Source organism: Streptomyces sp. NWU339 (genome assembly GCF_003143855.1).
GTDB lineage: Bacteria > Actinomycetota > Actinomycetes > Streptomycetales > Streptomycetaceae > Streptomyces.
The window spans coordinates 285,390-341,239 of record NZ_QFRK01000002.1 but is presented as its reverse complement, the minus strand read 5'-3'; the positions used below and the strand labels follow the sequence as shown (position 1 = coordinate 341,239).

The 55,850-nt window shown below is 70.3% G+C and carries 53 protein-coding genes, 2 tRNA genes, 1 pseudogene and 1 riboswitch (1 of these 57 only partly in view); of the genes and pseudogenes, 25 read left to right on the top strand and 31 right to left on the bottom strand.

Annotated elements, in window-relative coordinates:
- Positions 1 to 182 precede the first annotated feature (182 nt).
- A complete protein-coding gene (locus tag DIZ27_RS04560) occupies positions 183 to 1,571 on the bottom strand; it encodes an IS1380 family transposase (protein ID WP_109376959.1) in 1,389 nt (462 codons plus the stop codon).
- A gap of 174 nt (positions 1,572 to 1,745) precedes the next feature.
- Between DIZ27_RS04560 and DIZ27_RS04555 the strand changes: the two genes are divergently transcribed.
- Positions 1,746 to 2,786: a tetratricopeptide repeat protein gene (locus DIZ27_RS04555; protein ID WP_181383372.1), complete on the top strand. Its 1,041-nt coding sequence runs from the start codon at positions 1,746 to 1,748 to the stop codon at positions 2,784 to 2,786.
- A gap of 292 nt (positions 2,787 to 3,078) precedes the next feature.
- Here DIZ27_RS04555 and DIZ27_RS46790 read toward each other — a convergent pair.
- Both DIZ27_RS46790 and DIZ27_RS04540 read right to left on the bottom strand, forming a co-directional pair.
- Positions 3,079 to 3,616 (bottom strand): annotated as a pseudogene (locus DIZ27_RS46790) (transposase family protein); the annotation flags it as partial.
- Between the two features lie 126 nt (positions 3,617 to 3,742).
- Positions 3,743 to 5,233, bottom strand: coding sequence for a SulP family inorganic anion transporter (locus DIZ27_RS04540; protein WP_109376956.1), 1,491 nt, complete (start codon positions 5,231 to 5,233; stop codon positions 3,743 to 3,745).
- A gap of 423 nt (positions 5,234 to 5,656) precedes the next feature.
- Between DIZ27_RS04540 and DIZ27_RS04530 the strand changes: the two genes are divergently transcribed.
- The gene (locus DIZ27_RS04530; protein WP_181383370.1) at positions 5,657 to 6,070 is read left to right on the top strand and encodes a MerR family transcriptional regulator; all 414 of its coding nucleotides are present in this window, start codon (positions 5,657 to 5,659) and stop codon (positions 6,068 to 6,070) included.
- A gap of 18 nt (positions 6,071 to 6,088) precedes the next feature.
- On the opposite strand, the gene DIZ27_RS04525 is transcribed toward DIZ27_RS04530, so the two are convergent.
- The 6 genes from DIZ27_RS04525 to DIZ27_RS04495 form a co-directional block, all read right to left on the bottom strand.
- Positions 6,089 to 6,406: a DsbA family protein gene (locus DIZ27_RS04525; protein WP_109377026.1), complete on the bottom strand. Its 318-nt coding sequence runs from the start codon at positions 6,404 to 6,406 to the stop codon at positions 6,089 to 6,091.
- Positions 6,407 to 6,857: 451 nt separating this feature from the next.
- Positions 6,858 to 7,097 carry a hypothetical protein gene (locus tag DIZ27_RS04520; RefSeq protein WP_109377025.1) on the bottom strand — a complete coding sequence of 80 codons (240 nt, stop codon included), beginning with the start codon at positions 7,095 to 7,097 and terminating at the stop codon, positions 6,858 to 6,860.
- Between the two features lie 236 nt (positions 7,098 to 7,333).
- Entirely contained in the window at positions 7,334 to 7,939 is a 606-nt protein-coding gene (locus tag DIZ27_RS04510; protein ID WP_109376954.1) for a hypothetical protein, read from the bottom strand.
- Between the two features lie 133 nt (positions 7,940 to 8,072).
- Positions 8,073 to 8,708 carry an N-acetyltransferase gene (locus tag DIZ27_RS04505; RefSeq protein WP_109376953.1) on the bottom strand — a complete coding sequence of 212 codons (636 nt, stop codon included), beginning with the start codon at positions 8,706 to 8,708 and terminating at the stop codon, positions 8,073 to 8,075.
- Between the two features lie 151 nt (positions 8,709 to 8,859).
- Positions 8,860 to 9,936 carry a family 2 encapsulin nanocompartment cargo protein polyprenyl transferase gene (locus DIZ27_RS04500; protein ID WP_109376952.1) on the bottom strand — a complete coding sequence of 359 codons (1,077 nt, stop codon included), beginning with the start codon at positions 9,934 to 9,936 and terminating at the stop codon, positions 8,860 to 8,862.
- Between the two features lie 131 nt (positions 9,937 to 10,067).
- A complete protein-coding gene (locus DIZ27_RS04495; protein ID WP_109376951.1) occupies positions 10,068 to 11,474 on the bottom strand; it encodes a family 2B encapsulin nanocompartment shell protein in 1,407 nt (468 codons plus the stop codon).
- 307 nt (positions 11,475 to 11,781) lie between these two features.
- Between DIZ27_RS04495 and DIZ27_RS04490 the strand changes: the two genes are divergently transcribed.
- From DIZ27_RS04490 to DIZ27_RS04470, 5 genes are all read left to right on the top strand, one after another.
- Positions 11,782 to 12,360 carry an N-acetylmuramoyl-L-alanine amidase gene (locus tag DIZ27_RS04490; RefSeq protein ID WP_109376950.1) on the top strand — a complete coding sequence of 193 codons (579 nt, stop codon included), beginning with the start codon at positions 11,782 to 11,784 and terminating at the stop codon, positions 12,358 to 12,360.
- Between the two features lie 152 nt (positions 12,361 to 12,512).
- Positions 12,513 to 12,995, top strand: a complete 483-nt coding sequence (locus DIZ27_RS04485) for a DUF6010 family protein (protein WP_219933585.1) — start codon at positions 12,513 to 12,515, stop codon at positions 12,993 to 12,995.
- Positions 12,996 to 13,125: 130 nt separating this feature from the next.
- Positions 13,126 to 14,070: a 1-aminocyclopropane-1-carboxylate deaminase/D-cysteine desulfhydrase gene (locus DIZ27_RS04480; protein WP_375231928.1), complete on the top strand. Its 945-nt coding sequence runs from the start codon at positions 13,126 to 13,128 to the stop codon at positions 14,068 to 14,070.
- Positions 14,071 to 14,413: 343 nt separating this feature from the next.
- Positions 14,414 to 14,827, top strand: coding sequence for an anti-sigma factor (locus DIZ27_RS04475; protein ID WP_015657891.1), 414 nt, complete (start codon positions 14,414 to 14,416; stop codon positions 14,825 to 14,827).
- Complete coding sequence (locus DIZ27_RS04470; protein WP_109376948.1) at positions 14,824 to 15,981, top strand: RNA polymerase sigma factor SigF; 1,158 nt, start codon at positions 14,824 to 14,826, stop codon at positions 15,979 to 15,981. The genes DIZ27_RS04475 and DIZ27_RS04470 overlap by 4 nt, the downstream gene beginning before the upstream one ends.
- A 98-nt stretch (positions 15,982 to 16,079) precedes the next feature.
- On the opposite strand, the gene DIZ27_RS04465 is transcribed toward DIZ27_RS04470, so the two are convergent.
- Positions 16,080 to 16,523, bottom strand: coding sequence for a hypothetical protein (locus DIZ27_RS04465; protein WP_109376947.1), 444 nt, complete (start codon positions 16,521 to 16,523; stop codon positions 16,080 to 16,082).
- A gap of 129 nt (positions 16,524 to 16,652) precedes the next feature.
- On the opposite strand from DIZ27_RS04465, the gene DIZ27_RS04460 reads away from it, so the two are divergent.
- The gene (locus DIZ27_RS04460) at positions 16,653 to 17,621 is read left to right on the top strand and encodes a diacylglycerol kinase family protein (protein WP_109376946.1); all 969 of its coding nucleotides are present in this window, start codon (positions 16,653 to 16,655) and stop codon (positions 17,619 to 17,621) included.
- Positions 17,622 to 17,940: 319 nt separating this feature from the next.
- Positions 17,941 to 18,198, top strand: coding sequence for a WhiB family transcriptional regulator (locus DIZ27_RS04455; RefSeq protein ID WP_030219886.1), 258 nt, complete (start codon positions 17,941 to 17,943; stop codon positions 18,196 to 18,198).
- A gap of 198 nt (positions 18,199 to 18,396) precedes the next feature.
- Here the strand turns inward: DIZ27_RS04455 and DIZ27_RS04450 are convergent, their stop codons facing one another.
- Positions 18,397 to 19,872 (bottom strand): sensor histidine kinase, encoded by a 1,476-nt coding sequence (locus tag DIZ27_RS04450; protein ID WP_258308224.1) that lies wholly within the window; start codon positions 19,870 to 19,872, stop codon positions 18,397 to 18,399.
- Positions 19,873 to 20,531: 659 nt separating this feature from the next.
- Between DIZ27_RS04450 and nagB the strand changes: the two genes are divergently transcribed.
- The 7 genes from nagB to DIZ27_RS04415 all read left to right on the top strand — a co-directional run bounded on the left by nagB (position 20,532) and on the right by DIZ27_RS04415 (position 28,700).
- Positions 20,532 to 21,317: a glucosamine-6-phosphate deaminase gene (gene nagB, locus DIZ27_RS04445; protein WP_109376945.1), complete on the top strand. Its 786-nt coding sequence runs from the start codon at positions 20,532 to 20,534 to the stop codon at positions 21,315 to 21,317.
- A gap of 197 nt (positions 21,318 to 21,514) precedes the next feature.
- Positions 21,515 to 22,279, top strand: a complete 765-nt coding sequence (locus DIZ27_RS04440) for a GntR family transcriptional regulator (RefSeq protein ID WP_109376944.1) — start codon at positions 21,515 to 21,517, stop codon at positions 22,277 to 22,279.
- A 166-nt stretch (positions 22,280 to 22,445) separates the two neighbouring features.
- Entirely contained in the window at positions 22,446 to 22,712 is a 267-nt protein-coding gene (locus DIZ27_RS04435; protein ID WP_181383368.1) for a DUF3311 domain-containing protein, read from the top strand.
- Positions 22,709 to 24,337, top strand: a complete 1,629-nt coding sequence (gene mctP, locus DIZ27_RS04430; protein WP_109376942.1) for a monocarboxylate uptake permease MctP — start codon at positions 22,709 to 22,711, stop codon at positions 24,335 to 24,337. The genes DIZ27_RS04435 and mctP overlap by 4 nt, the downstream gene beginning before the upstream one ends.
- Before the next feature lie 95 nt (positions 24,338 to 24,432).
- Entirely contained in the window at positions 24,433 to 24,939 is a 507-nt protein-coding gene (locus DIZ27_RS04425; RefSeq protein WP_109376941.1) for an N-acetyltransferase, read from the top strand.
- A 31-nt stretch (positions 24,940 to 24,970) separates the two neighbouring features.
- A riboswitch (cobalamin riboswitch) is annotated at positions 24,971 to 25,148 on the top strand.
- Positions 25,149 to 25,272: 124 nt separating this feature from the next.
- The gene (locus DIZ27_RS04420) at positions 25,273 to 27,672 is read left to right on the top strand and encodes a ribonucleoside-diphosphate reductase subunit alpha (RefSeq protein WP_109376940.1); all 2,400 of its coding nucleotides are present in this window, start codon (positions 25,273 to 25,275) and stop codon (positions 27,670 to 27,672) included.
- The gene (locus DIZ27_RS04415; protein ID WP_109376939.1) at positions 27,672 to 28,700 is read left to right on the top strand and encodes a ribonucleotide-diphosphate reductase subunit beta; all 1,029 of its coding nucleotides are present in this window, start codon (positions 27,672 to 27,674) and stop codon (positions 28,698 to 28,700) included. The genes DIZ27_RS04420 and DIZ27_RS04415 overlap by 1 nt, the downstream gene beginning before the upstream one ends.
- A gap of 54 nt (positions 28,701 to 28,754) precedes the next feature.
- On the opposite strand, the gene DIZ27_RS04410 is transcribed toward DIZ27_RS04415, so the two are convergent.
- A complete protein-coding gene (locus DIZ27_RS04410) occupies positions 28,755 to 29,066 on the bottom strand; it encodes a hypothetical protein (RefSeq protein ID WP_146228902.1) in 312 nt (103 codons plus the stop codon).
- Positions 29,067 to 29,160: 94 nt separating this feature from the next.
- Here DIZ27_RS04410 and DIZ27_RS04405 point away from each other — a divergent pair, with 94 nt between their 5' ends.
- Positions 29,161 to 30,123 (top strand): helix-turn-helix domain-containing protein, encoded by a 963-nt coding sequence (locus DIZ27_RS04405; RefSeq protein ID WP_109376937.1) that lies wholly within the window; start codon positions 29,161 to 29,163, stop codon positions 30,121 to 30,123.
- 21 nt (positions 30,124 to 30,144) lie between these two features.
- Here the strand turns inward: DIZ27_RS04405 and DIZ27_RS04400 are convergent, their stop codons facing one another.
- From DIZ27_RS04400 to DIZ27_RS04355, 10 genes are all read right to left on the bottom strand, one after another.
- Positions 30,145 to 31,524 (bottom strand): cytochrome P450, encoded by a 1,380-nt coding sequence (locus DIZ27_RS04400; protein ID WP_109376936.1) that lies wholly within the window; start codon positions 31,522 to 31,524, stop codon positions 30,145 to 30,147.
- Positions 31,521 to 32,606: an epi-isozizaene synthase gene (cyc1, locus tag DIZ27_RS04395; RefSeq protein ID WP_109377023.1), complete on the bottom strand. Its 1,086-nt coding sequence runs from the start codon at positions 32,604 to 32,606 to the stop codon at positions 31,521 to 31,523. Before cyc1 ends, DIZ27_RS04400 begins: the two co-directional genes overlap by 4 nt.
- 337 nt (positions 32,607 to 32,943) lie before the next feature.
- The gene (gene def / locus DIZ27_RS04390) at positions 32,944 to 33,594 is read right to left on the bottom strand and encodes a peptide deformylase (protein WP_109376935.1); all 651 of its coding nucleotides are present in this window, start codon (positions 33,592 to 33,594) and stop codon (positions 32,944 to 32,946) included.
- 124 nt (positions 33,595 to 33,718) lie between these two features.
- Positions 33,719 to 34,699 (bottom strand): hypothetical protein, encoded by a 981-nt coding sequence (locus DIZ27_RS04385; RefSeq protein ID WP_109376934.1) that lies wholly within the window; start codon positions 34,697 to 34,699, stop codon positions 33,719 to 33,721.
- Positions 34,700 to 34,909: 210 nt separating this feature from the next.
- The gene (locus DIZ27_RS04380; RefSeq protein ID WP_109376933.1) at positions 34,910 to 36,160 is read right to left on the bottom strand and encodes an HD-GYP domain-containing protein; all 1,251 of its coding nucleotides are present in this window, start codon (positions 36,158 to 36,160) and stop codon (positions 34,910 to 34,912) included.
- Complete coding sequence (locus DIZ27_RS04375) at positions 36,157 to 37,569, bottom strand: HD-GYP domain-containing protein (protein WP_109376932.1); 1,413 nt, start codon at positions 37,567 to 37,569, stop codon at positions 36,157 to 36,159. Before DIZ27_RS04375 ends, DIZ27_RS04380 begins: the two co-directional genes overlap by 4 nt.
- Positions 37,570 to 37,781: 212 nt before the next feature.
- Positions 37,782 to 38,135, bottom strand: a complete 354-nt coding sequence (gene rsrA, locus DIZ27_RS04370) for a mycothiol system anti-sigma-R factor (RefSeq protein ID WP_109376931.1) — start codon at positions 38,133 to 38,135, stop codon at positions 37,782 to 37,784.
- Entirely contained in the window at positions 38,132 to 38,827 is a 696-nt protein-coding gene (locus DIZ27_RS04365; protein WP_219933584.1) for a sigma-70 family RNA polymerase sigma factor, read from the bottom strand. Before DIZ27_RS04365 ends, rsrA begins: the two co-directional genes overlap by 4 nt.
- 262 nt (positions 38,828 to 39,089) lie before the next feature.
- Entirely contained in the window at positions 39,090 to 39,893 is an 804-nt protein-coding gene (locus tag DIZ27_RS04360; RefSeq protein ID WP_258308234.1) for an alpha/beta family hydrolase, read from the bottom strand.
- Positions 39,894 to 39,906: 13 nt separating this feature from the next.
- Complete coding sequence (locus tag DIZ27_RS04355) at positions 39,907 to 40,722, bottom strand: SOS response-associated peptidase (protein WP_109376928.1); 816 nt, start codon at positions 40,720 to 40,722, stop codon at positions 39,907 to 39,909.
- A 105-nt stretch (positions 40,723 to 40,827) separates the two neighbouring features.
- On the opposite strand from DIZ27_RS04355, the gene DIZ27_RS04350 reads away from it, so the two are divergent.
- The 4 genes from DIZ27_RS04350 to DIZ27_RS04335 all read left to right on the top strand — a co-directional run bounded on the left by DIZ27_RS04350 (position 40,828) and on the right by DIZ27_RS04335 (position 44,462).
- Positions 40,828 to 41,550, top strand: coding sequence for a M50 family metallopeptidase (locus DIZ27_RS04350; RefSeq protein ID WP_109376927.1), 723 nt, complete (start codon positions 40,828 to 40,830; stop codon positions 41,548 to 41,550).
- 77 nt (positions 41,551 to 41,627) lie between these two features.
- A complete protein-coding gene (gene aroA, locus DIZ27_RS04345) occupies positions 41,628 to 42,944 on the top strand; it encodes a 3-phosphoshikimate 1-carboxyvinyltransferase (RefSeq protein WP_109376926.1) in 1,317 nt (438 codons plus the stop codon).
- Positions 42,945 to 42,955: 11 nt separating this feature from the next.
- The gene (gene rsgA, locus DIZ27_RS04340) at positions 42,956 to 43,966 is read left to right on the top strand and encodes a ribosome small subunit-dependent GTPase A (protein WP_109376925.1); all 1,011 of its coding nucleotides are present in this window, start codon (positions 42,956 to 42,958) and stop codon (positions 43,964 to 43,966) included.
- Positions 43,967 to 44,138: 172 nt separating this feature from the next.
- Complete coding sequence (locus tag DIZ27_RS04335; RefSeq protein WP_109376924.1) at positions 44,139 to 44,462, top strand: multidrug efflux SMR transporter; 324 nt, start codon at positions 44,139 to 44,141, stop codon at positions 44,460 to 44,462.
- A gap of 42 nt (positions 44,463 to 44,504) precedes the next feature.
- On the opposite strand, the gene DIZ27_RS04330 is transcribed toward DIZ27_RS04335, so the two are convergent.
- Positions 44,505 to 45,119: a TetR/AcrR family transcriptional regulator gene (locus tag DIZ27_RS04330; protein WP_109376923.1), complete on the bottom strand. Its 615-nt coding sequence runs from the start codon at positions 45,117 to 45,119 to the stop codon at positions 44,505 to 44,507.
- A 234-nt stretch (positions 45,120 to 45,353) separates the two neighbouring features.
- Between DIZ27_RS04330 and hisN the strand changes: the two genes are divergently transcribed.
- The 3 genes from hisN to DIZ27_RS04315 all read left to right on the top strand — a co-directional run bounded on the left by hisN (position 45,354) and on the right by DIZ27_RS04315 (position 47,370).
- On the top strand, positions 45,354 to 46,154 hold the full coding sequence (gene hisN / locus DIZ27_RS04325; RefSeq protein WP_109376922.1) for a histidinol-phosphatase: 801 nt from the start codon (positions 45,354 to 45,356) through the stop codon (positions 46,152 to 46,154).
- 166 nt (positions 46,155 to 46,320) lie between these two features.
- Entirely contained in the window at positions 46,321 to 46,725 is a 405-nt protein-coding gene (locus tag DIZ27_RS04320) for a cyclic nucleotide-binding/CBS domain-containing protein (RefSeq protein WP_109376921.1), read from the top strand.
- 228 nt (positions 46,726 to 46,953) lie between these two features.
- Positions 46,954 to 47,370, top strand: coding sequence for a Fur family transcriptional regulator (locus DIZ27_RS04315; protein WP_109376920.1), 417 nt, complete (start codon positions 46,954 to 46,956; stop codon positions 47,368 to 47,370).
- A gap of 160 nt (positions 47,371 to 47,530) precedes the next feature.
- On the opposite strand, the gene DIZ27_RS04310 is transcribed toward DIZ27_RS04315, so the two are convergent.
- The 4 genes from DIZ27_RS04310 to DIZ27_RS04295 form a co-directional block, all read right to left on the bottom strand.
- Positions 47,531 to 47,604, bottom strand: a tRNA-Met gene (locus tag DIZ27_RS04310).
- A gap of 82 nt (positions 47,605 to 47,686) precedes the next feature.
- Positions 47,687 to 49,504 (bottom strand): tetratricopeptide repeat protein, encoded by a 1,818-nt coding sequence (locus DIZ27_RS04305; protein ID WP_109376919.1) that lies wholly within the window; start codon positions 49,502 to 49,504, stop codon positions 47,687 to 47,689.
- Positions 49,505 to 49,729: 225 nt separating this feature from the next.
- Positions 49,730 to 49,803 (bottom strand) — tRNA-Met (locus DIZ27_RS04300).
- 56 nt (positions 49,804 to 49,859) lie between these two features.
- Positions 49,860 to 52,817, bottom strand: a complete 2,958-nt coding sequence (locus DIZ27_RS04295; RefSeq protein WP_258308233.1) for a UPF0182 family protein — start codon at positions 52,815 to 52,817, stop codon at positions 49,860 to 49,862.
- A 164-nt stretch (positions 52,818 to 52,981) separates the two neighbouring features.
- Between DIZ27_RS04295 and DIZ27_RS04290 the strand changes: the two genes are divergently transcribed.
- Positions 52,982 to 53,524 (top strand): PPA1309 family protein, encoded by a 543-nt coding sequence (locus DIZ27_RS04290; RefSeq protein ID WP_109376917.1) that lies wholly within the window; start codon positions 52,982 to 52,984, stop codon positions 53,522 to 53,524.
- A gap of 58 nt (positions 53,525 to 53,582) precedes the next feature.
- On the opposite strand, the gene DIZ27_RS04285 is transcribed toward DIZ27_RS04290, so the two are convergent.
- From DIZ27_RS04285 to DIZ27_RS04275, 4 genes are all read right to left on the bottom strand, one after another.
- Positions 53,583 to 54,677 carry a PDZ domain-containing protein gene (locus tag DIZ27_RS04285; RefSeq protein ID WP_109376916.1) on the bottom strand — a complete coding sequence of 365 codons (1,095 nt, stop codon included), beginning with the start codon at positions 54,675 to 54,677 and terminating at the stop codon, positions 53,583 to 53,585.
- Positions 54,678 to 54,778: 101 nt separating this feature from the next.
- Entirely contained in the window at positions 54,779 to 54,946 is a 168-nt protein-coding gene (locus DIZ27_RS45560) for a hypothetical protein (protein ID WP_181383367.1), read from the bottom strand.
- Positions 54,947 to 55,089: 143 nt separating this feature from the next.
- Entirely contained in the window at positions 55,090 to 55,551 is a 462-nt protein-coding gene (locus DIZ27_RS04280; RefSeq protein WP_109376915.1) for a molybdenum cofactor biosynthesis protein MoaE, read from the bottom strand.
- Positions 55,552 to 55,659: 108 nt separating this feature from the next.
- Positions 55,660 to 55,850: the 3' end of an SDR family oxidoreductase gene (locus DIZ27_RS04275; RefSeq protein WP_109376914.1), read on the bottom strand. 925 nt of this gene lie beyond the right edge of the window; 191 of the gene's 1,116 nt are visible here — the last part of the coding sequence; its start codon lies beyond the right edge, outside the window — the gene reads right to left on this strand; its stop codon occupies positions 55,660 to 55,662.

Sequence of the window (55,850 nt, the reverse complement as noted above, 5' to 3'; positions counted from 1 at the left end):
GATCCAGATGAGCCAGCTCCAACCACCTGAGCCTCGATCCACCGCGTGAATTCTGCTCACGGGCGTCGGGCGGGTTCCGGGTGTTTCTTCGGGACGCAGGCAGCGGTGATCGCCGGGTGGCCGACCGGTGCGGGGTCTCCAAGGTTCTTTCGGGTCGTGGGCGGTCAGGTCGAGCGTGTGGTTCACGTGACCATGCGCTGTCCGGTCGTCGTCCACAGGTCGACGAAGTCGGCTTCCCAGGGCCAGTGTTGGGACAGGTGGAGGGTGAGGCGGCGGGCGCCGGTGGCGATCCGGGCGGGGATGTTGATCAGGTGGCGGCGGATGGTGCCGGTCCGTGCCCTGGCGTGGAAGACGGAGGCGAGGTGGCCGGCGGCCCGGGTGAGGTTGTAGGCGGTGGCCGCGAGGGTGAGCCAGGCGGCGTTCGCGGTGAACCTCCCCGACGGCAGGTGGGCGAGCGCGGAGTCTTCCAGATCGGCGAAGACCTGCTCGACCTGGGCGTGTTCACGGTGCATTGGTTCGGCCTGGGCCAGGACGAACGGGCTGTCGGTGAAGATGACGTGGTGGCGCCAGACGCCGAACAGTTCGGCCTGGCCCGCGGGCACGCTCTTCGGGTTCAGGCGCTTCACCCGGCGCACGATCAGCCGGGCGGTGGCGTGAAACGCCTTCTTCTTGCTGGTGAACGCGGTGAAGGGGACCTCGGCGATCTCGGCGTCGGAGATCCAGCGTGCCTCGGCGGCGTCCCAGACGGCGGCGGCGTACTTGATCGGTGTCCAGGCGGTCTCGGCGATGCCCGCGATCGCCTCGCGGATGGTCTTGTGCACCGCCACAGCCAGCGAGAAGTGCGCGTCCGCCTTCCGGCACACGTCCACCACCTTGTGGGAGAAGTACGCCGAGTCCGCACGCACGATGACCTTCGCGGTGATGCCCATCGCCCGGACCGTGGCCAGGGCCTCGCGCAGGAGGCTCGCCGCTCCCTTGCCGGAGCCTGCCGAGCCCTTGCGCAGCCGGGTGGCGACGATGACCGGAGCGCAGGTGGATGTCTTGACGGTGACGATCTGGAAGTGCAGGCCGCGCTGCTTGGTATAGCCGAACGAGGCGCCCTGTTTGGCCGGCCCGTAGACCTGCTTGACCTTGGAGTCGATGTCCACGAACACCACCTCGTCCCGCTTCGGGACCAGACCGGTGTGCGCGGCCAGAGTGCAGGTGAACGCCCGCACCGCGGACTCGAGTTGGCGCACGTGTCCCCAGGTGAAGGCGCGCAGGAACGACCCCAGTGTGGACGGCGCACGTACCCCACCGAACAGGCGGGACAGGCCGCCGTGCCGAAGAACGTCCAGATCCTCGATGCTGTCCGCCCCGGCGATCATGCCGCCCACGATCGACAGGGCCTTCGCGTCGGCCGCCGTACCGGCACCGTTGGCCGCGCCGGTGAGCCTCACCTTCTCGGCCACCAACCGGGGCAGACCGCACCGCTCGGCCAGTCGGATCGTCGGGACCAGCCCGGCATGCGCGATCAGGTCCGGGTCGTCGAACGCGGCGAACAGCGTCGCCGGGCTGTGGGAGACTTTCACTTACGAGGTGCCTTGCTTCGTGGGATTGATGAGGGCGTAGGAACTCCCATCATCCCAGGTCAGCGGGCACCTCTTCTCATTTCGTCGTCCACAGACCGGCTATCGCGCGGTGGATCCAGGCTGAATGCTCTGCGGGAGCACGACGGGGGGCGTCTGGACGTCCGGCACGACCTGGTGGCGGTGTTGCACGCGCGTGGAAGGCTGCGGGAGGCCATCCGTCAGTTGCGGGAGATCGCCGACCAGGAACGACAGAAGTCCGGGCCCACGCATCCCGACACAATTACCGCCCGCAACAGTCTCGGGGTCGCGCTGAAAGACTTCGGAAGTCTCGACGAGGCAGCTTCCGTCTACCGCGAAGCGCTGAGAGACGCAGCCTGTAAGCACTCCGACGATCAACCCCTGGTACTGACGCTACGACATAACCTCGCCGTCGTCATGCGCATTCAGGGCAATCTCGACGCGGCAGAGAGGGAGCACTCGGCGATCCTGCAGATCCAGGAACGTAGGCACGGGCTTGAGCATCCCGAGACGCTCACCACTCGGCTTTCCCTCGCCCGCATTCTGGATGACAGGGGATTCGCCACCGAAGCCGAAGCCGCATTCAGGGAAGTCCTGTCGGTATGTGCCCGCGTCATGGGGCCTGATCATCCAAGGACCCTCTCCGTGCAGGGGAACTTGGCGTATTTGCTGGCCGATCAGGAGCGATTCCCTGAAGCGGAGACGGAGTACCGCGATGCATTGTCCGCGTGCCGGAAGGCCCTCGGAGTCGACCATCCCGAGACTCTGACAAATAACCACAATCTGGCCATGGCGCTGGGAAACCAGGGAAAGCTCACGGAGGCTATTCCCCGGTTTCGTGACGTCGTGGAGCGTCGGGACCGCACGTTGGGGCCTGACCATCCGGAGACGCTGCTAGCGCGCAAGAACCTCGGTGAGAGTCTGAGCCGGGCAGGGCAGCCGGCGGAAAGTGCTGAGGAGTTCAAGGAAGTGGCGGCCGGTTGGGCGCGTACACGCGGTGCGGACCACGACTCAGTCTGGGACGCACGCTACCGTCGAGCTCAGCTGCTGTGGGAGGCCGGACAGCCACGCGCCGCACAGGAGGAGCTCGAAGCTCTGCTGGACCGCACCCTGGAAGTCCGGCCGAATGGGGATCCACATATCACCACGTTGCAACGGGTGCTGATGGCAGTGCGTGCCGACGATGGCGATTCCTAGCATCGGCAGCTACACGATCCGCACACCAGAGGTAGAGCAGTCCGCACACAGTCCGCAGGACACCCAATCAGGACCGTCGCACCCCATCGCCACCCATCACCAAAAGGCCAGGTCAGCGGCCTGCAGCAGTCAACGCAGCAGGTCACCGACCTGGCCGATTACTAGGAGACGAAGAAGGCCTGATCTTCGATCATGCCATCTGACCTGCGATTACTTCGGTTGCAGTGTCTCCCTGTCCGCACCCGGTCCGCAGGCCGCCGAGCACGGCGTCCATGACGGCCCGGGTGCGGTCCTCTTCGCCCGGCCACAGGTGCGCGTAGATCTGCAGCGTGATGACGGCAGATGCGTGACCGGGGACCAGCTGGATCTGCTTGACGCTCGCTCCGCCGGCGATGAGCGCGGAGGCGTAGCGGTGGCGGCGGCGCAGGGCGAAGTCGTCGATGCCGATCACTCGCGGGACGCGGGCCGGGGGAGCAGGATGCGCCGCAGGAGGCGCAGGGCGGTGGAGCAGGAGACGGGCACCGCCAGCAGCCCGGGGACCCGCTCGCGGAAGGTCCGCCGCGGGCAGTCCAGCTCCGGGCAGGGCAGACGCCGTACCCGCAGCGAGACCACCACCGGGCGGTCGTCGACCGGCACATCCGCCACCGTCCGCCGGTGGTACCCGTGTACCTTCCCGTCGACCTCCCGCACACCGGACAGGGCACCGGCACATTCCGGGTCCGCCCGGCGATCCGGATCACCTCCCCGTCGTCCACCACATCCTCGACGACCAGCGCAGGCAACCCGAGAACACCGTCCCTACAAGGGCGTCGACGTCGACCAGACCTCATCCTGACAGGCCGGCACTCAGTGTCACCACCGACTACGGAACAGAGCCGTTGATCAGACACTCCCCTGAACAGCGGAGGACCCCGGCGGGTGGGCCGGGGTCCTGTTGATCGGGTCGCGGGGGCTGGTCAGTGACCGGCGGCGAGTTCGCCGCTGAGTTTGCCGTGCAGGTGAGCGCTCGGGGTGTTGAGCCCGGTGATCTCGACGGTCTTGCCGCGCTGGGCGTACTTGGTCTCGATCGCGTCGAGGGCGGCGACGGAGGAGGCGTCCCAGATGTGCGCCGAGCTCAGGTCGATGATCACCTTGTCCGGGTCGGTGGCGTAGTCGAACTGGCCCACCAGGTCGTTGGAGGAGGCGAAGAACAGTTCGCCGGTGACCCGGTAGACCACCGTCTTGCCGTCGGGGTCGACCACGGCGGTCACCTCGGCGAGGTGAGCGACGCGCTTGGCGAAGATGACCATGGCCGTGACCGAGCCGACGATAATGCCGATGGCGAGGTTGTGGGTGGCGACCACGCAGGCGACGGTGATCACCATGACGGCGATCTCGCCGACGGGCATCCGCTTGAGGGTCTTCGGGGCGATGGAGTGCCAGTCGAAGGTCGCGAACGACACCATGATCATGACGGCGACGAGGGCGGCCATGGGGATGTCGGAGACGACCGGGCCGAAGACGATGCACAGCACCATCAGGAACGCGCCGGCCAGGAAGGTGGACAGGCGGGTGCGGGCGCCGGAGACCTTCACGTTGATCATCGTCTGGCCGATCATGGCGCAGCCGCCCATGCCGCCGAAGAAGCCGGTGACGATGTTGGCGACGCCCTGGCCGATCGACTCGCGGGTCTTGTTGGAGTGGGTGTCGGTGATGTCGTCGACCAGCTTCGCGGTCATCAGCGACTCCATCAGACCGACCAGCGCCATCGCGAACGCGTACGGGGCGATCGTCGTCAGGGTGTCGAGCGTGAACGGCACGTCCGGCAGGCCCGGCACGGGCAGGGAGGACGGCAGTTCGCCCTTGTCGCCCACGGTCGGCACCGCGATGGCCGCGCCGACGGTGATCACGGTCAGGATGACGATGGAGACCAGCGGCGCCGGGATCACGGTGGTGATCCTCGGGAAGAACACCATGAGCGCCAGACCGCCGACGATCAGCGGGTACACCGCCCAGGGCACGTTGCTCATCTCGGGGACCTGGGCCATGAAGATCAGGATGGCGAGCGCGTTGACGAATCCGACCATCACCGATCGCGGGATGAACCGCATCAGCTTCGCCACCCCGAGCGCGCCCAGGGCGACCTGGATGACGCCCGCGAGGATGACCGCAGCCACGAGGTGGCCAAGACCATGCTCACGGTTCAGCGGGGCGATCACGAGGGCGATGGCGCCAGTGGCGGCGGAGATCATCGCCCGCCGGCCGCCGACGATCGAGATGACCACGGCCATGGTGAACGAGGCGAACAGACCGATCGCCGGGTCCACACCAGCGATGATCGAGAACGAGATCGCCTCGGGAATCAGGGCCAGGGCGACGACCAGGCCGGCCAGGACCTCGGTGCGCCAGACCTTCGGGTCGGAGATCCAGTCGGGCTTCAGGCCACGCAGGCGCGCAGCCGGGGGCATGGCAGTGGCGGCAGAAGACAAGGGAGACGGAACCTGTCGTGCTCGGGCACACCCCGTTCGGCAGGCCGGGGCACGCGGGATGACGCGGGGGCCAGACCGGCACCCCGCGGGCGGCTCCTCCCGGAGCCGGAAGCCGAAAGAGGACGGAGCTGGGAACGGCCGTCAGCGCGGCCAGGCTCACGCCCGAGGGCGAAGCGTCACGGCGGGCAGGCGGCGGCGCCGGGCGTCATGGGCTCGCGCACGCTTCTCTCCTGCAAGAATCGGAACTTCGCCGGGGGCACCATCGGCCCCGACACGGCAACGGCGAGGCGGCGGAACGCCGCCCCCACCAACAGCGACTCTACCCTAACGTTAGGGTAGAGATGAGCGGCAACCACCTGGGGCGAGGCCGCTGACAAGGAGAAAGGCCAGGGGATCACGGGCGTGGACGGCAAGCACATGCAGATCGGCGAGGTCGCCGCACGGACCGAGCTGTCCCTGCGCACGATCCGCCACTACGAGGAGACCGGCCTCGTCGCCCCCTCCGCCCGCTCCCGGGGCGGCTTCCGCCTCTACACCGAGAACGACGTCGCCCGCCTCATGGTCATCCGCCGCATGAAGCCGCTCGGCTTCACCCTGGACCAGATGCGCGACCTTCTCGACGCCACCGATCGCCTCGACGCCGACGCCACCCTCGATGCCGACGAGCGCGAGGCCCTCCTGGAACGCGTCCGCACCTACCAGCAGGACGCCGCCGAACAGGTCGAAAAGCTCCGCGTCCAGCTCTCCCGCGCCGAAGACTTCGAAGGCACCCTGCGCGCCCGCCTGGAGCGGAACGCGCCCGCCGCCCGAGCCTGACCACGGCTCCCGCAGGGGTCAGCCGTCGATACGGGCCGCAGAGGCGAGGGGCTGGCGGAGCTGTTCGACGTCCGGCGCCCCGGACAAACCGCTCACGGTCCGGTACATCCGGCAGGCCAGCCCCGGCGCCCGGCCAGGCTCGGCGAACGGGTCACGGCCGTTGATCAGGATCGTCGGCGAGCCAGTGAACCCGCACCGCTCGGCCTCGGCCTGGTCGGCGATCACCCGGGTGGTGAAGCCCTCGCCGAGGCCTACGGCGTCCAGCGCCTGGCGCAGCCGCTCGGCGGCGGGCTGAGCGTTGGGGCAGTCGGCCACGACCAGGACCTCGATCTCCATGCTTCCAGGGTCGCGCGCTCTGGCGTCGTACGGGCCGGCCCCGGTCGTGAAGACCACTCGGCTTTTCCGTGTCCCTGGGCATGGGCGGCAAGCTGCTCCAGCACTCGCTTCGGCGAGGGCACGGCGCAGTGACCTCGCTGCCCCGCAGTCCGCACACAGTCCGCACACAGTCCGCAGGACACCCGATCAGGACCGTCGCACCCCATCGCCAGCAATCAGGAAAAGGCCAGGTCACCGGCCTGGCCGATGACCAGGAGACGAAGAGTGCCTGATCCTTCGATCATGTCTGGTGACCAGCGCTGTCTTCTTCAGCCGCCCGGTCCTCCGCCCGCACCCGGCCCGCAGACCGCCGCTCCGGCACCCTGACGGCCGGGTGCGGTCGTCTTCGACAGGCCGGACGGGCCGGAGGGCGGTCGTCCTCGCCCGGTCACCGGGCAGCCGCGGGTGTGCGTCAGGGCTCGGAACGCGGACCTGCTTCCTTCGTGGGGGCCGCGTTCTCGGCGGGCTCGGTTCGGAGGGATCCGGTGGGAGGGCCGGCGACGGCGTCGCGGTCCGGGTACCGCTCGCACTCCCGGTTGCCGCACGGTCCGTGGACCCAGGTCGGGACCCATGCGCCCAGCGTCTTGTGACGCCGGACGACCATCTCCACTGGCTGTCCGCAGGCGGGACAGACCGGTTCGTCGCTGCCCATGCCACCCAGGGTAGGCCCGACTGCGGTCCAGCGCTTCCTGTTGTACGTCCGAACCAGCACGCCGTTCTTGAACGTACGCACCGACTCGAGCGCGAACTCCGTCACCGCGAAGCCCGCGCCGGACATCGGCAGGCCGGCGCCCTGCACGATCGGGTTCGTGGAGCGGATCGCGGCCGCGATCGTGCCGGAGAAGGCCGAACAGGCCGCGGAGGCGGAGGGGTGGAGCGCACTAGTCGTCAGCGCCGGGCCCCGTGGCGGCTGGTGGCGGGTACGGCCCGCTCCCTGGTGGCCGGTACGGCTGGTACAGCCGGCACGGCCTCGCGTTCGGCGCCCGCGGGCCAGACGATCTCGACGGGGATGCCCCGGGCGCGGGCATACGTCACCAGATGGGCGGTGGCGTCGCGGCCGTTGGACGGCGACCCGTCCCAGACCGCCAGGAGGAGGCCGCTGGAGGCGACCATCCGCTCGTCCGCACCGACACAGGAACCGCGGTGATTCGGGTCGTACGCCAGCAGCCGCGCCTGGTCGGCGAGGTTCAGCAGCTCACCGGCGGCCATCCGGTCGCGCCTGGGCGGCATGGCAGGGACCCCGTTGTCCGTGGGGATGACGACGATCAGGCGGCGGCCCGACGCACGCGCCGCGCGGCCGAACGCCAGCGGCGCTCCCGCCCCGCACCGCACCATGGCCGCTCCCCGCGCGCAGCGTTCCTCCAGACGCCGTCGCAGTTCGCGCTCCACCAGCTCGAGCGTGCGCGGGGTGAGATCGGCGTGCCCGACCAGCACGATCTCCCCGGCCGCCCCTCCGTTGTGTCCCGCCCCGTCGTCACGCGCCGTTGTACTCATCTCGCCCCTGACAGTCCTCGGCCTCCGGTCACCGGCCCGGTCCCAGGTCAGTGAAGCCGGGGCACGGGCCGGTGACCAGGGCCGAACGTCCCTGACTCGGGAGGTGAGACCGAGAAGGGGGGAAGCGGGGCGGTCAGGCGTGGGCGAAGGACCGGTCGGCCGCACGAGTGCGGGGTTCGCGCCACATCGGCCACATGTGGGGGCCGTCTGGGAGGAGCAGGGGCTCGCCGGTCGGGGCGAAGCCGAGGCGTTCGTACAGCACGCGGCTGCGGACGCTGCTCGCCTCCAGATAGGCCGGCAGCCCCTCCCGGTCGCAGCGGTCGAGGACCGAGCCGATGAGCGCGGTGCCGAGTCCCTCGCCCTGCCGGGCGGGTGTCACGCCGATCATCCATAGGTACTCGTGGGCCCGCCCAAAGGGGTGGACGCCCGCCGTCAGCCGACCGATCATCTCCACCCGCTCGTTGTCCGGGTCGACGGCCCGGCGTACCCGGGCCGGGCCCTCGTCGTCCTCGGGTGTCCCGTCGCCGTGCTCGGCCGCCGGCATCGACAGCCACAGCGCGCACGCCGAGCCGTCCTCCGTGACGTCGACACGTCCCTCGGCGAGCACGAGGTCGGTGAAGGCGGCCATCAGCCTGTGGTGCGTCGTACGGCGGTACTCCTCGCCGGGGAAGACCCAGCTGCTCACCGGGTCGTCCTGGAACGCCTCGTCCAGAAGCCGGACCAGCAGTTCCCGGTCCCCGTCCCCAGCCGTCCGGATCGCCACACCCATGTCCGCCCCTTCGCCTCAACTCTCGTCGATCGTACGGGGGTTGAGCCTAACGGGAGGGCGGCAGCCGACGCTTGCCGACATCTCGGCCGGCCGCGCCGCATGCGCGGTGGGTCCCGCACACCGTGGGGAAGTGCGGGACCCACCGGGCGATCTACGCGGTGCGCCGGGTCACGAACTCGGCGAGGGCCAGCAGACCGCCCGCCGCCTCCGGGTCGGGCACCGCGCGAGCGAGTTCCTGCATCACCCGAGCCATGCGGTCGGCCGCCTGGGCCTGCGCCCAGTCACGGCCGCCCGCCCGTTCCACGGTCAGGGCGATGTACTCCAGGTCCTCCTCGTCCGCGTGCGGAGCCCCGTACAGCCCGGCGAGTTCGGACGCCGCCGGGGTGCCGGAGGTGAGCGCGGCGACCACCGGCAGGGACTTCTTGCGGGCTGCCAGATCCGCGCCGACGGGCTTGCCGGTGTGCCGAGGGTCGCCCCATATGCCGATCACGTCGTCGATGAGCTGGAAGGCCAGCCCCGACTCACGGCCGAACGCGTCCAGTGCCGCCACCTCCGCCGCCCCGGCATCCGCGTACAGCGCGCCGAGCGCGCAGGCGCAGCCGAGCAGCGCGCCCGTCTTGGCCTCGGCCATGGCGAGGGTCTCCTCGAGGGTGACCTCGCCGGGGTCGCGCCCCTCCATGGCCGTGTCCGCCTGTTGTCCGGCGCACAGTTCCACGACGCAGTCCGCCAGCCGGGCCACCGCGGCCCGGGCCGCGGGGTGCGGGTCCTCGGCGAGCAGCCGCAGGGCGAGCGCGTGGAGGGCGTCTCCGGTGAGGATCGCGTCGTCGTCACCGAACACGGTCCATGCGGTGGGCCGGTGGCGCCGGGTGGTGTCCCGGTCCATCACGTCGTCGTGCAGCAACGTGAAGTTGTGGACCAGTTCCACCGCGGCGGCTGCCCGTACCGCCGCCGCCCGGGCCGCGGGCCCGCCGAGGGCGGAGGCCGCGGCGAGCACCAGTGCGGGACGGATGGCCTTGCCGGACCCGCCCGCGGCCGGGGTGCCGTCCGCGTTCTCCCAGCCGAAGTGGTAGAGACCGATCCGGCGCAACGGGCCGGGCATCGAGCCGATGGCGGCCCGCAGCACGGGGACGACCTCGGCCCTCGCCCGGTCCAGCAGGATCGTCGCCTCGTGGCACTCGGCGGGCCGGTACTCGCTCTCCGTTTTCGGCTCGGTCATCGATTCCGTCATGGACTCACCTCTGGACCCGTCTCGGAGGATGAGCGGAGGTGGCACTTCCGCCTGCGGCACGCGCGTACCCCCAGGGTGTACCCGCCCGGGTGGGCGGGGACACGGCGTACGCGCCGAAAGATCGCGGTAGGTCACCGCCAGCGACCGATCTCGACGTTCTCCAGGACGCCGAGCGCGTCCGGCACCAGGACGGCAGCCGAGTAGTAGGCCGTGACCAGGTACTTGATGATGGCCTGTTCGTTGACGCCCATGAAACGCACGGACAGGCTCGGCTCGATCTCGTCGGGGAGGCCGGACGCCCGCAGGCCGATGACGCCCTGCTCCTCCTCGCCCGTGCGCAGCGCGATGATGGAGGTCGTGCGCTCCTCCGTCACCGGGATCTTGTTGCACGGGAAGATGGGCACACCCCGCCAGGTGGGGATGCGGTTGCCGGCCATGTCGATGGTCTCGGGGACGAGTCCCCGCTTGTTGAGCTCGCGGCCGAACGCGGAGATCGCGCGCGGGTGGGCGAGGAGCAGCTTGGTCCCGCGTCGCCTGCTGAGCAGTTCGTCCAGGTCGTCGGGGGCGGGTACGCCGTCGTGCGGCTGGATCCGCTGGTCGTACTCGCAGTTGTGCAGCAGACCGAAGCCCCGGTTGTTGATGAGTTCGTGCTCCTGGCGCTCCTTCAACGCCTCGACGGTCAGCCTGATCTGCTGCTCCGTCTGGTTCATGGGCTGGTTGTAGAGGTCGGCCACGCGCGTGTGGATGCGCAGCACGGTCTGGGCGACGCTCAGCTCGTACTCGCGGGGCTTGGCCTCGTAGTCGACGAAGGTGTGCGGGATGTCCGGTTCCCCGCTGTGGCCGGCCGCGAGGTCGATCTCCCGCTCGCCGTACTTGTTGGTGCGCTGACTCGGGACGGAGCGCTGCTCCCGGAGGTGCTCGCGCAGTGTCTCGGACCGCTCGGCGACCTGCTCGACGGCGTCACGCGGCAGGACGAGCATGGTGCAGGCGGTCAGGGTGCGGGTGGTGTACTCCCAGATCGCGCCCTCGTCCAGGAGCGCCTGGTCGCCGAAGTAGGCGCCGTCGGCGAGGATTCCGAGGGACCCGTCACCGCCGTAGGGGCCGGTGCCGACCTTCTCGACCCTGCCGTGGGCCAGCAGGAACACCTCGTCGGCCGGACTGCCGAACGAAGCGATCACCTGGCCGGCCCCGATCTCCCGCTGCCGGCAGCGGGTGGCCAGCTCCGCGAGCACTTCCTCGTCCTCGTACGACCGCAGGGCCGGCAGCTCGCCCAGCTCCGCCGGGATCACCTCGACGCGGTCACCGGTCTTCACGAAGGTCACCCGTCCGTCCCCGACGGCGTACGTCAACCGCCGGTTCACCCGGTACGTACCGCCCTGCACGTCCGTCCAGGGCAGCATGCGCAGCAGCCAGCGCGAGCTGATCTCCTGCATCTGCGGTACGGACTTGGTGGTGGTGGCCAGGTTCCGCGCCGCCGCCGTACCGAGGCTCTGCTGCTGCCGGGTCTGCTCCGTGCGGACCTCTTCGCCTACCGACATAAGGAATTGCCCTCCCAGTTGTGACCGGCGCCCATCCGTGCCGGGCGTCGGTCTCCGTGACAGAGCCTTCCTCACGGAACGTGGCTGCGGTATTACCCGAATGAGCGGGAATGGATCTTCAACTCCATGGGCATTCATGGTGGTTCCGTTCAGCGGCGGCCCGGCGACCGGACATTGTCCGGATCGGCTCGTACGGGGACGGGGTGATTGGTTGCGCTCACTCCGTTCAGGTACAAGCACCGGTACGAGGCGGCCGCGACCGGCGGCCGTCGCGGCGCGAGAAGGAGGGGCGGCCATGGCCCCACCCATGTCCGCGAGCGCGTTCCTGAACGCTTTGAAAGCGGAGGGCCTCAGGGTCGTCGAGGTCGGCGACTGGCGCGATCACAACCGCAATCACAAGGGCCCCTGGGGGCCGGTCCACGGCGTGATGATCCATCACACGGTCACCCGGGGCAGCGCCCGGACCGTCGAGCTGTGCCGCACGGGCTACGCGGGCCTGCCGGGGCCGCTGTGCCACGGCGTCATCACCAAGGACGGCCGGGTCCACCTCGTCGGCTACGGCAGGGCCAACCACGCGGGCCTGGGCGACGACGACGTGCTGCGCGCCGTGATCGCGGAGAGGTCGCTCCCCGCGGACAACGAGCAGAACACCGACGGCAACCGGCACTTCTACGGCTTCGAGTGCGAGAACCTGGGCGACGGGGACGACCCCTGGCCCGCAGCGCAACTGGAAGCCATCGAGAGGGCCGCCGCCGCGGTCTGCCGCCGCCACGGATGGAACGAACGGTCGGTGATCGGGCATCTGGAGTGGCAGCCCGGGAAGGTGGATCCGCGCGGGTTCACGATGGCGTCGATGCGGACGCGCATCCGTGACCGGCTGAAGTGACGGGATGTATGGGAGCGTACGCGGGTGTGCGGGGTGCCGGGCCCGGCCTGGCGACAATCCGTCGGAAGCTGTCGCCCGGCCCCCTGGGTGCGCGGGAAACCCGCTCCTAGCGTGGTGAGCGATCCCAGGTCCTCCCAGGAAAAGGCCCCGCCATGCAGTACGTCGCCCCCATCGGCATCGGTGTTCTCTACGCCCTGCTGATGTCCCTCGTCCGCGAGCCGCACCGGCGGCGGCTGAACGCCGTCATGGTCGCCGGCGCGGGCGCCGCCTACCTCAGCGGGGGCGGCCTGGGCGGCTGGGAATTCGCCTTCACGGCGCTGATCACCTACGTCGCGTTCCGCGGCCTGGACTCGTGGACGTTCATCGGCGTCGGCTGGCTGCTGCACACCGCGTGGGACGTCGTCCACCACCTCAAGGGCAACCCCATCATCCCGTTCGCCCCCACCTCGTCGCTGGGCTGCGCGATCTGCGATCCGGTGATCGCCCTGTGGTGCCTGTGGGGAGGCCCGTCACTGATCGACCTCGTCCGCCACCGGGGCCGCGGCCACCGCCACGACAGCGCGAATTCCACCCCCGTCGAGGCCGCCGGGCGGCCCGGCACCGGGGAACCGGTCCCGAGCGGCAGTTCGAACTGACGAAGAGTGTCGGCCACGCGTTCGCCTACGGCACGACCGACGGCGGCGGAATTCAGCCATGCTCGCCCCGGACGGCCGGGCGCCCGCCCCGCCCGGCGCCCGGCTCCCCCTGCCGGGCGACAATGGCCCGGTGACCAGCCCGGACACCCCCGACCCAGCGTCCGCCGCCTCCGCCACCGACCGCGCGGGCCTCGCGGAGCTGCACCCCCGCCTGCCCTCGCCGGTGCAGGACATCGCGGACGAGCGGTTCGAGCGGCGCGGGGTCCGGCTGCTGCTGAAACGGGACGACCTGATCCACCCGGAACTGATCGGAAACAAGTGGCGCAAACTCGCGCCGAATCTCGCGGCGGCAGCCGGTCGGACCGTGCTCACCTTCGGTGGCGCGTACTCCAACCATCTGCGGGCCACCGCCGCCGCCGGCCGGCTGCTCGGTCTGCGCACGGTCGGCGTGGTGCGCGGCCAAGAGCTCGCCGACCGCCCCCTCAACCCCTCGCTGGCCCGGTGCGCGGCCGCCGGCATGCGGCTGCACTTCGTCGACCGGGCGACCTATCGCCGCAAGACCGCGCCCGGCACCTTGGCAGCCGTGCTGCACGCGGCGGGCGCCGAGGACGCGTACGTCGTCCCCGAGGGCGGCAGCAACCCCCTGGCCGTGCGCGGTTGCCGGGTGCTCGGGGAGGAGTTGGCCGGCCGGGCGGACGTCGTCGCGGTGGCGTGCGGCACGGGCGGGACGCTCGCCGGGCTGGCCGCCGGACTCGGCTCCGGTGCTCGCGCACTGGGCGTTCCGGTACTGAAGGGCGGCTTTCTGGCCACGGACATACGTGCCCTTCAGGCCGAGGCGTTCGGCGGTCCGCGCGGCGACTGGGGCCTGGAGGACCGCTTCCACTTCGGCGGTTACGCCCGTACCGCCCCGGAGCTCGAGGAGTTCGCCGCGGACTTCGAGCAACGTCACGGCGTACCCGTCGAACGTGTCTATGTCGCCAAGTTGCTTTACGCCCTTGTCTCCCTGGCCGAGGAGAACGCGTTCCCGCGCGGGAGCACGGTCGCGGCGGTCGTCACCGGCCGCCCCTTCCCGTGAGCACGTGAGCACGTGAGCACGTGAGCACGTGACTACAAGAGCACGGTGGCAGACTGGTTCCAGCATCTCGTCGAGCACGTCCCCGTGTGACGCGAGAGGACTCCGGCAACGGACGGTTCGACCGTGTGACGTCTGGGTACGTCAATCCGGCGCGCGCTCTTCCCTTTCGGGCCCGCAGACCCCTAGCCACGGAGCGTATCCGTGGTTTTACTATGAGTGACAGCACGGGTCGGGGTCCCGGGGACAGGACCGTCGGGAGCGCGGTAGCGTCACCGCTGAACCACGTATCGCGTTGCCGGGGGCGACCCCGGCCCTGAACGCTTGTACCACCTTGGAGGTGAGGGTGTCCCAGATCGCAGGCGAGCCCGCGACCCAGGACTTCGTGGAAGTCCGGCTGCCGGCCGCGGGTGCCTACCTGTCGGTGCTGCGTACGGCCACGGCCGGTCTCGCGGCCCGGTTGGACTTCACCCTCGACGAGATCGAGGACCTGCGCATCGCGGTCGACGAGGCCTGCGCGATCCTGCTTCAGCAGGCCGTGCCGGGTTCGGTGCTCAGTTGTGTCTTCCGCCTCGTCGACGACTCGCTCGAGGTCACGGTCTCGGCGCCGACCACGGACGGTCACGCTCCCTCGCGTGACACCTTCGCGTGGACCGTCCTGTCCGCTCTCGCGGGCAAGGTCTCCTCCGCCGTGGACGACGACAAAACCGTTTCGATCAGCCTCTACAAACAGCGCGGCGCGGGACCCGGGCCGGCGTGAGGAACGAGGACGGGCCGGTGCGGGACGAAGAACGCGGCACACGGGGGCTGCCTGCCGAGCGGATGCCGGGCGGTATCGACGGCATCGACGCCATCCCGGAACAGGCCCGGCCCCATCCGGAGGACGACTCCGCTCAGGCCGGTCCGCCGGGCGGCGGGCAGCCCGGCGGTGCCGCACGGAGTACGCCCGAGGCCGGGCGGCGGCCCGGGGCCTCCCCCGGACACCGGGAAGCCCCGGCGCGGGCGAGGCCGACGGCGGGGGACGAGGCGAGCGCTCGGGGAAGGGCGACGGGCGGGACGATGAACGAGCACGAGCGACACGCCGAGAGCGAGGTGCCGCGGACGCCGAGCGCACAGGGCGTCCAGCACACCCCGGTGACGCACGGCGCGCAGCGCGACCCGCAGGACCGCAGCGGGGCACGCGCCTTGTTTCTCGAGCTGCGCACCCTGCAGGACGGCAGTCCCGAGTACGCGGAGCTGCGCAACCGGCTGGTCCGCATGCATCTGCCGCTCGTCGAGCACCTCGCGCGCCGCTTCCGCAACCGCGGGGAACCCCTGGACGACCTGACCCAGGTCGCCACCATCGGTCTGATCAAGTCGGTCGACCGCTTCGACCCGGACCGCGGCGTGGAGTTCTCGACGTACGCGACCCCGACGGTCGTCGGCGAGATCAAGCGGCACTTCCGCGACAAGGGCTGGGCGGTCCGTGTCCCCCGCCGGCTGCAGGAGCTGCGACTGGCGCTGACGACGGCCACGGCCGAGCTCTCGCAGCTGCACGGCCGTTCCCCCACGGTGCACGAGCTCGCCGAGAAGCTGGCGATCTCGGAGGAGGAGGTCCTGGAGGGCCTGGAGTCCGCCAACGCGTACTCCACGCTGTCCCTGGACGTCCCCGACACCGACGACGAGTCCCCGGCGGTCGCGGACACCCTGGGCGCCGAGGACGAGGCGTTGGAGGGGGTGGAGTACCGCGAGTCGCTCAAGCCGCTGCTGGAGGATCTCCCTCCGCGCGAGAAACGGATTCTGCTGCTGCGCTTCTTCGGCAACATGACCCAGTCGCAGATCGCACAGGAGGTCGGCATCTCACAGATGCACGTCTCCCGGCTGCTGGCCCGCACGCTGGCGCAACTGCGCGAGAAGCTTCTCGTAGAGGAGTGAGCGAGGAGTGACCCGCCGCACGGTGGAACGAGCCGCCGCGCGGCGGGAGCGAACGGCAGCGGCACCCGAACGGCAACGGCGGCCCGGGAGGTGGGGAGCTACTTCTCGGCGTTCCCGGGTCCCCGGATGCCGAGGGCCCGGGTCGTCTCGGGGTTGAGCAGCAGTACCAGGGCCGTCACGGCCACCACCGCGAGCACGATCCCCGCCGGGATGGCCACACTGTCGGACTGCAGCAGGTTGTAGGCCACCGGCAGCGCCAGGAGCTGGGTGACGACGGCCGGGCCGCGGCTCCAGCTTCGGCGGCCGAGCAGCCCGCGCGCGGCGAGCAGCGGCAGAAGTGCGAGCACCACCAGCGTGAGTCCGCCGGTGACGGCCTGCTGCCGGTCGTCCGGTTGACCGGTGATCCCGCGGACCAGCATCCAGACCCCGCCGGCCAGCAGGCCCAGCCCCTCCAGGGCGGCGAGCCCCGCGGCGTACGTCAGACGGCGCGGGCGGGGGCCGGCGGTGTCCGGAGTGGTGGTGGGGGTCTGCTCGCTGCTCACCCCTGAAGGGTAGCCCTCGCTCGCACGCGCCCCCGTGCCGAGGTTCGCGCCCCCGGTCCCACCCGGTGTCCGTTTTCGATCACCCCTCGGCCTGGGCTCCGGTACCGCCCAGTAGGTACCCTGCAACGCATGCGTGCACTTCTCGTGGTCAATCCGGCGGCAACCACCACGAGTGCGCGTACGCGCGACGTGCTGATCCACGCGCTCGCCAGTGAGATGAAACTGGAAGCGGTGACCACCGAGTACCGGGGGCACGCACGGGACCTGGGCCGGCAGGCGGCGGAGAGCGACGACATCGATCTGGTGGTGGCCCTCGGCGGCGACGGCACGGTCAACGAGGTCGTCAACGGCCTGCTGCACGCCGGCCCCGACCCGGAGCAGCTGCCCGGCCTCGCCGTGGTCCCCGGCGGCTCCACCAATGTCTTCGCCCGCGCCCTGGGCCTGCCCAACCAGCCCGTGGAGGCCACCGGCGTCCTGCTGGACGCGCTGCGCGAGAGGCGCGAGCGCACCGTCGGCCTGGGCCTGACGTCGGGCACACCGGGGACGGACGACGAGGCCGTGCCGTCCCGCTGGTTCACGTTCAACGCGGGACTGGGCTTCGACGCCGGGGTGGTCGGCCGGGTGGAACAGCACCGTGAGCGGGGCAAGAAGTCCACTCACGCGCTGTACATGCGTCAGGTGGTGCGCCAGTTGCTCGGAGAGCCGCGCCGTCGGCACGGGGTGATAACGCTGGAGCAGCCGGGCGAGGACCCGGTCACCGATCTGCTGCTCTCCATAGTGTCGAACGCCTCCCCGTGGACGTTTCTCGGCAATCGCCCGATCTACGCGTCACCTAAGGCCTCGTTCGATACCGGCCTCGACATCTTCGGTCTGAAGCGGCTGTCCACCGCCACCGTTGCCCGGTATGGCACCCAGTTGCTCACTTCGTCCCCCGAGCGCGGGCCCCGGGGCAGGCACGTGGTCGCCGGACACGATCTGACCCAGTTCACCTTGCATTCGAAGGTGCCACTGCCCCTCCAGATGGACGGTGACCACCTCGGACTGCGCACCAGCGTGACGTTCACAGGCGTTCGCCGTGCACTGCGTGTGATTGTGTGAGCGGAAAAGGCTAAAGTCCTTTCACTCGAACGTTTAGGCCAGGATCCACCCCATGGAAGTACGGCTGTGACCTAGTCGACACCGATGAATCAAAAAAAACTTTCCGGAAGGGGTTGTATCCGCCGCCGAGGTTTGCGAGTCTCTACATGGCGATCAGGACGGCCCGCAGCATCGGCCTCCACAGATCGCCGGAACCCCCTTCACACCCAAGGACCACGCCAGGGAACCTGGCGTTCGGCCCTTCACTTGTTGGGGGATTCGTGAAAGCGTTCACATTCACAAGCCATCGTGTAGTTCACACCAAGGAGAGGTAGCAGCCATGGACTGGCGTCACAACGCCGTTTGCCGCGAGGAAGACCCCGAGCTGTTCTTCCCCATCGGCAACACCGGTCCTGCGCTGCTGCAGATCGAGGAAGCCAAGGCCGTCTGCCGTCGCTGCCCGGTGATCGAGAGCTGCCTGCAGTGGGCACTCGAGTCCGGTCAGGACAGCGGCGTCTGGGGTGGTCTCAGCGAGGACGAGCGCCGCGCGATGAAGCGCCGCGCCGCTCGCAACCGGGCCCGTCAGGCATCCGCCTGACAACCCACCCCTGCTGACAGCCTGAGCTTGGCGGCGCGTACAGCGCGTACGCATCTCCCGCCCCCGAGCCGCAGCACGCAGTTCCCCCGATGCTCCCCCGAGTTCTCGGCTCACCTCGAGCCGGAGGGGAACGCCATCGAACAAGCGAAGAGCCCCGGACCGGGAAACGGTCCGGGGCTCTTCGTTTGTCGCTCCGCGTCACTTGTTCATGTCCACCGGGATGTCCAGGATCACCCGGGTGCCCCCTTCCGGGGCCGGGACCATGTCGAAGGTGCCGCTCAACTCGCCCTCGACCAGGGTCCGCACGATGTGCAGGCCCAGGTTGCCCGCAGTGTGCGGGTCGAAGCCCTCGGGCAGGCCGACGCCGTCGTCCTGGACGGTGACCAGCAGGCGGGTCTCCTTCGTGGTGCCACCGCGGACCGCGGTCACCTCGACCGTGCCGGTCTCCCCCTCACGGAAGCCGTGCTCCAGGGCGTTCTGAAGCACCTCCGTCAGCACCATCGACAGCGGGGTGGCGACCTCGGCGTCGAGTATGCCGAAGCGGCCGGTGCGCCGGCCGGTGACCTTGCCCGGGGAGATCTCGGCAACCATCGCCAGGACCCGGTCGGCGATCTCGTCGAACTCCACGCGCTCGTCCAGGTTCTGAGAAAGCGTCTCGTGCACGATCGCGATGGACCCGACCCGGCGCACCGCTTCCTCCAGCGCCGCGCGGCCGCGTTCGGAACCGATCCGCCGGGCCTGGAGGCGCAGCAGCGCCGCCACCGTCTGGAGGTTGTTCTTCACCCGGTGGTGGATTTCCCGGATGGTCGCGTCCTTGGTGATCAGCTCTCGTTCACGGCGGCGAAGTTCGGTGACGTCCCGGAGCAGGACCAGTGAACCGATGCGGGTTCCCTTCGGCTTGAGCGGGATCGCCCGGAACTGGATCACCCCGCCGGTCGCCTCGATCTCGAACTCGCGCGGCGCCCAGCCGCTGGCGACCTTGGCGAGTGCTTCGTCCACCGGCCCGCGGGAAGGGGCGAGTTCGGCGGTCGTCCGGCCGAGATGGTGGCCGACGAGGTCTGCCGCGAGACCCATGCGGTGGTAGGCGGACAGGGCGTTCGGGGAGGCGTACTGGACGATGCCCTCGGCGTCGAGCCGGATCAGCCCGTCGCCCACCCGGGGCAGGGCACCCATGTCGAGCTGCCGGTCCGCGAACGGGAAGGCTCCGGTGGCGATCATCTGCGCGAGGTCGGAGGCGCTCTGCAGGTAGGTGAGTTCCAGCCGGCTGGGGGTGCGCACCGTGAGGAGGTTGGTGTTGCGGGCGATGACGCCGAGAACGCGGTCCTCACGCCGTACGGGGATGGACTCGACGCGGACCGGGACCTCCTCGCGCCACTCCGGGTCGCCCTCCCGTACGATCCGTCCCTCGTCCAGGGCCACGTCCAGCATGGGCCGGCGACCGCGCGGGACGAGATGGCCGACCATGTCGTCCTGGTGCGAGGTCGGGCCGGTGTTGGGCCGCATCTGGGCGACGGAGACATAACGGGTGCCGTCCCGGGTGGGGATCCATAGGACCAGGTCGGCGAAGGACAGGTCGGAGAGCAGCTGCCACTCCGAGACCAGCAGATGCAGCCACTCGAGGTCGGTCTCGTTGAGAGCCGTATGCCGACGTACGAGTTCGTTCATGGTGGGCACGTCAGCGAGCGTACCGGGGCGTCGTACCCTCCCCGGAAACACCCGCGGGCCGCGGCGCCTGAGAGGGACCCTCAGCCCTCCCGGCACCGCAGCCCGGAGCGACATCGGCCGCGGGGTGTGCGGTCCCGGTCGGCCGAGGGGGTGAGGAACCGGGGCAGTCAGGGCAGAGAGCTCCGGATCCTCGGTCCGCCTTCCTGTGCGGGGAAGGCAGGCTGGTGTGCACTGATACGCATTGTGGACTAGACCACTACCCGTGTCCATGTGTCGGATGCTGTTCGCTGTTGTCTTTTTCCGCAGCGACTCTCCACGCCGGCTTTCTGCACCGGCTTCCTGCGTTGACTTTCAGCGTCGACTTCCAGCGTCGACTTCCAGCGTCGCGTTTTCCATGATCACGCGGAGACGGGTCCACGGTCGCCCGCTGTGCAGCCTATCCCGCGGGGGCGCGGTGCGGGACCGGAAGAGCACGGTGATTTCGGCGATTGGGCCGTGACCGCCCCGCCCTGGGATGCTGAGGCGGGACCGAGGGCCCGGCACCCGCGGCCTCGGCCCGGGACGGAACCCCGGTTCTGTTAAATTGATATTGGTCTAAACCATACGACTCGTCCGCCCGTCCCGGGCCGGTCATCAGTCGAGTCCCCTCTCAGATCGGCAGGCTCAGCGTGGAAGTTGTCATCGTTCCGGACGCCAAGGCCGGCGGCGAACTCATCGCCGGGGCCATGGCGCACCTCCTGCGGCGCAGGCCCGACGCCCTGCTCGGCGTGGCCACCGGCTCCACACCGCTGCCCGTCTACCAGGCGCTGGCCGACCAGGTGCGCTCCGGTGCCGTGGACACCTCCCGGGCGAGGATCGCCCAGCTCGACGAGTACGTGGGGCTGCCCGTCGATCACCCCGAGTCCTACCGTTCGGTGGTCCGGCGCGAGGTGCTGGAGCCGCTCGGGATCGGGACGGACGCCTTCCTCGGCCCCGACGGTTCGGCCGAGGACGTGCAGGCCGCGTGCGAGGCGTACGACAAGGCGCTGGGCGACGCCGGCGGCATCGACCTGCAGCTGCTCGGCATCGGGACGGACGGGCACATCGGGTTCAACGAGCCGTGCTCCTCACTCGTCTCGCGCACCCGGATCAAGACGCTGACCGAGCAGACCCGGATGGACAACGCGCGCTTCTTCGAGGGCGACGTCGACCAGGTCCCGCACCACGTCATCACCCAGGGCATCGGCACCATCCTGGAGGCCCGCCACCTGGTGCTGTTCGCCACCGGCGAGGGCAAGGCGGAGGCGATCGCCGCGACCGTCGAGGGCCCGCTGGCCGCCGTGTGCCCGGCGTCCGCCCTGCAGCTGCACCCGCACGCCACGGTCGTCGTCGACGAGGCCGCCGCCGGCAAGCTCAAGTTCGCCGACTACTTCCGGTACGCCCACGTGAACAAGCCGGACTGGCAGGGGATCTGACCGAAAGCGCCGAAGGCGCCGTGGGCACCGGGTACCCACGGGCCGCCCCGGTGGACTAGACCAGCCTCCGCCCCAGGGGTATACAGAGGGGATCACGGAGCGTGCGGGGGGCGCCCCCCGCCCACAGCCGTGCCACGATGTGAGCCGGGGCCGATGGGGTGTCGGTCGTTCGGCACTCGGAGCCGGGAAGGCAGAGCATGAGCACCGACGTCAACAGTACGGAGAGCGAGGTCGGGACCACGGTCCGTACGGCTCGCGTGCCCAAGTACTACCGGTTGAAGAAGCACCTGCTGGACATGACCGAGACGGCTCCGCCCGGCACGCCGGTCCCGCCCGAGCGCACCCTGGCGGCGGAGTTCGACACCTCGCGCACCACCGTGCGCCAGGCGCTCCAGGAGCTGGTGGTCGAGGGCCGCCTGGAGCGCATCCAGGGCAAGGGCACCTTCGTCGCCAAGCCCAAGGTCTCGCAGGCGCTGCAGCTCACCTCGTACACCGAGGACATGCGCGCCCAGGGTCTGGAGCCCACCTCCCAGCTGCTGGACGTCGGCTACATCACCGCCGACGACGGGCTCGCCGAACTGCTCGACATCACCCCCGGCGGACGGGTGCTGCGCATCGAGCGGCTGCGCATGGCCAACGGGGAGCCGATGGCCATCGAGACCACCCACCTGAGCGCGAAGCGCTTCCCGGCGCTGCGCCGCAGCCTCGTCAAGTACACCTCCCTCTACACCGCCCTCGCCGAGGTGTACGACGTCCACCTGGCAGAGGCCGAGGAGACCATCGAGACCTCGCTGGCCACCCCGCGCGAGGCCGGCCTGCTCGGCACCGATGTGGGACTGCCCATGCTGATGCTCTCCCGGCACTCCCGGGACCGGGACGGGCAGCCGGTGGAGTGGGTGCGGTCGGTGTACCGGGGCGACCGGTACAAGTTCGTCGCCCGCCTGAAGCGCCCCCAGGACTGAGCCCCGGAGGGATCGACGGGGGTTTCACCGGGGATTCCGCCGCTGTCCGGGCGAGGTTCCGTGGAGTTTAAGTACGCAATCCCCGCGAGGGGTTCCGTCCCGGCCCGCCGCGACCTAGATTTCCTGCGCGTCAAACAGGCGATCAGCGAGGGGACGGAACCGTTCTATGTCGCAAGCCCCAGAAACCAGCAGATGGCCGGTGGTGACGCCGATGCGCGTCGTCATCGCCGTCTGCCTCCTGGCACCGTTCGTGGCCCTGATGTGGGTCGGCTCGTATGCGAAGACCGACCCCGTCCTCATGGGCATCCCGTTCTTCTACTGGTACCAGATGCTGTGGGTGCCGGTCTCCGCCTCACTGACGATGACCGCGTACAAGCTGTGGCAGCGTGACCAGCGCGCCCGCGCGGCCTCGAAGGGCGGTGCTCAGCGGTGAACGACGGCGTGAACGGCGTGGCACTCGCCGTCTTCATTTTCTTCTTCGTCCTCGTCACGGTGATGGGCTTTCTGGCCGCCCGCTGGCGCAAGGCCGCGAACGAGCACAGCCTCGACGAATGGGGCCTGGGCGGGAGGTCGTTCGGCACCTGGGTCACCTGGTTCCTGCTCGGCGGCGACCTGTACACGGCGTACACCTTCGTGGCCGTACCGGCGGCGATCTACGCGGCCGGCGCGGCGGGCTTCTTCGCGGTGCCGTACACGGTCCTCGTGTACCCGCTGATCTTCACCTTCCTGCCCCGGCTGTGGTCGGTTTCGCACAAGCACGGCTACGTGACGACGTCCGACTTCGTGCGCGGGCGGTTCGGCTCCAAGGGGCTGTCGCTGGCGGTGGCGCTCACCGGCATCCTGGCGACGATGCCGTACATCGCGCTCCAACTGGTCGGCATCCAGGCGGTGCTGGACGTGATGGGCGTCGGCGGCGGGGAGAGCACCCACTGGTTCGTCAAGGACCTGCCGCTGCTGATCGCCTTCGGTGTGCTGGCGGCGTACACGTATTCGTCGGGTCTGCGGGCCCCCGCGCTGATCGCGTTCGTGAAGGACACGCTGATCTATCTCGTGATCGCGGTGGCGATCATCTACATCCCGATCAAGCTGGGCGGCTTCGACGCCATCTTCGCCAAGGCGAGCGAGGCGTACAGCGAGACCAACCCGGCCACGGGCGCGCCGCGCGGTTCGCTGGTGCCGGGCGAGGCGGGGCAGTGGACTTACGCCACGCTGGCGTTGGGCTCGGCGCTCGCGCTGTTCATGTACCCGCACTCGATCACCGCGACGCTGTCCTCGCGCAGCCGTGAGGTGATCCGCCGCAACACCACGATCCTGCCGCTGTACTCACTGATGCTGGGTCTGCTGGCGCTGCTCGGTTTCATGGCGATCGCGGCCGGGATCGATGTGAGCAACGGGCAACTGGCGATCCCGCAGTTGTTCGAGAACATGTTCCCGGACTGGTTCGCCGGTGTGGCCTTCGCGGCGATCGGCATCGGTGCGCTGGTGCCGGCGGCGATCATGTCGATCGCGGCCGCGAACCTGTTCACCCGCAACATCTACAAGGACTTCCTCAAGCCCGACGCGACACCGGCGCAGGAGACCAAGGTCTCCAAGGTGGTCTCGCTGCTGGTGAAGGTGGGTGCGCTGGTCTTCGTCCTCACCATGGACAAGACGGTCGCCATCAACTTCCAGCTGCTCGGCGGCATCTGGATCCTGCAGACCTTTCCCGCCCTGGTGGGCGGCCTGTTCACCCGCTGGTTCCACCGCTGGGCGCTGCTCGGCGGCTGGGCGGTCGGCATGGTCTACGGCACGGTCGCGGCGTACGGGGTGGCCTCGCCCACGCAGAAGCACTTCGGCGGTTCGTCGGACGAGATCCCGGGCATCGGCGAGATCGGCTACATCGGTCTCACCGCCTTCGTGCTCAACGCCCTGGTGACGATCGCCCTGACGTTCGCCCTGAGGGCGGCCAAGGCCCCCGAGGGCATCGACGAGACCCGGCCGCAGGACTACACGGCGGACGCGGGCGACCCGGGTGTCAGCACGGAGCTGCCCCTGGACACGGCGGAGAGCAAGCACTGACGCACCCGGCGTCCGGCTCCAGCCCCCTCGCGGGGCTCACGGGCCGTCGGAGAAATCCGGCGGCCCGTCGCCGTTCCGTCGGGCACACTCGCCTCATGGACATCGTCACCCGGCCGGTGGAGCCGTACGAGTACGAGGAACTCGGCGAGCTCACCGCGCAGGCCTATCTCCTGGACGGGCTGCTCGACTTCGGGGAGAGCGACGCGTACCTCGGCCGGCTCCGGGACGTGGCGGGGCGGGCGGCGGCCGCCGAGGTGCTGGTCGCCGTGGAGCGGGGGACGGTGCTGGGCGGGGTGACCTTCGTGCCGGGCCCCGGTCCGATGGCCGACATAGCGGGGCCGGACGAGGCGGAGATCCGGATGCTGGCGGTCGCCCGCGCGGGCCGGGGCCGTGGCGCCGGGGAGGCCCTGGTGCGCGCCTGCGTCGACCGGGCACGGGCGATCGAGGGGTGCCGTCGGATCGTGCTGTCGACCCAGCGCACCATGCATTCCGCCCACCGCGTCTACGAACGGCTGGGTTTCACCCGCACCCCCGGACGCGACTGGAACCCGCTGCCGGACCTGGACGACGTCATGCTGCTCACCTACGAGCTGACGCTCTGACATTACCGCGCTCCAGCACCACCCTGACACAAGATATGGGTCCGCTGGCGGCACACGGCACAAGATGTATGCTCATGCTTGCTGTCGCCGCAGGGGAATCCGGTGTGAATCCGGAACTGTCCCGCAACGGTGTACTTGTGCGTGTCCGCGTTTCCCGCGTGCCCGCACGGGCTTCAGTCCGAGGACCTGCCGACAGTGCGCCCGGCCGTCCGGTCCGGGTGCCTGACGTCCGGGCCTCGTGGAATGGGCCGGTGGACGCGAGGTGCGTGCGCGCGCCCGTGTGCTGCCCCCTGCCCTCGACGAGGCCCCGTGCCGAGCGAGGGAGAGCCTCACGTGACCATCGCGCCAGCCGATCCGGCTTCAGCGGTCGACGTGACCGACATGAGCGACGTGAGCGACGGCCCCGGTGCCGCGCTGCTGCGGACCCTGACCGAGCTGACCGCCGACCTCCAGGGCGCCGACCCCGGCCGGGTCGCCGCCGCCGCGCTGCGCGGCCGGTCCGCCCATGCGGACGAGACCGAGCTGCGGGAGCTGGCCACCGAGGCGGCGGCCGGGCTCATCTCCGAGGACCCCGCCTACTCCCGGCTCGCCGCACGGCTGCTGACGCTCGGCATCCGTGCCGAGGCCGCCTCGCAGGGTGTCACGTCGTTCACCTCCTCGATCTCGACGGGACACCGCGAGGGCCTCGTCGCGGACCGGACCGCCGAGTTCGTCGTGCTGCACGCGGCCCGCCTCGACGCGCTGGTCGACCCCGGCGCGGACGACCGTTTCGGCTACTTCGGCCTGCGCACCCTGCACAGCCGCTACCTGCTGCGGCATCCGGTCACCCGCAAGGTCGTCGAGACACCGCAGCACTTCCTGCTGCGGGTCGCCGCCGGTCTCGCCGAGAACGGCACCCCCCGCTCGGTGGACGAAGTCGCCGCGCTGTACGGCCTGATGAGCCGCCTGGAGTACCTTCCCTCCTCCCCCACCCTGTTCAACTCCGGTACCCGGCACCCCCAGATGTCGTCCTGCTACCTCCTCGACTCACCCAAGGACGAGCTGGACTCCCTCTACGACCGCTACCACCAGGTGGCCCGCCTCTCCAAGCACGCCGGCGGCATCGGCCTGTCCTACTCCCGCGTCCGCTCCCGCGGTTCGCTGATCCGCGGCACCAACGGGCACTCAGGCGGCATCGTCCCGTTCCTGAAGACCCTGGACTCCTCGGTCGCCGCCGTGAACCAGGGCGGCCGGCGCAAGGGCGCGGCGGCGGTCTACCTGGAGACCTGGCACTCGGACGTCGAGGAGTTCCTGGAGCTGCGCGACAACACCGGTGAGGACGCCCGCCGTACGCACAACTTGAACCTCGCGCACTGGGTGCCGGACGAGTTCATGCGTCGGGTCAGCGCCGACGCGCCGTGGTCGCTGTTCTCCCCGTCCGACGTCCCGGACCTGGTCGACCTGTGGGGCGAGGAGTTCGACGCGGCCTACCGGGCCGCCGAGGCGGCGGGTCTGGCGACGAAGAAGCTCCCCGCGCGGGAGCTGTACGGGCGCATGATGCGCACCCTCGCCCAGACCGGCAACGGCTGGATGACCTTCAAGGACGCCGCCAACCGCACCGCCAACCAGACCGCCGAGCCGGGCCACGTCATCCACTCGTCCAACCTGTGCACGGAGATCCTCGAGGTCACCAGTGACGGGGAGACGGCGGTCTGCAACCTCGGGTCGGTCAACCTCGGCGCGTTCGTCGACCGGGCGAACGGCGGCCTCGACTGGGAGCGGCTGGACGCCACCGTCCGCACCGCCGTCACCTTCCTGGACCGGGTCGTCGACATCAACTTCTACCCGACCGAGCAGGCGCGCCGTTCCAACGCCCGCTGGCGCCCGGTGGGGCTGGGCGTGATGGGCCTCCAGGACGTCTTCTTCCAGCTCCGGCTGCCCTTCGACTCCCCCGGGGCGAAGGCCCTCTCGGCCCGTATCGCCGAGCGGATCATGCTCGCCGCGTACGAGACGTCCGCCGACCTCGCCGAGTCCCACGGCCCCCTGCCGGCCTGGGAGAAGACGCGTACGGCCCGGGGTGTCCTGCACCCCGACCACTACGGCGTGGAGGCGACCTGGCCCGAGCGGTGGGCCGCGCTGCGCGAGCGCATGGGCACGACCGGCCTGCGCAACTCGCTGCTCCTGGCGATCGCGCCGACCGCCACCATCGCCTCGATCGCGGGCGTGTACGAGTGCATCGAGCCGCAGGTGTCCAACCTGTTCAAGCGCGAGACGTTGTCCGGCGAGTTCCTCCAGGTCAACTCGTACCTGGTGGACGACCTGAAGCGGCTGGGCGTCTGGGACGCGCGGACCCGTGAGGCGCTGCGCGAGGCGGGGGGCTCGGTGCAGGACTTCACCTGGATCCCCGAGGAGGTGCGCGGGCTGTACCGCACCGCGTGGGAGATCCCGCAGCGCTCTCTGATCGACATGGCCGCCGACCGCACCCCGTTCCTGGACCAGTCGCAGTCGCTGAACCTGTTCATGGAGACGCCGACCATCGGCAAACTCTCCTCGATGTACGCCTACGCCTGGAAGCGGGGCCTGAAGACCACGTACTACCTGCGCTCGCGCCCCGCGACCCGCATCGCCCGCGCGGCCCAGGGCCAAGCCCGAACGCAAGCACCCTCCCCGGCCCCCGGCCGGCAGTCGGCGTCCGACCCCGAAGCGGTCGCCTGCTCCCTTGAGAACCCCGAGTCCTGCGAGGCCTGCCAGTGATGTCCAGCACCGCCACCACCGCCCGAGCCCAGAACCTCCTCGACCCGGGCTTCGAGCTCACCCTGCGCCCCATGCGCTACCCCGACTTCTACGAGCGCTACCGGGACGCCATCAAGAACACCTGGCACGTGGAGGAGGTCGACCTCCACTCGGACGTCGCCGACCTGGCGAAGCTCAGTCCGGAAGAGCAGCACCTGATCGGGCGGCTGGTGGCCTTCTTCGCCACCGGCGACTCGATCGTGGCCAACAACCTGGTGCTCACCCTCTACAAGCACATCAACTCCCCGGAAGCACGGCTGTATCTGTCCCGGCAGCTGTTCGAGGAGGCGGTGCACGTCCAGTTCTATCTGACCCTGCTGGACACCTATCTGCCCGCCCCGGAGGACCGTGCCGCCGCCTTCGCCGCGGTGGAGAACATCCCCTCCATCCGCGAGAAGGCCGAGTTCTGCTTCACGTGGATGGACTCGGTGGAGAAGCTCGACCGGCTGGAGACGCGGGCCGACCGCCGCCGTTTCCTGCTCAACCTGATCTGCTTCGCCGCGTGCATCGAGGGCCTGTTCTTCTACGGGGCGTTCGCCTACGTCTACTGGTTCCGCAGCCGGGGTCTGCTGCACGGTCTCGCGACGGGCACCAACTGGGTGTTCCGGGACGAGACGATGCACATGTCCTTCGCCTTCGACGTGGTCGACACCGTGCGCAAGGAGGAGCCGGAGCTGTTCGACGACCGGCTTCAGCAGGAGGTGACGGACATGCTGCGCGAGGCGGTCGAGGCGGAACTGCAGTTCGGGCGCGACCTGTGCGGCGACGGGCTGCCGGGCATGAACACCGAGTCGATGCGGCAGTACCTGGAGTGCGTCGCCGACCAGCGTCTCGTCCGCCTGGGCTTCACGCCGGTGTACGGCTCGGACAACCCGTTCTCCTTCATGGAGTTGCAGGGCGTCCAGGAGCTCACGAACTTCTTCGAGCGGCGTCCGTCCGCGTACCAGGTCGCCGTGGAGGGCACGGTCGACCTGGACGAGGACTTCTAGGACGGTCCGCAGGGCCTGGGGCCCGTCCGGCATCCGCCGGGGTGCCACCCGTTCTCACGCCGCGCGTGCGGTGTGCTGTGAGGTGGCACTCCGTGCGGGGCCGTGCACGGTGCTCCCCGCCGGCCGGGACGGCCCGACGACCGTGAGTCGCCACGCGGCAGCCGCGCGTCCCGCCGCTTCCCGCCCCGCCGCTTCCCGCCCCGCCGCTTCCCGTTCGGCCGCGGCGCTGTCGGCCTCGGCCCGCCTCAGCTGCCGGTCCGTCCTCCGGTCGCGCGCGATGCCGACGACGGCGGGGAGAACCATCAGGGCGAGCAGTCCGAGGACGAACAGCATTCCGGTCAGTGCTTCCATCTGCGTCGTGTCCATGTGCATCACTGTCGCGCCGGACACTCCCCGCCAACCAGTGGCAGAACTGCCGCACCCCCTCGATTTACTGCCATCGGCGAGGCACACTGGAGCCATGCTCCGTAATGTGGCCGTCGTCCTGCTCGACGGCGTGAACCCCTTCGAACTCGGCGTCGTCTGCGAGGTCTTCGGCGTCGACCGCAGCGATGAGGGCCTGCCCGTCTACAATTTCGCGGTCGCCTCGGCCGAAGGCCCCACCCTGCGCAGCAACACGGGCTTCTCACTCCAGGTCGAGCACGGCCTGGAGCGCCTGGAGACGGCGGACCTCATCGCCGTACCCGCCGGGTCGTGCTACGAGACACGGGACTTCCCGCCCGAGCTGCTGGACGCGCTGCGCCAGGGTGTGGACCGGGGCGCCCGGGTCCTCAGCGTCTGCTCCGGTGTGTTCGTGCTCGCCGCCGCCGGCCTCCTCGACGACCGGCGCGCCGCCGTCCACTGGCGCCATGCGGATGCGCTGACCAGGAGGTATCCCCACCTGACCGTCGAGCCGGAGGTGCTCTACGTCGACGAGGACCCGGTGATCACCTCCGCGGGCACCGCTGCCGGTATCGACGCCTGTCTGCATCTCGTGCGCAAGGAACAGGGCTCCGCCGTCGCCAACCGGATCGCGCGGCGCATGGTGGTGCCCCCGCACCGCGACGGGGGTCAGGCCCAGTACATCGAGCGACCGTTGCCGCAGTCCGGGGGCGACACCGTCTCCGAGGTGCTGGTGTGGATGGAGCGCCATCTGGACGAGGAGGTCACGGTCGAGCAGCTCGCGGCCCGCGCCCACATGTCCCCGCGCACCTTCGCCCGCCGCTTCCAGCAGGAGACCGGCACCACGCCGTACCGCTGGATCCTGCGCCAGCGGGTCCTGCTCGCCCAGCAGCTGCTGGAGGGGACGGACGAGACGGTGGACGCGATCGCGGGCCGTACGGGCTTCGGCAACGCGGCTACGCTGCGCCACCATTTCGTGCGCACCGTGGGCACGACACCGCACACCTACCGGCGGACGTTCCGCGGCCCCGAGGCCGCCTGAACGCCCGCCGGACGGGACGGTTCAGCGCGCGACCGGCCTCAGCAGCAGCCGGTTCGGCCGCAGGGTGATGCCGACCCGGGTGGCGTCGTCGGAGCCGGCCACCTGCTCGAAGCGGTACCTCGTCGCCAGCGCCGCGGTGGTCAGTGTCAGCATGGCCATGGAGAAGTGGTCGCTCGGGCACTTGCGGTTGCCCAGGCTGAAGGGACGCATGGCGTACCTCGGAACGTCCTTCGAGTGTTCCGGAAGCCACCGGTCCGGGTCGAACTCCAGGTTGCGCTCGTACGACTTCGGATCGCGCTGGATCGCGTACGGACTGTAGATGATGTCCGCCCCGGCCGGAATGCGGTAGCCACCGAGTTCCTTGTCGGCGACCGCCCGGCGCGTCAATATCCAGACGGCGGGCCACAAACGCATGGCCTCGACGACGACATTATTGGTGTGGGTGAGCTTGCGGACGTCCTCGAATGCCACCGGACGCCCACCGGTGACGTCGAGTACTTCGTTTCGCACCCTGTCCCCGTGTTCCGGATGCGCGGCGAGTGCCTGAAGCAGCGACATGATCGTGGAAGCGATCGTCTCGCTGCCGGGGGTGAGTATCGCGACCACCTGGTCGTGGATCTCCTGCTCCCCGATCGGGTCGCCATTGTCGTCCTTCGCCGTCAGCAATGCCGTCAGCAAATCGTCCGGCTTTTGACCGGATGCGCGGCGTTCGGCGACGATCTCGTCGACCACGCGGTGCAAATCGGCCAGGGCCCGGTTGAATTCGCGATAGGCCGGCAGCGGCAGCTTGTACAACGGGCCGAGCGGCACCACCATCCGCCGGTACATGCCGCGGAAGACGGTGTCGAGCGCGGCGCACAGCCGCTCCGCCCGCTCGTCCATGTACTCACCGCGCAGCAGACAGCGCGCCGCGACGCGCACGGCGATCCGGAACGACTCGGAGGTGCAGTCGACCGGCTCCCCCGACGCCCAGCGTTCGGTCAGCGCGTGTGCCTCCTCCTCCATGATCGGGCCGTAGGCGGGGATGGCGTCGAGTTTGAAGGCGGGCTGGATGGTGCGCCGCTGACGCCGGTGCAGCGGGCCGTTGGCCGTGGCCACGCCCTCCTTGCCGAGCAGGCCCTCCAGGGACTCCCACAGGGGGCCGGAGATGATGTAGTCGGGATCGAGCGCCAGCGCCCCGGTGAGGGCGGGCGTGGTGACGGCGTACACCGTCTTGGGGCCGAGCTTCAGCCGCACGATGTCGCCGTGGTCGCGCAGCTGGGCCATGAAGGCCAGTGGATCGCGGACCAGTCTGAGGCCGTGGCCCAGGCCGGGGACTCCGCCACCGGCCACCGGAGGCTCGCACGGTTCGGTCGCCGCGGACGCGTCAGACGCGTCGGGCTTCACCGACTCGACGGTCATTTCTCACCTGCCGCTTCGTTGTTGACGTACGGGGGCGTGGAGCGGTCGTCCCAGCTGTCGACCATGTACCGGCCGGACTCGTGGTGGAACCAGTAGACGGAACTGAACCAGTTCCGCATGTTTCCGAGACAGACCCGCACGGCGGCCCCCATTTCCTTTCCTCCCACCGTGCCGTCGTCGAGGCTGTCGGCGAACTTCAAGGCGTTCTTTTCGGCATCCAGGAATTCCGTGATGCATTCCTCGACGCGGCGCCGCACATCGGTGACCGCCTCTTCGAGGGTCAGCCCTTCATGGACGATGAGACTGATTCCGAGATTGTGCACCTCATGACCCGCTATTTCCTTCGGGAGCGAGCAGAGGTCGTTGTACCAGGCGGCGAATTCCTGACTGAGCAGGGCCGCCTTCCGATAGGACGGGTCCTTCCGTACGGCGTCCGGGAGTTCACAGCCCGCACTCGGCTCCAGGAGATCGGTCCAGATCCAGTGTGCGAAGGTGAGCCGACGCAGTTCGAGGTACTCCTCGACGGTCGGGACGATTCCCTCCGTCCGGTTGTGGAACTCCCGGTCGTACGCCTCAATCACCGTGTGGAAGTGCCGGGCGAACCGGGCGTTCCAGGTGTCCGGAAGGAACGAGTACAGCCGCCGCACGCTGTCCGCGAGCCCGGCCACCAGTGGATCCTCGTGACGCAGGTGCTCCGTGGGACTGTCGAGAGCCGTGTGCAGCAGGTCCTTCAGCCGCCGCCAGGCGGCGGGTCGGCCGTGCACGATGTCGCGGTCGTGACGGTCGTCCCAGACGAAGAACCACGCGCTGTAGTCCGCTATCGCCTGCAGGACCTCGTCGGCCGCGTCGGTGTAGTAGCCCGCCATGAGGTCCGTGTAGCACAGGCCATCGGCATATTCGGCCACCTTGTCGGGCTGCATCAGCCGCTTTTCGAGCAGCCACGCACGGGTTTCCTGCTGGAGCCTCGGCCAATACGGATGGAGTCGCCGGGAAAACGCCGCCTCGATCACCGGGAGAGACAGCGCCTGTGGTACCAAGACGGTGGTCGGTTTCGATGTGGTGCCGTGTGACAAAGCATGCACGAACAATCCCCTCTCGGCCGCCAGTTGACATGTGCCCGGTCCTCTCTGCCGGGCGTGCGCCGGTGCGTATCCCCACGCCTCCATTCAGCACCACAACTGACCGCCCTGGGGACGTATTTGCTCCATTCACTACCCCGCGGTGCCGAGATTCTCCCCTTGTGTGGCTGATTTCAGGGTTGATGACCCGTCGAGGGATCGAACACATGACGGAAAGGCGAACGGCGTCCGGTCCGGAAGGGAATCCGGACCGGACGCCGTGCGCAGGTGAGTTCTGTGCCCCGGGGGACCTGAGCGGCGGCAGGGGTCACCGGGCTCCAGGGGGCGAAGGACCCGGTGGTCAGTCGTTGGCGACCACGGGGTAGCGCGGCTCGTTCTCGGCCATCTGCCGCAGCGCGTCCTTGCGTTCCCGCTTGGACAGCCGGTCGATGTAGAGGTAGCCGTAGAGATGGTCGGTCTCGTGCTGCAAACACCGTGCGAAGTAGCCGGTGCCGCGCACCTTGACCGGGTTGCCCTGCTCGTCCTGACCGGTCACCTCGGCGTAGTCGGGCCGGGCCAGCGGAGCGTACGCGGTGGGTACCGACAGGCAGCCCTCGTTGGTGTCGTCCAGCCGGCGCCTCTCGGCGGGCAGTTCGACCAGCTTGGGGTTGCAGACCACCCCGGCGTGACGCACACCTTCGTCGTCCGGGCAGTCGTAGACGAAGACCTTCAGGTCGACGCCGATCTGGTTCGCGGCCAGCCCCACGCCCTCCGCGGTGCGCTGGCTGGCGAACATGTCCGCGACCAGCTGCTGGAGCTCGGGGCCGAAGTCGGTGACGTCCCTGCACTCCTTGTGCAGCACCGGGTTGCCGACCACGGTGATCGGTCGCGAGGTGCCTCGCTCGACCCAGGCGGCCTCGCGCTCGGCGCAGTCCTCCGTGTCGATGACGTACCCCTCGTCGTCGACGGGGAGCACGCCCGCGTGCTGCTGATCGGTGTCCTGCTGAGCCATGACCGACGTACGCCTTCCTGGAAAACATGGGGGATGGTGCTGATACAGGGTACGGTGACCGGCCGCCTCGCCGGCCCCGGTCCCCGACGTGGTCTGCGCCCGGCGCGCGGCCCCGGCAGCCGGCCTAACAAACCTCTTCCAGGTCCCGCCAGTCGCGTGAGTCCGGGCTGTCCGCGACCCAGCCGTCCAGCAGGCCGCGGACCAGCGAGGCGGGTGCGGCGAGCCCGCACTCCCGCTCCGGCACCCACAGCTGCCCGTCGGTGCGGTGGCCGAGCGGCCCGGGGTGTCCGGGCTCGCTGTGGTCGTGCGGGTCGAGGTGCTCGCCCTCGCCCTCGTCGGACGGCATCCGGGACTCCGAGCACATCCGGCACAGCAGCCGCACCGAGGACGACCAGTCCTCGGCGGCGAATCCCGCGTCCGCGGCCAGCTGCTCCAGGGCGTCCCGGTCGGCCTCGCCGGCGGCCTCCAGCAGGACCACCCAGGTCGGCACGGGTGAGGGCGCCCACAGCTCGATCTCGTCGAACACCGGGTAGGTGTGTCCGGCGACCGTGCTCCGCTCGCCGTGCGGCACCCCGTCGTGCAGGACGACCTCGCCCCAGCGGCGGCCGGAGGACGGCAGCGGAATGGACAGCACCTCGATCCGCGCGGGGTCCAGCCGCCGCCCCCAGACGACCTCGGCCTCCCCCTCCGGGGACAGCCGTACGGCCGCGCTGCCCAGGTCCATGCCGAGCGGCTCACCCGAGCCGGTGGGGCTCCCGGGCACCCGGAGCCCGTAGGCCTGCCAGGCGCGGCGGGCCAGCGGCCAGTCCTGCAGGGCGGTGGCGGCGATGCCGACGTTCCACCAGTCGGGCGCCCCGGTGTCCCGGTCGAGCAGCGCGACGGCCCTGAGGCCCGCCGCCCGTGCCTGCTCCCAGTCGTGCCGGAACTTGTGCAGCAGCGCGAGGTTGAACCAGGACTCCGACAGCCAGGGTTCCAGATCGGCGGCCCGGGTCAGCAGCGCGCCCGCGTCCTCGTACCGGCCGTCGCCGATGAGTGTGAACGCGCGGTCCGTGGCCTGCCGCCAGGAGGCGGAGGGCCGGTTCCGTCCCTTGCCGAAGATCCTCACGATTCCCGCCTGCCAGTTCCGTTCGGTGGGCGGCCTAGCCCCCCGGACACCGTCTCCTTCGCATCCAACCACGTACGGCCGGAACGGCGCTCATTACCCATGGGTTACCCAGCCCCGGGCCGGGTAAGACCGTCCCGTTCGCGGCTCTCGCCGCGCTCGGCACCCGCCCTCGCACCCCGGCGCCGCCCCCGTGCCGATGTCCTCATCCCCTCAGGTCGCATACCGGTCTCCGTGTTCTCCGAGGTCCCTGCGTTCCCGGGACAGCACCCGGGCCAGTGATTCGACGACCTGGGGCGCGTACTCCCCGGCGGTACCCAGCCGCAGTTCCTCCAGTGCCGTGAGCGGCCCGCCGGGCCCTCCTGCCCGGGACTTCTCGTCGTACGCGTTCACCACCCGGACGATCCGCGCGGCCAGTGGCTGCTCCCGGTGGGGGTCGGCCTGCCGCTCCACGATCCCCGCCACCCGCGGGTCCACGCCGGTCTGGCGGACCACCGCGCCGCCGAGGAGGGCGATCCGCCGCTGTTCCGGGACGGACAGGGCGGCGGTGGCGCCCACGGGCACCGGGTCGACGAGGCTGAGCTGGCCGATGTCGTGCATCAGGGCGGCGTACTCCAGCACCGTCAGGTCGGGTTCGGTCAGCCCCAGGTCCCGGCCCACCGACTGGCTGAGTTCGGCGACCCTGCGGGCGTGCCCGGCCGGGGTGCAGCCGGCGATCTCGGTGGCTCGCGCGAGGGAAGTGATGGTCTGCCGGTAGGTCGCCCGGACCGCGGCGTACCGCCGATAGGACAGCTGTGCGAGCAGCAGCGGCACGGACAGGAGGGGCAGCGCCCAGAGTCCCACGACCGCGACGCCGAGTGCCATCACCGCGCCCGTCGCGACGACGGCGGCCCCGATGCCGGGCAGGGCCCGCAGCTCGTCGCGCAGCGCCGGCGGGAAGGGCCGGCCGGTGCGGGAGTGGGCCAGTGCGGCGGCGAGCACGGCGTCGCAGAGCGTGGACAGGGACAGCAGGGCGAGCAGCAGCAGCGCGTGGGCGGAGCCGCCCCAGTCGTCGAACGTTCCTCGGCCGTAGAGGGGCTGGAAGCACACGGCGACGAACCCGACGGTGAGTGTCCGGCGGGCCAGGTGGTCGCGTGCGGGTCCGGGGCCGCGCCCGACGTGCGGCACGCTGCCGAGCAGGGAGCCGGCGAGGACCACGGTGACGATCTGGGCCGCGTCGTGGTGGGTGGACCGCCCGTCGGCCTCACCGAGCAGCGCGTACGCCAGTGCCCCGGCCGCGGCGAGCGGTGCGGCCTGACGGATGTGCGACCCGTTGTGCCGGGTGAGTTCGCCGGCGGCGACGAGCACCCCGAAGGCGAGGGCGATGCCCCGTTCCGTGATCCCGTTCCACAGGGTGGCGCCGAGACAGCCGGTGGTGAGCACGGCGGCGCATGCGTGCACGAGGGTGTGCAGCCGGAGGCTCATCGGCGGGCCCGGGGCTGGTCGGCGACGGGTCCGGCGGGGCCGGGGGCGGCGTCGGGAGCGGGGGCGGGGGCCGGTGCGGGAGCGGGCGGGCCGGGGGGCCGGACGTCCTCGGCCGTCACCGCGGGATGCCAGCCGGCCCGGCCGATCGCCCGTACCAGCGCTTCCACCATGCGCGGGTCGAAGTGGGCGCCCGCACACCGCTGGAGCTCCTCCAGCGCCACGGGCACCGGCCGGGCCCTGCTGTAGGACCGGGTGGAGGTCATCGCGTCGAAGGCGTCGGCGACGGCCACCACCCGCGCGGACTCCGGGATCTGACCGCCCGCCAGCCCGTAGGGGTAGCCGCTTCCGTCCAGCCGCTCGTGATGGTGCAGCACCGCCGCGCGGGCCTCACCCAGGAAGGAGATCCCCCGCACCATCTCGTGCCCGTACTCGGGGTGCAGCTCGATCACCCGCCGCTCCTCGGGGGTCAGCGGTCCGTTCTTGGTGAGCAGCCGGGTGGGCACACCGAGCTTGCCGACATCGTGCAGGATGCCCGCGAAGCGCAGCACCTCGGTCCGTTCGTCGTCCATGCCGAGCTCGCGCGCGATCATCGTGGAGGCCTGCCCGACCCGCTCACTGTGCCCGCGCGTGTACCCGTCCTTGATGTCGACGGCCTGCACGAGCGCGCGGATCGTCGCCTGGTGGGCGGCCCGCTCCCGGTGGTACTGGGCGAATGCCCACCACGAGACACACATCGGCAGCAGTACGAGCAGCGCGGCCACCGGCCCGTAGGGGCCGCGCCACAGCAGGGCCATCATCAGTCCGGCGAGCCCGTGCACGGTGACCGGCGCGAGCGACCGCAGGAACAGCCGCCACCAGGCGGCCGGGCTCCCGCGCCAAAGCGGCACGCCGGCCGTGAGCGCCACGATGCCGTGGTCCAGCAGGGTGAGGAGCAGGCAGAACACCAGCACCGAGGCGCCGACCGCGCCCAGCGCCGCCGGCACGTCACCGGCCGCGACCGCGTCCCGGCCGTCGGCCGCCTGGTGCGCCCGGCTCGCGGCCCACACGGCGAGCGTCAGCTGAGCGGCCCGCCAGATCCGCCGCGCGAGGAACGGCCGCTGTTCCACCGGAGTGAGCAGCGCGCCGGGCAGCGCGACCAGCGCGGCAGCGGACGGCGGCAGCAGGAAGGCCGCGGCCAGCAGCACGGGATGGAAGGTGCCGCCCGGATTCGGGACACCGAGGTACCGGGACCGGACGAGGCACTCACAGCATGCGTACAGCACGGCGAGCGAGGCGAACTCACGCCAGGGAACGTGCGGCATCTGCAGGCCGTGCACGGTCTGCGCGACGTGCGGCGGCAGCAGACAGAGCAGGCCCGCCACGGCGACACCGGCCACATACACGCGGGCCCGCGTCGGTAACGCCTCCATGAGCCCCTCCCCCCGACCGTGCCTGCCGCGCTCGACGGCCTGCCGTCTGTCAGGTTCTGGAGCCTAGGGGGGCGAACGACGCTTCCGCGGGCCCAGAGTCCGCGGATTAGCACGTACGGGTGACGTCGCTCCCCTTTCGGGGGATATTTTCGGGGAACGGTTTCCAGGTCGGCCGGAGTCGGGCTGCCATACGACCGGTCGGGCGGCCGGTCTCAGGACTCCTGCGGCGTGGCCTGCGGGACCTGGGACGGCTCGGAGACCTGGGGGGCCTGGGCCGGAGAAGCCGTGACGTCCTGATCGGGAACGGCCTGGCCGGAGCGGATCAGGTCGAGTCGGCCCATGACCTTGGACCGCAGGTCGCCCGGCACGTCGTCATGCCCGCAGCACCGCTTGACCAGCTTCTTCACCGCTTGCTCGAGTCCGTACTTCTCGAGGCACGGCGAGCATTCCTCGAAGTGGTGCTCGAACTTCACGCAGTCGGCATCCGGCATCTCACGGTCGAGGAACTCGTAGAGATGGTCGAGGATCTCGCTGCAATCCGTCTCGTGCGGCTCTCCGCAGCTCATGACCCCGAGCCTTTCGCTTCGTTCGACTGTCCGGCGCCCGCCGGGACCAGTCCGCGCTCGCGCGCGTAGTCCTCGAGCATGCCGCGCAGTTGGCGGCGACCACGGTGCAGCCGGGACATCACGGTACCGATGGGTGTGCCCATGATGTCGGCGATCTCCTTGTAGGCAAAGCCCTCGACGTCCGCGAGATACACGGCGATGCGGAACTCCTCGGGAATCGCCTGGAGCGCTTCCTTGACGTCCGAGTCGGGCAGGTGGTCGAGCGCCTGCGACTCCGCCGAGCGCAGACCGGTCGACATGTGCGACGCGGCACGCGCGATCTGCCAGTCCTCGATCTCCTCGGCGCCGCTGCGCTGCGGTTCACGCTGCTTCTTGCGGTACGAGTTGATGAAGGTGTTGGTGAGGATCCGGTACAGCCACGCCTTGAGGTTCGTGCCTTCGCGGAACTGGTGGAAGGACGCGTACGCCTTGGCGTACGTCTCCTGGACCAGGTCCTCGGCGTCCGCCGGGTTGCGCGTCATGCGCAGTGCGGCCGAGTACATCTGGTCGAGGAATTCGAGGGCGTCCCGCTCGAAGCGCGCGTTGCGCTCCGCGGGCGATTCGGCGTTCTTGTCGCCCCTGCCGCCCCGGCCCTCGGGCTGCTCCGCCTGGCCGTGTTCGGTCCCTGCGCCGGTACCGGGAACCGGACCCACCTCCTCCAGAGTCGTCGTGCGACCCGAAGCGGTCCCACTCGAATCGGAGGATAGACGACGATCCGGTCCGCCCGCCGCCCGAACAGGGGCGGTCCTGGCCGCGTGCAGCACCGTCCAGTCCAGGTCGGCACGGCTGCTGCGCCTCGGGCAATACGTCGACCCCATGCGGCGGACTCCCTCTCCTACGACGTCGGTGCCGGTGCCGGTGACCGGCGAATACGTCGGGGTCAACAGCGCGGGGGGCCGGGACATTCCCGAAGCTTTACCCGCGGGGGCCGGGCCGGTGCCGTCCGAGGGCGTCGACCCACCGCACGACCACGTCGGTGACGACCGTCAGGGCCTCGTCCTGCGTGATGTCCGCCCGCTTGGGAACGCCGAAGCCGTGGTCACCGTGGGCCACCTCGACCAGTTCGTACGCCCACCCGTCTCCCACCACCGCCCTCGCACCTGTGCTCCCCCGGAGCTGAACGCCTGAGGGGACCCCCAGTGCGCGGCCCCTCCCGTACTCGGGGAACTCCCCGGGCTTGCCGAACGGATCGTTGCCGCCCTGCACGACGAGGGTGGGGACCGCGGCGCCGAGCAGTTCCCCGGCGCGGGACTTCTCGGGCCTGCCCGGCGGGTGCAGGGGGAAGCTGAGGGCGAGTACGGCATGGGCGCCCAGTTCGCCGGCGGTTCGGCACGCGACGCGGGCTCCGGCGCTGCGCCCGCCCGAGATCACCGGCAGGCCCGGCTTCGTCAGTGCGGGCCAGATGCCCCGCCAGGCGAGGTCCAGGGTCTTCGGCGCGGGCGCCACCTTCTTTCCGGCCACCCGCCAGGGCTGCTCGACCAGGGCCACGGTCACTCCGTGCGCGGGGAGCACGGCGGCCAGGGCTTTCAGATCGCGCGCCTCGATGCCGCCGCCGGCACCGTGCCCCAGCGCGAGGACGAGGCGCGGGGCGTGCCGGGCAGGGTGCCAGGTGATGCGGGCGGGACCGGCTTCCGTCTCGACGGTCTCGACGGCTTCGGCGGTCTCGACGGCTTCGGCGGTCTCGACTGAAGGCTCCTTGTTCACTTTCGTCAGGTTCATCACGTTCGTCACATCAGAAGAGTGTGCCCTCTTCCGGTGCGACCAGCTCATTCAGTAGCTCCGGGCCGTTGTTGCGGACGTTGCTGACCGCCGTGGAGACCGGGAAGGCGCGCATCAGTCCGGGGGACGGCGGGGCGAGCAGCCCGCGCAGGTCCTCGGTGTCGGTCCGGGAGGGGTCCAGCCAGGCGTCCCATCGGTCCGGCGTGAGCATCAGCGGCATCCGCGGGTGGATGTCGGCCAGGGCCCGCGGGCCCTCCTCCGGGGGCACCGCGAGCGGCGTGGTCTCCGCCTCGGTGGTGATGACGGAGCACGTCACCCACCAGGCCCGCGGATGGTCGTCCGGCAGCGTCCGGTCCCGCCAGAACTCGTACAGTCCGGCCATTGCGAACACCGAGCCGTCGGCCGGCGTCACGAAGTACGGCTGTTTGCGGGGGCGTTTCTTCTTGCCCTCGACCTCCAGCTCCCGCTCCTGCGTGCCGGTGACCCACTCGTAGTAGCCGTCGGCGGGCAGGATGCAGCGGCGGGTGGCGAAGGCGCGGTGGTAGGAGGGCTTCTCGTGCACGGTCTCCGCGCGTGCGTTGATCATCCGGGCCCCGCCCTCGGGCGTCTTGGCCCAGGACGGCACGAGGCCCCATTTCAGCTTCCGCAGCTGCCGAACCGGCCGCGGGTCGTCCGCGTCCTTCACCACGCGGTCCAGGACGGCGAAGACCTCTTTGGTGGGGGCCACGTTGTAGTCGGGCTCCAGGGTCTCCTCCGGCTCCCACTTCTGGATTTCGAAGATCTCCACGAGATCCTCGGGCCTGCGACTCGCTGCATACCGTCCGCACATACGTGCAACACTGCCAGGCCCACCCGTCTCCCGGCCACCACCCCTCAACGAGGCGCTCCGCGCCGCCCCCCTCCGGTCCGCGACCCCGAGGAGCCCCCACCGAACATGGACAGCACCGCATCCGCCTCGCTCGCCTCGCTCTGGGACGAGGTGTCCGGCACCCAGCCCGACCCGGATCTGTGGGTGGTGATCGCCACACTGGCCGCCGCGCTCGTCGTCGTCACACCGCACGGGCTGTGGCGGCTCTCCCGCAACGCCATCACCATCGCCCACGAGGGCGGCCACGGCCTCGTGGCACTGCTCACCGGCCGCACGCTCACGGGGATACGCCTCCACTCGGACACCAGCGGCCTGACCGTCAGCCGCGGCAAGCCGACCGGCATCGGCATGATCCTCACCGCCGCGGCCGGCTACACCGCTCCCCCGCTGCTGGGACTCGGCGGCGCGGCACTGCTGGGCACCGGGCGCATCACCCTGCTGCTGTGGCTGGCCACGCTGCTGCTCGTGGCGATGCTGGTGATGATCCGCAATGCGTACGGGGCGTTGACGGTACTGGTGACCGGCGCCACCTTCGTCCTGGTGTCCTGGGTGGCGGGCCCCCAGGTCCAGGCGGCGTTCGCGTACGCCGTGGTGTGGTTCCTGCTGCTCGGCGGGGTGCGTCCGGCCTTCGAACTCCAGGCGAAGCGGGCGCGCGGGGGTGCGGGGGATTCGGACGCGGACCAGTTGTCCCGGCTGACGCACGTACCGGCGGGGCTGTGGCTGTTCCTGTTCCACGCCGTGTCGCTGTGTGCGCTGCTCGGCGGGGGACGGTGGCTGCTGGGGCTGTGACGCCGGAGGTGCCGGGGAACCCGACCCGGAGGTCCCGGGCACGCCCGGCGGTCGGGGCCCCCACTAAAGTGGGGCGCATGACCGCTAACCCTGCGCACACCGCCCTTTGGCCCGCCCCGCACGCGAGCGGAGCCGTCGACGCGACGGTCCACGTGCCCGGGTCGAAATCGGTCACCAACCGTGCCCTCGTGCTCGCCGCCCTCGCCTCCGAGCCCGGCTGGCTGCGCCGTCCGCTCCGCTCCCGCGACACGCTGCTGATGGCGGGCGCGCTGCGGGCCATGGGCATCGAGATCGAGGAGGGTGTGGGCCCCGACGGCACCGGTGAGGCCTGGCGGGTGCTGCCCACGGGCCTGCGCGGCCCGGCCACCGTCGACGTCGGGAACGCCGGCACGGTGATGCGGTTCCTCCCCCCGGTCGCTGCCCTCGCCGACGGTCCCGTCCGCTTCGACGGCGACCCCCGTTCCTACGAGCGCCCGCTGAACGGCGTCATCGACGCGCTGCGTCACCTCGGTGCCCGGATCGACGACGACGGCCGCGGCGCGCTGCCGCTGACCGTGCACGGCAGCAGCGCCCTGGACGGCGGCACCGTGTCGGTGGACGCGTCCTCGTCGTCGCAGTTCGTCAGTGCCCTGCTGCTGTCCGCGCCCCGCTTCAACCAGGGCGTCGAGGTCCGGCACACCGGTTCGACGCTCCCCTCCCTGCCGCACATCCGGATGACCGTCGACATGCTCCGCGCGGTGGGCGCCCAGGTGGACAGCCCTGAGTCGGGCGGTGAGCCCAACGTGTGGCGGGTCACCCCGGGGGCCCTGCTCGGACGGGACCTGACGATCGAGCCGGACCTGTCCAACGCGCAGCCGTTCCTCGCGGCGGCGCTGGTGACCGGCGGCCGGGTCGTCATCCCGGACTGGCCCGCCCGCACCACCCAGGGCGGTGACAGGCTGCGGGAGATCTTCACCGACATGGGCGGTTCCTGCGAGCTGACCGAGTACGGACTCGTGTTCACCGGTTCCGGGTCGGTCCACGGCATCGACGTGGACCTCGGCGACGTCGGCGAGCTGGCGCCGGGTGTCGCCGCCGTCGCGGCCCTCGCGGACTCACCGTCCACCCTGCGCGGCGTGGCTCACCTCCGGCTGCACGAGACGGACCGCCTGGCCGCGCTCACCAAGGAGATCAACGAGCTCGGCGGTGACGTCACCGAGACCGCCGACGGTCTGCACATCCGCCCTCGCCCGCTGCACGGCGGCGTCTTCCACACCTACGAGGACCACCGCATGGCGACCGCCGGCGCGGTCATCGGCCTCGCGGTGGAGGGCGTGCGGATCGAGAACGTGGCGACGACGGCGAAGACCCTGCCGGACTTCCCCGACCTGTGGACCGGGATGCTCGGGGTATAGGAACGCAGACGATGCGCCGCTACGGCAAACACACCGACGAGGACGACATCCGCTCCCGCCCGAACCGCAAGGGCAACCGGCCGCGCACCCACATCCGGCCCAAGCACGAGGACGCCGCGGAGGGCCTGGTCCTCACCGTCGACCGGGGTCGGCTGACCTGCCTCGTCGAGGACCGGATCGTGCTCGCCATGAAGGCCCGGGAGCTGGGCCGCAAGGCGGCGGTGGTCGGTGACCGGGTGGCGATCGTCGGCGACCTCTCGGGCAGGAAGGACACACTCGCGCGGATCGTCCGCATCGCCGAGCGGACGTCGGTACTGCGCCGTACCGCGGACGACGACGACCCCTACGAGCGGGTCGTCGTCGCCAACGCCGACCAGCTGGCCGTCGTCACCGCCCTCGCCGACCCCGAGCCCCGCCCGCGCCTGATCGACCGTTGCCTGGTCGCGGCGTACGACGGTGGGCTGACCCCGCTGCTGGTGCTGACCAAGTCGGACCTCGCACCGCCCGACAAGCTGCTGGAGCTGTACGGCGACCTCGACATCCCGTACGTCGTCACCAGCCGGGCGGAACTGGAGAGCGGCGCGGCGGCCGACCGGGTGCGGGAGCAGTTGGAGGGCCGGATCACGGCGTTCGTGGGGCACTCCGGGGTCGGTAAGACGACGCTGGTGAACGCGCTGGTGCCGGAGGAGCGGCGGCGTTCGACCGGGCATGTCAACGCGGTGACGGGGCGTGGGCGCCATACGACGACGTCCGCCCTGGCACTGCCCCTGTCGGGCGCGGGAGGGTGGGTGGTCGACACCCCCGGGGTGCGGTCGTTCGGCCTCGCCCATGTCGATCCGTCCCGGGTCATCCACGCCTTCCCCGATCTGGAGCCGGGTACGGAGGGCTGCCCACGCGCGTGCAGTCACGACGAACCGGACTGCGCGCTGGACGCCTGGGTCGCCGAGGGGCACGCGGACCCGGCGCGCCTGTACTCGCTGCGGAGGCTGCTGGCGACGCGGGAGCGCACGGAAGGCGACTGAGCCGGAGCGGCCGGAAGCAACCGGATCCCCTCGAGCCACGAGCGGAGTCGTCGGCCCTCGCGTGTTTGTCATGGCGTGCGGACGGTAAGTGCATAATCGCACCGAGCCGGATCCGAAGCCGTCGAATCCGGCGAACCGGTCACTGGCGGCGGGGACAACGGGAGGACGACACATGGCGTGGCTCATGGTCGTGGTGGCCGGGTTGCTGGAGACCGGGTTCGCCGTGTGTCTGAAGCTGTCCCACGGCTTCACACGGCTGTGGCCGACGGTCGCCTTCTGCGCGTTCGCGCTGGGCAGCTTCGGCCTGCTGACCCTGTCCCTGAAGAAACTCGACGTCGGGCCTGCGTACGCCGTGTGGACGGGAATCGGGGCGGCGGGGACGGCGATCTACGGAATGGTGTTCCTGGGTGACCTGGTGTCGACGCTGAAGATCGTGTCGATCTCCCTCGTGATCATCGGAGTGATCGGGCTGCAGCTGTCGGGATCGGCGCGGTGAGCGCAGAACGCCGACCGTCATGAGCATGCGTCGCATGCGACGCTACGGAACCGGCTGACGGTTCAGGGCACTGCGGACCAGGTCGGCGATGCCGCCCTCGGTCGGCGGCGGTGCGGCGACACAGGACAGAGCGAGGCGTACCACCAGCTCACAGGAGCGGGCCAGCTCGGCGGTGTCGGTCCTGGGCACCCCGGGGCCGGCCAGGACGGCCACGGCGCGGTCCCGGACGAGGGCCACGAGGTCGACGGGCGAGGGCAGGGGGCCGTCGGCGCGGCGCTGGGCGGGCACGGCGGAGCCGGACCGGACCGGCGCCAGGGCCGGGGAGGGCAGGCGCTCGCTCCAGCAGCCGGTGAGCATGGCGCGGACCAGGGCGTTCCCGGCGGCCGTGGCGGCGGTCCACTCGGCGACCGCGGTGAGCCGGTCGCGGGGGTCGTGATGGACGGTGAGGGCGCGGTCGACGCCGGCGAGGTAGCCGTCGGCCTCCCTGCGGACCAGGGCCCTGGCGAGTCCGTCCTTGCTGCCGAACTCGTTGTAGAGGGTCTGCCGGGACACCCCGGCGGCAGCGGCCACGTCCACCATCCGCACCGCGGACCACGGACGACGCGCGAGTGCCGTGTAAGCGGCGTCCAGCAGAGATTCCCGCGCTGCAGGCATCATCGCCTCCCTCGGGGCGGGCGAGCGGCTCTGCGCTTCAGATTTGACGCGCCGCCGGGCACTGTCAAGGGTTCGCGTGGGGTGCGGAGTTCCGGTGCCGCGGAGGTGTCCCGGCCACTGGCCGGTACGCGACCCGCGCACTCCCCGCGCACGATCCGTACACGGCGGCGCACAGGGGGCGCAGCCCCGCGAACCCGAGGTGGCCCCGGCCCCACCTCGGCAGATACGGTTCGTTGCATGCCCGACTACCTTGACGACCTGCGTCTCGCCCACGTCCTCGCGGACGCCGCCGACGCCGCGACGATGGACCGGTTCAAGGCCCTCGACCTCAAGGTGGAGACCAAACCGGACATGACGCCGGTGACCGAGGCGGACAAGGGCGCGGAGGACGTCATCCGCGGCCACCTGAAGCGTGCCCGCCCGAGGGACGCGGTCCTCGGCGAGGAGTACGGGGTGGAGGGCACGGGGCCGCGACGCTGGGTGATCGATCCGATCGACGGCACCAAGAACTACGTACGCGGCGTCCCGGTCTGGGCCACGCTGATCGCACTGATGGAGGCCGGGGAGGGGGGCTTCCAGCCCGTCGTCGGGCTCGTCTCGGCTCCCGCTCTGGGCCGCCGCTGGTGGGCCGCGCAGGGCCACGGCGCCTTCACCGGCCGCAGCCTGTCCCAGGCCTCCCGGCTCCAGGTGTCCGGGGTCTCCAAGCTCTCCGACGCCTCCTTCGCGTACTCCTCGCTCAGCGGCTGGGAGGAGCAGGGGCGCCTGGACGGCTTCCTCGACCTCACCCGCGAGGTGTGGCGCACGCGCGCGTACGGCGACTTCTGGCCGTACATGATGGTCGCCGAGGGGTCGGTGGACATGTGCGCGGAACCGGAGCTGTCCCTCTGGGACATGGCGGCCACCGCGATCGTGGTCACCGAGGCCGGCGGCAGCTTCACCGGGCTCGACGGCCGCCCCGGACCGCACAGCGGCAACGCCGCCGCCTCGAACGGGCTGCTGCACGACGAGCTGCTGGGCTATCTCAACCAGCGCTACTGACGTGCGCCCGAGGGTGCGCCCTCATTCGCCGCACACGCCCCCTTGTTGGCGCCCGCTTTGCCTGCGACTGTGAGAGTCCCCCCACTTGTGAATTTGTGAAACCATGAACCAGCGGGCCGGCCCGAGGTCCGTCGGCACGGTTTCCGGTAGGAGGTGGCTCCATCCCATGCTCGTCCGCGACGCCATGAGCACGGTGGTCCTCACCATCGGCCCCGCCCACACGCTCCGCCAGGCCGCCGCCCTGATGTCCACCCGCCGCGTCGGCGCGGCCGTGGTCCTCGACCCCGACGGCACCGGCATCGGCATTCTCACCGAACGCGACATCCTCGACTCCCTGGGGCTGGGACAGGACCCGGACTCCGAGCACGCCCACTCCCACACCACGACCGACGTCGTCTTCGCCACCCCGTCCTGGACCCTCGAGGACGCCGCTCACGCCATGACGCGCGGAGGCTTCCGCCATCTGATCGTCCTGGAGCGGGGCGAGCCCGTCGGCATCGTCTCGGTGCGCGACCTCATCCGCTGCTGGGCCCCCGTACGACAGCAGGCCGCCCAGCGCACGTCGGCATAACCGACGGGCCGGGCCCCGGAAGGGGGCCCGGCCCGTCGCAACGGCAAGCGGTCCAGCGCTGGAATACAGCCGCACAGGGCCTGGACCGCGGCTTCCAGCCGCTTGCCGAAGTATTTACCCTTGGCTAAAGCCAGCACTGATCCTATAATGGACAATGTCTAAGTCAAGCAACGCTCCAAAGTCACACCCGTTCGGGACCTGGTCCCTCTAGCTGTTAGGCTGGTGCCCATGAGTGACCTTCTGGAACGACTGCGCGGACGTGGATGGCGGATGACCGCACAGCGTCGTGTGGTGGCCGAGGTCCTCGACGGCGATCACGTCCATCTGACAGCCGACGAGGTGCACGCCAGGGCCGTCACCCGGCTGCCGGAGATCTCCCGAGCGACCGTCTACAACACCTTGGGCGAACTGGTCACCCTCGGTGAGGTGGTGGAAGTCGCCACGGACAAACGAGCCAAGCGTTACGACCCGAACGCCCACCGACCGCACCACCACCTGGTGTGCGCGCAGTGCGGCGCGATCCGGGACGTGCACCCGACGGGCAACCCGCTGGCCGACCTCCCCGACACCGAGCGCTTCGGCTTCACTGTCTCGAGCGTCGAGATGACGTATCGGGGCGTCTGCCCGAACTGCGCCGCAGCATGAGGCACCCGGCCTGCGCCGCCCCTCAGAGGCACGAAAAAGCCCCGGCAGTACGCCGGGGCTTTTTCGTGCCTCTGAGGGGCTTTCGCGTGCCTCTGGGAGCCTGAGCAGGGACATACGCCGAGGGCCGGAACCCTTTCGGATTCCGGCCCTCGGCCTTCAGTAGCGGGGACAGGATTTGAACCTGCGACCTCTGGGTTATGAGCCCAGCGAGCTACCGAGCTGCTCCACCCCGCGTCGATGAATGCAACGTTACGTCAAGGGTGTGGACGGAAGCAAATCCCTTTCCGTGGAAGCCGTGAGCCCTTGAGGTGCGCCGTCACGCGGACAGTTCCTCACGGAGCGCGTCGCGCAGGCGGATCGCTCGTTCCGTGACCGCCGCCGGGCCCAGCGCCGCCGCACGGTCGGCCCAGCCCTGGCCCTCGGCGAGCTCGCCCCGGCGCGCGTAGACCAGGGCGAGCCGCAGAGCCGCGCGGCCGTGTCCGGCGTCGGCCGCGCGGGTCCACCACACGGCCGCCTCGGGTTCGCTGCCCTCCCGGGCCAGCAGCAGGCCCAGGTTGAAGGCGCCGTTGCGGGAACCGGCCTCGGCCGCCTCCCGGTACCAGCGGGCCGCCTCGACCACGTCACCGCGGGCAGCGGCGAGCATGCCGACGCGCACCTGCGCGCGCCGGTGGCCCTGGGAGGCGGCGCGCTCGTACCACTCCTCGCACTCGCTGCGCCGGTTCACCGGTTCGCCCAGTTCATGCGCGGGCTCCGGCGGGCGACGCGCGTCCAGGACGGTGGCCAGGCGGTAGGCAGCCTCGGCGCTGCCGCCGCCCGCCGCGCACCGCAGGAACCGCTCCGCCTCGCCCTCGTCGCCGTCACGCAACCGGGCCATGCCGACCTGGAGGGCGGCTTCCGTGTGCCCGGCGGCCGCCGCCCTCTCGTACCAGCTCAGCGCGGCCGCGTTCTCCTCCCGGCCCGCGTGCAGGATGCCGAGGTTGAAGGCGGCGTCCACGCTCCCCGCTTCCGCGGCCTTGGAGAACCAGGGCTCCGCGCCCGTCTCGTCCCCGGCCGTCAGCAGCAGGATCGCCAGCGCGTTGGCCGCCTCCCGGTGACCTGCGTAGGCGGCCCTGCGGTACCACTGCTCGGCCGGTCCGGTCCGGCCCTGCTCGGCGCAGAGCAGGGCGAGGTTGTACGCGCCGTTGACGTCGCCCGCGTCCATCGCGGCCCGGTACCAGCGTTCGGCGGTCTGGGTCTCGCCGCGCTCGGCGTGCAGGGCGCCCAGCGCGTTGGCGGCGTTGCCGTCGCCGTCCTGGGCCGCACGCAGCCACCAGACGGCGGCGTTGTCGGCGTCTCCGGCGTCGCGCAGCAGGAAGCCGAGCGCGCAGGCGGCCCGCGCCTCCCCGTCCTTGGCGGACGTCAGATACCAACGGCCGGCCTCCTTGAGCTCGCCGCGCTTCTCCAGGATCACGCCGAGGTGCAGTGCGGCCCGCCGGTGTCCCCGCGCGGCGGCCTGCCGGTACCACTGCTCGGCCTCCTCCACTAACGGGTTTCCCCTGCCGTCGGTCTCCTCCGCGGCCTTCCGGTCCAGCGCCCTGGCCAGCCGGTAGGCGGCCTCCCGGTGCCCCCGCTCGGCGGCGGCTCGCATCCAGCGCTCGGCCCCGGCCGTGTCCCCGCGGTGTTCCAGCAGGTCGGCGAGTGCGTAGGCACCCAGCACATGGTGCTGCTCGGCGGCCTGGCGCAGCCAGTACTCGGCGGCGGGCTCGTCGCCGCGCTCGCGGTGGTGCCGGCCGAGCGCGTGGGCCGCCGGGGCGGAACCGGCGACGGCGGCGATCCGCCACCATCCCGCGGCCTCCTCCGCGTAGCCCCGCTGGAACAGGAGGACGCCCAGGTTGTTGGCGGCGGCTCGGTCGCCCGCGGCGGTGGCGGCACGCAGCTGGGGTTCGGCTCCGGCGAGGTCGCCGCGGCGCAGCAGCATGGCGCCGAGGACGCTCATCGCCTCCACGTCGCCGGCTTCGGCAGCGAGCCGCCGGCGCAGCTCCTCGGCCGCCTCGTCGGCGGCTTCCCCCGTCTCGTCGCGAGGTTCCTCCCGTGAGGAGGACTGCTCAAAACGCCCCGTCTCGTACAGAGTTGCCCTATCCCCCATAACGTCCATCGTCGCACCACCCGCAACCTGGGTACACCTGACATGCCGCAGTCAGTGAGGTCACTTCAGCGTTTTGTCGACATGCCCACAGAGAGACAAGTCAAACACAGATCGGCCAACTCCCGTCGTCGGCGCGGCCGTCGCTGGATTCGGCACATGCGTTCGCACATCACAAAGGCCCGGATTCCTCAAGGAATCCGGGCCTTTGTGATGTCGCTGTCATCGCGACTTCAGTAGCGGGGACAGGATTTGAACCTGCGACCTCTGGGTTATGAGCCCAGCGAGCTACCGAGCTGCTCCACCCCGCGCCGTTGTGTGTACAACCGTACCACGGCGCGGGATGGGCCTTTGACCAGGCGGCTTGCTAGCTGCTCGGGCTCGGGTCGGGGCTGGGGCTGCTCTCCGAGGCGTTCGAGCCGCCTCCGCCGGAGCCGCTCCCGCCCTCCGCGGACTGGGCCTTCTCAGCCTGGCGCAAGGCCTCCTCGAGATCCTTCTGCGCCTTGCCGTAGGCCTCCCAGTCGTTCTTCTTCAGGGCTTCCTGACCGGCCTGGAAGGCATCCTGGGCGTCGTTCAGGGCCGCTTGGACCGACGGGTTCTCGGACGTCGGCGGCGGCTGCGTGCCTTGGTCCTCGCCGGAGCCCTCGTCCTCGCCCGGTGGCGGCTCGGTGGCCGAGCCCTTGGCCCCGAAGACCTTGTCGAGAGCCTGCTCCAGCGTGTCCTCGAAGGCCGTCTGGCCTCCGTAGGTCACCAACACCTTCCGCAGCAGCGGGTACTTGAGTCCACCACCGCGTACGTAGACCGGCTCCACGTACAGCAGTCCGCCGTCGAGCGGGACGGCCAGCAGGTTGCCGTACTCGACCTCGGAGTCGCCGCCTCTCAGCAGCCTGATCGACTCGGCGATGTCCTGTTCGGAGTTGAACTGGCTCTGCACCTGTTTGGGTCCGGCCACCGTGGTGCTCGTCGGCAGCTTCAGGACTCTGATCTTGCCGTACCCCTCGCTGCCCGCCTCGGCGTCGACCGCCATGAAGGCACTGAGGTTGTCACGGCCGTTCGGAGTGAACGTCGTGGTGAGCGAGAAGGCCTGTTCCTTCTGGTCGGGCATCTTCATGCTCTGGTAGTACGGCGGTACCGCGTCGCCCGTCTTGTTCGTCGGGTCGGCCGGCACCTGCCACACCTCGCTGCCGCTGAGGAACGTGGTGGCGTCCTTCACGTGGTAGCGGGTCAGCAGTTCGCGCTGCACCTTGAACAGGTCCTGCGGATACCGCAGGTGGTCCATCAGGTCGCCGGAGATCTCGCTCCTCGGTTCCACCGTCTCCGGGAACGCCTTCATCCACGTCTTCAGGACGGGATCCTTGGTGTCCCACTGGTAGAGCTTGACCTCGCCGCTGTACGCGTCGACGGTCGCCTTCACCGAGTTGCGGATGTAGTTGACCCGGTTCTCCTGGGCCACCACCGCGCGGTTGTCGTTGGTGGCGGTCAGCGAGTCGGCCGTGGTGTCACCGAGGGTCGTCCGCGACGCGTACGGATAGCCGTTGGTGGTCGTGTAGGCGTCGACGATCCACTGGATCCGGCCGTCCACCACCGCGGGGTAGGCGTCGCCGTCGATGGTCAGCCACGGGGCGACCGCCTCGACGCGCTCCTTGGGCGTGCGGTTGTACAGAATCCGCGAGCCCTCGCCGATGGCACCGGAGTACAGGATCTGCGGCTCGCTGAACGCCGCGGCGTAGGCTGCCCGGTTGATCGGGTTGGCGAGGTCGACACCGCTGTCGCCCTTGTAGCTGGTCGTCTTCTCGCCGCTGTCGTCGGAGTAGTCGATCTCCTTCTGGGGACCGCCGACGATCGAGTACGTCGTCGTCCGCTCGCCGTAGTAGACGCGCTGCTCGTACGTGCCGAGGTCGCCCTTGGACGGCAGGTCGGACTCGGTGAACACCGGACGGCCGTCGTCGGCGCTGGTGCCCTTGGCGGCAACGGCACCGTATCCGTGGGTGTACCGGAAGTGGTCGTTGATCCAGTTCCGCTTGGGGATGCCGTTGAGGTTCAGCTCACGCAGGCCGATGACGGTGTCCTGCTCCTCGCCGGTCTTGGGGTCGGAATAGCGGTCCACGTCCAGGTTGGTCGGGAACGCGTAGTAGTTCCTGATCTGCTGGAGCTGCTGGAACGTCGGCGAGACGATGTTCGGGTCCATGATCCGGATGCTCGCCGTCTCGGAGACCTGGTCCCGGAGCTTGGTCTTGTCCTCGGTCTGGCTGGTCCCCGGGTACTCGTCGACCTGGGCGTCGTCGATGCCGTAGGCCTCACGCGTCGCCTTGAGGTTCTTCTCGACGTACGGCGCTTCCTTGGCCTGCTCGTTCGGCTGGACCTGGAACTTCTGCACGATCGCCGGGTACAGGCCGCCGATGAGGATCGCCGACAGCACCATCAGGCCGAAGCCGATCACGGGCAGCTGCCACGTACGCCGCCACAGGGTGGCGAAGAACAGCAGCGCGCAGATCACGGCGATGCAGAACAGGATCGTCTTGGCCGGCAGATAGGCGTTGGCGTCGACGTACCGCAGACCCGTCCAGTTGTCGGTCGCCTTGAAGTCGCTGGACTTGACCGCCAGGCCGTACCGGTCGAGCCAGTACGCGACCGCCTTCAAGGCGACGAAGATGCCCAGGAGCACCGACAGGTGCCCGGTGGCGGCCGCCGTGGCCCGCGCGCCGGGGCTGGTGACCCGCAACCCACCGTACAGGTAGTGCGTCAGCGCGGCGGCGATCAGCGACAGGATCGCGGCGGCGAAGCCGAACCCGAGCATGAACCGGTACCAGGGCAGGTCGAAGGCGTAGAACGAGACGTCGAGCTTGAACTGCGGATCCTTCTTGCCGAACGGCACACCGTTGACCCACATCAGCCAGGTCCGCCACTGACTCGACGCCGAGGCGCCGGCGATCAGCCCCACCAGTGCGGTGATGCCGAGCAGCAGCCACTTCTTGTACGGCGCGATGCCCATCCGGTACCGGTCGAGGTTCTGCTGCTCCAACGACATGGCACTCAGCGGCGGCCGCATCCGGTGCGCCAGCCAGATGTTGAAGCCGACCGCGAAGGCCATCAGCAGGCCGAAGACGAAAAAGAGTCCGATCTTGGTCCACAGGGTCGTCGTGAACACCGACGAGTAGTCGACCGAGCGGTACCACAACCAGTCAGTCCAGAACCCCGCGAACATGGTGAAGACCATGAGAAGGACGGCCAGGACGCCCAGGGTCATGAGCAGGGTCCGGACCCGCCGGGACGGGCGGCCCACTCTCATCCGTGGCCCTGTCGGGCCTCCGCCACGGTCCGGCATCTGGAAAGCCAAGGTAGGCACCTCGAAGTTCGCTGTTGATTCGTCAGGTCCGCGAGTTCGTGGACCGTGTGCGGACCCGCGCAATCGCGGGCCCACACCTATGCAACTTACTCACCCTTTACTCAGTTCCCGATTCCGGTCCTGAACGAGAGAGGATTGTGACCATGTCCAACACACCCATGGCGGCGAACCCGCTCACCCGGGCCGTACTCGAGATCGACGAGTACGTCTCCGGCCTCGGCTGGGACCAGCCTGCCCGTCTCTTCGCCCTCGTAGACACCGCGCGGCTCCGCGCCGAACAGCCCTCGCTGGCGGACCGGCTCGGTCTGGGCGACGAGCAGGAGACAACCGCCCTCACCCCGATCGAGCAGGATGAGATTCCAACGGGCAAGCCGCTCGACGAGTTCCTGGGCACCATCGCCTGGCCCGACTCGGTCGCCGGCTGCGCCCTGACCGTGGAGCGTCTGATGCTGCCGCCGTCCGCGGAGGCCCAGGTCCCGCAGAATCTGGACGAGGCCGCGCTGGCAGCGTGGGTGGCGAAGCACCCGGAGCGCCAGGAGGTCCGCATGACGGTCGCGGTCCTGCGTGACGGCGCCCGGGACTCCGCACTGCGGCTGCGGGAGAAGGACTCGCCCACGGAGGTCCTCACCGGGTCCGCCCTGGTGCCGGGCCTGGCGGAGGCGCTGTCGGCGACGTTCGCGGAGTAGCCCGCGCGGGACGGCAGGAAGCGTGCCCGCGCGGGCGGCAGCAGGCGTGCCCGCGCGGTCAGGAAGCCTTGCACTTCGGCAGGTCCGCGGTGTCACCGGAGCCGAGGTCCTTCATCGCGGCGAGGGCGTCGTCGATGGTGTCCACCTTGATGAGGGTGAGACCCTCGGGGGTGTCCTCGGCGGCCGCCGCGCAGTTGTCCGCGGGCGTGAGGAAGTACTGGGCGCCCTTGGCGCGCGCGCCGACCGTCTTCATCTCGATCCCGCCGATCGGCCCGACCTTGCCCGCGTCGTCGATCGTGCCGGTGCCGGCGACGAACGCGCCGCCGGTCAGGCTGCCCGGAGTGAGCTTGTCGTAGATGCCGAGCGCGAACATCAGACCGGCGCTCGGCCCGCCGACGTCGGCGAGCTTGATGTCAATGCTGAACGGGAAGGTGTGGTCGGTCCCGGCGGCGATTCCGACGATGGCGCGCTTGCCCCCCGCGTCGTCGGAGGCCGTGGTGGTGATCGTGACCTTCTCGGTCCGCGTCGGCGTCCGGTTCTCCTTCTCGGCGGCGGCCTGCTCCTTGGCGGGCACGATCGTGAATTCGACGTCGTCGCCGGGCTTGTGCTCGGTCACGAGCTCGGCGACATCGGCCGGCTTGCGCACCGCGCTGCCGTCGACGCTCTTGATCACGTCGCCGGCGTGCAGCTTGCCCTCGGCGGGGGATCCCTTGACGACACTGGCGACGATCACCCAGGACTTCACCGGGACATCGAGTGCCCTCAGGGCCGCGACCTTGGCGCTCTCCTGGGACTGGCTGAACTCCTCGGCGTTCTCCTGGGTGGACTCCTCCTCGGTCTTGCCGTCGGGGTAGAGCGTGTCGTGCGGCACGACCTTGTTGTCGTGCGCGAGCCATCCGTAGACGGCCTCGACCAGGTTCATCCGGTAGTCGGCGCTCGTGACCCGCACCGTGGTCATGTTGAGGTGGCCGTCGGTCGGGTAGGTCTTGCGCCCTTCGATGTGCAGCACCGGCTCGCCGTCGTGATCGCCCAGAGTGTTCACCGTCGGCCCCGGGGACATCTCCGAGTACGGCACGGGAATGAACACACCCGCGCACAGGAGTGCGATCAGCATCAGGGTGGAGGCGAGCATCGTCGCGGTGCGGCGTGGCATGCACCGACAGTACGGGACGGGTCTGTCAGCGCACCGTCAGGGCCGCCCGTCCGGGCGGCCCTGACCTCGTCGTACGCCGGTGACCTGCGATTTTCGGCCCCTCAGTCACCCGAGGGCCGGGGCTTCTCCATGGCCTCGCGGAAACGGGCGTACCCGACGAGCTCGGGGCCGTCGCTCCGCGCTCTGCGCGTGCGGTTGGCCCAGGTGCCCCACAGTCCCGCGCCGACCGCGGTCATAAACGGAATCAGCAACCAGGCAAGAGCGGCCATGCCGACCTCCCAACCCCATGAGCGTCCGCGACTGACTGATCAGCAGATTAACCATCCGCAGTGACAACGCTCATACCCGGGGTGCGGTTACGCAACCGGAGTCCGGAGCGAGGACAGCCAGGACAGCTAGGACACGGAACGCCTCAGCAGGCCCCCACCCATTCCTCTGTTCCATCGGAGAACTTCTGGTGCTTCCAGATGGGCACCTCGTGCTTGAGGTCGTCGATCAGCTTCCGGCAGGCCTCGAAGGCCTCGCCCCGGTGCGGGCACGACACGCCGACGACGACGGCCAGGTCCCCGACCCGAAGGTCCCCCACTCGGTGCACGGCGGCCAGCGCCCGCACGGGGTACTCGGCGGCGACCTTCTCGGCGATCCGCCGCATCTCGTCCTCGGCACTCGGGTGGCACGAATATCCCAGCTCGTCGACGTCGGCCCCGCCGTCGTGATTGCGCACGGTACCCACGAACAGCGCCGTCCCGCCGGCCGCGTCATCGCCGACGGCCCGGAAGATCTCGTCCACGGACAGTGGCGCGTCCCGGATCGCGATCAGCTTGACCGGATCCTGTGCCGCCTGCTCACCGGGGTGATCACTCATGGATGCCATTCCCTCATCGTGCCCCACGCCCACGCCAACACGGAACAGCTCCACCGCCCCGTTCACCCCGCACGCGCGCTCAGCAGGGTCTCCCGGCCGGCGGCTCCTGCCCCCTTCTCAGATCCGCCGGCGGGTCTTCCGCGCCCGCCGCACCACCGCGGCCGCGCCCAGCAGAGCCACCGTCGCTCCCGCGGCACCCGCCGCCGTCGCGTCCTTGCGGCCGAGCCGCCGCCCGGCGACCGTGTGCCGACCGGAGACCTCCTCGAGCAACTCGGCGAGCACCTCCTCGTTGGTGTAGGTGGGCCGCC

Bases quoted from the DNA above. Each gene is read 5' to 3' on its own strand.
- DIZ27_RS04495 (WP_109376951.1), bottom strand. From the start codon at position 11,474: ATGTCGGTAGGCGAAGAGGTCCGCACGGAGCAGACCCGGCAGCAGCAG.
- DIZ27_RS04295 (WP_258308233.1), bottom strand. From the start codon at position 52,817: ATGCCGGACCGTGGCGGAGGCCCGACAGGGCCACGGATGAGAGTGGGC.
- DIZ27_RS04285 (WP_109376916.1), bottom strand. From the start codon at position 54,677: ATGCCACGCCGCACCGCGACGATGCTCGCCTCCACCCTGATGCTGATC.
- DIZ27_RS04455 (WP_030219886.1), top strand. From the start codon at position 17,941: ATGGACTGGCGTCACAACGCCGTTTGCCGCGAGGAAGACCCCGAGCTG.
- rsgA (WP_109376925.1), top strand. From the start codon at position 42,956: ATGCGCCGCTACGGCAAACACACCGACGAGGACGACATCCGCTCCCGC.
- DIZ27_RS04510 (WP_109376954.1), bottom strand. From the start codon at position 7,939: ATGAGTACAACGGCGCGTGACGACGGGGCGGGACACAACGGAGGGGCG.
- DIZ27_RS04435 (WP_181383368.1), top strand. From the start codon at position 22,446: ATGTCGCAAGCCCCAGAAACCAGCAGATGGCCGGTGGTGACGCCGATG.
- DIZ27_RS04350 (WP_109376927.1), top strand. From the start codon at position 40,828: ATGGACAGCACCGCATCCGCCTCGCTCGCCTCGCTCTGGGACGAGGTG.
- DIZ27_RS04380 (WP_109376933.1), bottom strand. From the start codon at position 36,160: ATGAGCCTCCGGCTGCACACCCTCGTGCACGCATGCGCCGCCGTGCTC.
- DIZ27_RS04490 (WP_109376950.1), top strand. From the start codon at position 11,782: ATGTCCGCGAGCGCGTTCCTGAACGCTTTGAAAGCGGAGGGCCTCAGG.
- DIZ27_RS04520 (WP_109377025.1), bottom strand. From the start codon at position 7,097: ATGGGCAGCGACGAACCGGTCTGTCCCGCCTGCGGACAGCCAGTGGAG.
- hisN (WP_109376922.1), top strand. From the start codon at position 45,354: ATGCCCGACTACCTTGACGACCTGCGTCTCGCCCACGTCCTCGCGGAC.
- DIZ27_RS04280 (WP_109376915.1), bottom strand. From the start codon at position 55,551: ATGGCATCCATGAGTGATCACCCCGGTGAGCAGGCGGCACAGGATCCG.
- def (WP_109376935.1), bottom strand. From the start codon at position 33,594: ATGGCTCAGCAGGACACCGATCAGCAGCACGCGGGCGTGCTCCCCGTC.
- DIZ27_RS04315 (WP_109376920.1), top strand. From the start codon at position 46,954: ATGAGTGACCTTCTGGAACGACTGCGCGGACGTGGATGGCGGATGACC.
- DIZ27_RS04440 (WP_109376944.1), top strand. From the start codon at position 21,515: ATGAGCACCGACGTCAACAGTACGGAGAGCGAGGTCGGGACCACGGTC.
- DIZ27_RS04405 (WP_109376937.1), top strand. From the start codon at position 29,161: ATGCTCCGTAATGTGGCCGTCGTCCTGCTCGACGGCGTGAACCCCTTC.
- DIZ27_RS04375 (WP_109376932.1), bottom strand. From the start codon at position 37,569: ATGGAGGCGTTACCGACGCGGGCCCGCGTGTATGTGGCCGGTGTCGCC.
- DIZ27_RS04525 (WP_109377026.1), bottom strand. From the start codon at position 6,406: ATGGAGATCGAGGTCCTGGTCGTGGCCGACTGCCCCAACGCTCAGCCC.
- DIZ27_RS04460 (WP_109376946.1), top strand. From the start codon at position 16,653: ATGCGTGCACTTCTCGTGGTCAATCCGGCGGCAACCACCACGAGTGCG.
- DIZ27_RS04415 (WP_109376939.1), top strand. From the start codon at position 27,672: ATGTCCAGCACCGCCACCACCGCCCGAGCCCAGAACCTCCTCGACCCG.
- DIZ27_RS04290 (WP_109376917.1), top strand. From the start codon at position 52,982: ATGTCCAACACACCCATGGCGGCGAACCCGCTCACCCGGGCCGTACTC.
- aroA (WP_109376926.1), top strand. From the start codon at position 41,628: ATGACCGCTAACCCTGCGCACACCGCCCTTTGGCCCGCCCCGCACGCG.
- DIZ27_RS04320 (WP_109376921.1), top strand. From the start codon at position 46,321: ATGCTCGTCCGCGACGCCATGAGCACGGTGGTCCTCACCATCGGCCCC.
- DIZ27_RS04485 (WP_219933585.1), top strand. From the start codon at position 12,513: ATGCAGTACGTCGCCCCCATCGGCATCGGTGTTCTCTACGCCCTGCTG.
- DIZ27_RS04425 (WP_109376941.1), top strand. From the start codon at position 24,433: ATGGACATCGTCACCCGGCCGGTGGAGCCGTACGAGTACGAGGAACTC.
- DIZ27_RS04400 (WP_109376936.1), bottom strand. From the start codon at position 31,524: ATGACCGTCGAGTCGGTGAAGCCCGACGCGTCTGACGCGTCCGCGGCG.
- rsrA (WP_109376931.1), bottom strand. From the start codon at position 38,135: ATGAGCTGCGGAGAGCCGCACGAGACGGATTGCAGCGAGATCCTCGAC.
- DIZ27_RS04305 (WP_109376919.1), bottom strand. From the start codon at position 49,504: ATGGACGTTATGGGGGATAGGGCAACTCTGTACGAGACGGGGCGTTTT.
- DIZ27_RS04330 (WP_109376923.1), bottom strand. From the start codon at position 45,119: ATGATGCCTGCAGCGCGGGAATCTCTGCTGGACGCCGCTTACACGGCA.
- DIZ27_RS04410 (WP_146228902.1), bottom strand. From the start codon at position 29,066: ATGGACACGACGCAGATGGAAGCACTGACCGGAATGCTGTTCGTCCTC.
- DIZ27_RS04500 (WP_109376952.1), bottom strand. From the start codon at position 9,936: ATGACGGAATCGATGACCGAGCCGAAAACGGAGAGCGAGTACCGGCCC.
- DIZ27_RS45560 (WP_181383367.1), bottom strand. From the start codon at position 54,946: ATGGCCGCTCTTGCCTGGTTGCTGATTCCGTTTATGACCGCGGTCGGC.
- DIZ27_RS04355 (WP_109376928.1), bottom strand. From the start codon at position 40,722: ATGTGCGGACGGTATGCAGCGAGTCGCAGGCCCGAGGATCTCGTGGAG.
- DIZ27_RS04540 (WP_109376956.1), bottom strand. From the start codon at position 5,233: ATGCCCCCGGCTGCGCGCCTGCGTGGCCTGAAGCCCGACTGGATCTCC.
- DIZ27_RS04335 (WP_109376924.1), top strand. From the start codon at position 44,139: ATGGCGTGGCTCATGGTCGTGGTGGCCGGGTTGCTGGAGACCGGGTTC.
- DIZ27_RS04360 (WP_258308234.1), bottom strand. From the start codon at position 39,893: ATGAACCTGACGAAAGTGAACAAGGAGCCTTCAGTCGAGACCGCCGAA.
- DIZ27_RS04505 (WP_109376953.1), bottom strand. From the start codon at position 8,708: ATGGGTGTGGCGATCCGGACGGCTGGGGACGGGGACCGGGAACTGCTG.